62 protein-coding genes and 1 pseudogene (1 of these 63 running past the window's edge) are annotated in these 57,671 nt (G+C 38.9%); 20 read left to right on the plus strand and 43 right to left on the minus strand.

The window, feature by feature from the left end:
- Window positions 1-73 precede the first annotated feature (73 nt).
- The 3 genes from V4T18_RS09460 to yugI all read right to left on the minus strand — a co-directional run bounded on the left by V4T18_RS09460 (window position 74) and on the right by yugI (window position 3,465).
- Window positions 74-1,237 carry an iron-containing alcohol dehydrogenase gene (locus tag V4T18_RS09460; RefSeq protein ID WP_332648957.1) on the minus strand — a complete coding sequence of 388 codons (1,164 nt, stop codon included), beginning with the start codon at window positions 1,235-1,237 and terminating at the stop codon, window positions 74-76.
- Window positions 1,238-1,351: 114 nt separating this feature from the next.
- Window positions 1,352-2,596, minus strand: coding sequence for a Glu/Leu/Phe/Val family dehydrogenase (locus V4T18_RS09465; RefSeq protein ID WP_332648958.1), 1,245 nt, complete (start codon window positions 2,594-2,596; stop codon window positions 1,352-1,354).
- A gap of 494 nt (window positions 2,597-3,090) precedes the next feature.
- Window positions 3,091-3,465, minus strand: coding sequence for a S1 domain-containing post-transcriptional regulator GSP13 (yugI, locus tag V4T18_RS09470; RefSeq protein WP_332648959.1), 375 nt, complete (start codon window positions 3,463-3,465; stop codon window positions 3,091-3,093).
- 391 nt (window positions 3,466-3,856) lie between these two features.
- On the opposite strand from yugI, the gene V4T18_RS09475 reads away from it, so the two are divergent.
- Both V4T18_RS09475 and V4T18_RS09480 read left to right on the plus strand, forming a co-directional pair.
- Entirely contained in the window at window positions 3,857-5,182 is a 1,326-nt protein-coding gene (locus tag V4T18_RS09475; RefSeq protein ID WP_332648960.1) for a sodium-dependent transporter, read from the plus strand.
- 93 nt (window positions 5,183-5,275) lie between these two features.
- Window positions 5,276-5,497, plus strand: coding sequence for a phosphate-starvation-inducible protein PsiE (locus V4T18_RS09480; RefSeq protein WP_332648961.1), 222 nt, complete (start codon window positions 5,276-5,278; stop codon window positions 5,495-5,497).
- Window positions 5,498-6,151: 654 nt separating this feature from the next.
- Here V4T18_RS09480 and V4T18_RS09485 read toward each other — a convergent pair.
- A complete protein-coding gene (locus V4T18_RS09485) occupies window positions 6,152-6,412 on the minus strand; it encodes a DUF1871 family protein (protein ID WP_332648962.1) in 261 nt (86 codons plus the stop codon).
- Between the two features lie 80 nt (window positions 6,413-6,492).
- Here V4T18_RS09485 and V4T18_RS09490 point away from each other — a divergent pair, with 80 nt between their 5' ends.
- On the plus strand, window positions 6,493-7,662 hold the full coding sequence (locus V4T18_RS09490) for a MalY/PatB family protein (protein ID WP_332648963.1): 1,170 nt from the start codon (window positions 6,493-6,495) through the stop codon (window positions 7,660-7,662).
- Between the two features lie 78 nt (window positions 7,663-7,740).
- On the opposite strand, the gene V4T18_RS09495 is transcribed toward V4T18_RS09490, so the two are convergent.
- The gene (locus V4T18_RS09495; RefSeq protein ID WP_332648964.1) at window positions 7,741-7,962 is read right to left on the minus strand and encodes a hypothetical protein; all 222 of its coding nucleotides are present in this window, start codon (window positions 7,960-7,962) and stop codon (window positions 7,741-7,743) included.
- 21 nt (window positions 7,963-7,983) lie between these two features.
- Window positions 7,984-8,571: a peptidylprolyl isomerase gene (locus V4T18_RS09500; RefSeq protein ID WP_332648965.1), complete on the minus strand. Its 588-nt coding sequence runs from the start codon at window positions 8,569-8,571 to the stop codon at window positions 7,984-7,986.
- A gap of 182 nt (window positions 8,572-8,753) precedes the next feature.
- On the opposite strand from V4T18_RS09500, the gene V4T18_RS09505 reads away from it, so the two are divergent.
- The 3 genes from V4T18_RS09505 to V4T18_RS09515 all read left to right on the plus strand — a co-directional run bounded on the left by V4T18_RS09505 (window position 8,754) and on the right by V4T18_RS09515 (window position 12,457).
- Window positions 8,754-9,974: an MFS transporter gene (locus V4T18_RS09505; RefSeq protein ID WP_332648966.1), complete on the plus strand. Its 1,221-nt coding sequence runs from the start codon at window positions 8,754-8,756 to the stop codon at window positions 9,972-9,974.
- A 322-nt stretch (window positions 9,975-10,296) separates the two neighbouring features.
- A complete protein-coding gene (locus tag V4T18_RS09510; RefSeq protein ID WP_332648967.1) occupies window positions 10,297-12,147 on the plus strand; it encodes a transglycosylase domain-containing protein in 1,851 nt (616 codons plus the stop codon).
- A complete protein-coding gene (locus V4T18_RS09515; protein WP_332648968.1) occupies window positions 12,131-12,457 on the plus strand; it encodes a hypothetical protein in 327 nt (108 codons plus the stop codon). The genes V4T18_RS09510 and V4T18_RS09515 overlap by 17 nt, the downstream gene beginning before the upstream one ends.
- 179 nt (window positions 12,458-12,636) lie before the next feature.
- On the opposite strand, the gene V4T18_RS09520 is transcribed toward V4T18_RS09515, so the two are convergent.
- From V4T18_RS09520 to V4T18_RS09545, 6 genes are all read right to left on the minus strand, one after another.
- Window positions 12,637-13,671, minus strand: a complete 1,035-nt coding sequence (locus tag V4T18_RS09520; RefSeq protein WP_332648969.1) for a DUF418 domain-containing protein — start codon at window positions 13,669-13,671, stop codon at window positions 12,637-12,639.
- 365 nt (window positions 13,672-14,036) lie between these two features.
- On the minus strand, window positions 14,037-14,858 hold the full coding sequence (locus V4T18_RS09525; RefSeq protein WP_332648970.1) for a cupin domain-containing protein: 822 nt from the start codon (window positions 14,856-14,858) through the stop codon (window positions 14,037-14,039).
- Between the two features lie 125 nt (window positions 14,859-14,983).
- Window positions 14,984-15,244: a spore coat protein gene (locus V4T18_RS09530; protein ID WP_332648971.1), complete on the minus strand. Its 261-nt coding sequence runs from the start codon at window positions 15,242-15,244 to the stop codon at window positions 14,984-14,986.
- 12 nt (window positions 15,245-15,256) lie between these two features.
- A complete protein-coding gene (locus tag V4T18_RS09535; RefSeq protein ID WP_332648972.1) occupies window positions 15,257-15,430 on the minus strand; it encodes a hypothetical protein in 174 nt (57 codons plus the stop codon).
- 101 nt (window positions 15,431-15,531) lie between these two features.
- Window positions 15,532-15,945: a hypothetical protein gene (locus V4T18_RS09540; protein WP_332648973.1), complete on the minus strand. Its 414-nt coding sequence runs from the start codon at window positions 15,943-15,945 to the stop codon at window positions 15,532-15,534.
- A gap of 187 nt (window positions 15,946-16,132) precedes the next feature.
- Complete coding sequence (locus V4T18_RS09545) at window positions 16,133-16,693, minus strand: DUF5366 family protein (RefSeq protein ID WP_332648974.1); 561 nt, start codon at window positions 16,691-16,693, stop codon at window positions 16,133-16,135.
- 163 nt (window positions 16,694-16,856) lie between these two features.
- On the opposite strand from V4T18_RS09545, the gene V4T18_RS09550 reads away from it, so the two are divergent.
- Genes V4T18_RS09550 through mnhG form a run of 7 tightly spaced genes read left to right on the plus strand, consistent with a single transcriptional unit; the run spans window position 16,857 to window position 22,615 of the window.
- The gene (locus tag V4T18_RS09550; RefSeq protein WP_332648975.1) at window positions 16,857-19,274 is read left to right on the plus strand and encodes a Na+/H+ antiporter subunit A; all 2,418 of its coding nucleotides are present in this window, start codon (window positions 16,857-16,859) and stop codon (window positions 19,272-19,274) included.
- Window positions 19,261-19,683: a Na(+)/H(+) antiporter subunit B gene (locus V4T18_RS09555; protein WP_332648976.1), complete on the plus strand. Its 423-nt coding sequence runs from the start codon at window positions 19,261-19,263 to the stop codon at window positions 19,681-19,683. The genes V4T18_RS09550 and V4T18_RS09555 overlap by 14 nt, the downstream gene beginning before the upstream one ends.
- A complete protein-coding gene (locus V4T18_RS09560) occupies window positions 19,683-20,024 on the plus strand; it encodes a Na(+)/H(+) antiporter subunit C (RefSeq protein WP_332648977.1) in 342 nt (113 codons plus the stop codon). Before V4T18_RS09555 ends, V4T18_RS09560 begins: the two co-directional genes overlap by 1 nt.
- On the plus strand, window positions 20,017-21,504 hold the full coding sequence (locus V4T18_RS09565) for a Na+/H+ antiporter subunit D (protein ID WP_332648978.1): 1,488 nt from the start codon (window positions 20,017-20,019) through the stop codon (window positions 21,502-21,504). Before V4T18_RS09560 ends, V4T18_RS09565 begins: the two co-directional genes overlap by 8 nt.
- A gap of 1 nt (window position 21,505) precedes the next feature.
- Window positions 21,506-21,985 carry a Na+/H+ antiporter subunit E gene (locus V4T18_RS09570; protein WP_332648979.1) on the plus strand — a complete coding sequence of 160 codons (480 nt, stop codon included), beginning with the start codon at window positions 21,506-21,508 and terminating at the stop codon, window positions 21,983-21,985.
- Window positions 21,982-22,263 (plus strand): Na(+)/H(+) antiporter subunit F1, encoded by a 282-nt coding sequence (locus V4T18_RS09575; protein WP_332648980.1) that lies wholly within the window; start codon window positions 21,982-21,984, stop codon window positions 22,261-22,263. The genes V4T18_RS09570 and V4T18_RS09575 overlap by 4 nt, the downstream gene beginning before the upstream one ends.
- Window positions 22,247-22,615, plus strand: a complete 369-nt coding sequence (mnhG, locus tag V4T18_RS09580) for a monovalent cation/H(+) antiporter subunit G (protein ID WP_332649075.1) — start codon at window positions 22,247-22,249, stop codon at window positions 22,613-22,615. Before V4T18_RS09575 ends, mnhG begins: the two co-directional genes overlap by 17 nt.
- Before the next feature lie 56 nt (window positions 22,616-22,671).
- Here the strand turns inward: mnhG and V4T18_RS09585 are convergent, their stop codons facing one another.
- Together V4T18_RS09585 and V4T18_RS09590 are read right to left on the minus strand one after the other, a co-directional pair.
- Window positions 22,672-22,899 carry a uroporphyrin-III methyltransferase gene (locus V4T18_RS09585; protein WP_332648981.1) on the minus strand — a complete coding sequence of 76 codons (228 nt, stop codon included), beginning with the start codon at window positions 22,897-22,899 and terminating at the stop codon, window positions 22,672-22,674.
- 639 nt (window positions 22,900-23,538) lie between these two features.
- Window positions 23,539-24,930, minus strand: coding sequence for a hypothetical protein (locus tag V4T18_RS09590; protein WP_332648982.1), 1,392 nt, complete (start codon window positions 24,928-24,930; stop codon window positions 23,539-23,541).
- 226 nt (window positions 24,931-25,156) lie between these two features.
- Between V4T18_RS09590 and V4T18_RS09595 the strand changes: the two genes are divergently transcribed.
- Complete coding sequence (locus tag V4T18_RS09595) at window positions 25,157-25,336, plus strand: hypothetical protein (RefSeq protein WP_332648983.1); 180 nt, start codon at window positions 25,157-25,159, stop codon at window positions 25,334-25,336.
- Window positions 25,337-25,385: 49 nt separating this feature from the next.
- Here V4T18_RS09595 and V4T18_RS09600 read toward each other — a convergent pair whose 3' ends face one another.
- The 7 genes from V4T18_RS09600 to V4T18_RS09630 all read right to left on the minus strand — a co-directional run bounded on the left by V4T18_RS09600 (window position 25,386) and on the right by V4T18_RS09630 (window position 33,306).
- The gene (locus tag V4T18_RS09600) at window positions 25,386-26,879 is read right to left on the minus strand and encodes a leucyl aminopeptidase (protein ID WP_332648984.1); all 1,494 of its coding nucleotides are present in this window, start codon (window positions 26,877-26,879) and stop codon (window positions 25,386-25,388) included.
- A 103-nt stretch (window positions 26,880-26,982) separates the two neighbouring features.
- Window positions 26,983-28,434 (minus strand): carbon starvation CstA family protein, encoded by a 1,452-nt coding sequence (locus V4T18_RS09605; RefSeq protein WP_332648985.1) that lies wholly within the window; start codon window positions 28,432-28,434, stop codon window positions 26,983-26,985.
- A 404-nt stretch (window positions 28,435-28,838) separates the two neighbouring features.
- Complete coding sequence (locus V4T18_RS09610; protein WP_332648986.1) at window positions 28,839-29,165, minus strand: YuiB family protein; 327 nt, start codon at window positions 29,163-29,165, stop codon at window positions 28,839-28,841.
- A 151-nt stretch (window positions 29,166-29,316) separates the two neighbouring features.
- Window positions 29,317-29,814, minus strand: coding sequence for an NUDIX domain-containing protein (locus tag V4T18_RS09615; protein WP_332648987.1), 498 nt, complete (start codon window positions 29,812-29,814; stop codon window positions 29,317-29,319).
- A 209-nt stretch (window positions 29,815-30,023) separates the two neighbouring features.
- Window positions 30,024-31,235, minus strand: a complete 1,212-nt coding sequence (locus V4T18_RS09620; protein ID WP_332648988.1) for an NAD(P)/FAD-dependent oxidoreductase — start codon at window positions 31,233-31,235, stop codon at window positions 30,024-30,026.
- Between the two features lie 366 nt (window positions 31,236-31,601).
- On the minus strand, window positions 31,602-32,807 hold the full coding sequence (locus V4T18_RS09625; protein ID WP_332648989.1) for an EAL-associated domain-containing protein: 1,206 nt from the start codon (window positions 32,805-32,807) through the stop codon (window positions 31,602-31,604).
- A gap of 169 nt (window positions 32,808-32,976) precedes the next feature.
- Window positions 32,977-33,306, minus strand: coding sequence for a YuzD family protein (locus V4T18_RS09630; protein ID WP_332648990.1), 330 nt, complete (start codon window positions 33,304-33,306; stop codon window positions 32,977-32,979).
- Here V4T18_RS09630 and V4T18_RS09635 point away from each other — a divergent pair.
- Window positions 33,298-33,629 (plus strand): annotated as a pseudogene (locus tag V4T18_RS09635) (NifU family protein). The gene V4T18_RS09630 and the pseudogene V4T18_RS09635 sit on opposite strands and share 9 nt — an antisense overlap.
- 45 nt (window positions 33,630-33,674) lie before the next feature.
- Here V4T18_RS09635 and V4T18_RS09640 read toward each other — a convergent pair.
- Window positions 33,675-34,370 (minus strand): DUF2225 domain-containing protein, encoded by a 696-nt coding sequence (locus V4T18_RS09640; protein WP_332648991.1) that lies wholly within the window; start codon window positions 34,368-34,370, stop codon window positions 33,675-33,677.
- A 149-nt stretch (window positions 34,371-34,519) separates the two neighbouring features.
- Here V4T18_RS09640 and V4T18_RS09645 point away from each other — a divergent pair, with 149 nt between their 5' ends.
- Complete coding sequence (locus V4T18_RS09645; protein ID WP_332649076.1) at window positions 34,520-34,894, plus strand: HesB/IscA family protein; 375 nt, start codon at window positions 34,520-34,522, stop codon at window positions 34,892-34,894.
- Between the two features lie 89 nt (window positions 34,895-34,983).
- Here the strand turns inward: V4T18_RS09645 and V4T18_RS09650 are convergent, their stop codons facing one another.
- Window positions 34,984-36,054, minus strand: coding sequence for an NAD(P)/FAD-dependent oxidoreductase (locus V4T18_RS09650; RefSeq protein WP_332648992.1), 1,071 nt, complete (start codon window positions 36,052-36,054; stop codon window positions 34,984-34,986).
- A gap of 209 nt (window positions 36,055-36,263) precedes the next feature.
- Between V4T18_RS09650 and V4T18_RS09655 the strand changes: the two genes are divergently transcribed.
- Window positions 36,264-36,500: a YuzB family protein gene (locus V4T18_RS09655; RefSeq protein ID WP_332649077.1), complete on the plus strand. Its 237-nt coding sequence runs from the start codon at window positions 36,264-36,266 to the stop codon at window positions 36,498-36,500.
- Window positions 36,501-36,684: 184 nt separating this feature from the next.
- On the plus strand, window positions 36,685-36,903 hold the full coding sequence (locus tag V4T18_RS09660) for a hypothetical protein (RefSeq protein ID WP_332648993.1): 219 nt from the start codon (window positions 36,685-36,687) through the stop codon (window positions 36,901-36,903).
- A gap of 16 nt (window positions 36,904-36,919) precedes the next feature.
- Here V4T18_RS09660 and V4T18_RS09665 read toward each other — a convergent pair whose 3' ends face one another.
- Together V4T18_RS09665 and V4T18_RS09670 are read right to left on the minus strand one after the other, a co-directional pair.
- Window positions 36,920-37,687, minus strand: a complete 768-nt coding sequence (locus V4T18_RS09665; protein ID WP_332648994.1) for a TIGR01457 family HAD-type hydrolase — start codon at window positions 37,685-37,687, stop codon at window positions 36,920-36,922.
- Window positions 37,688-38,137, minus strand: a complete 450-nt coding sequence (locus tag V4T18_RS09670) for a DUF86 domain-containing protein (RefSeq protein WP_332648995.1) — start codon at window positions 38,135-38,137, stop codon at window positions 37,688-37,690.
- 90 nt (window positions 38,138-38,227) lie between these two features.
- Here V4T18_RS09670 and V4T18_RS09675 point away from each other — a divergent pair, with 90 nt between their 5' ends.
- Window positions 38,228-38,494 (plus strand): DUF3055 domain-containing protein, encoded by a 267-nt coding sequence (locus V4T18_RS09675; RefSeq protein ID WP_332648996.1) that lies wholly within the window; start codon window positions 38,228-38,230, stop codon window positions 38,492-38,494.
- A 189-nt stretch (window positions 38,495-38,683) separates the two neighbouring features.
- Here V4T18_RS09675 and V4T18_RS09680 read toward each other — a convergent pair whose 3' ends face one another.
- From V4T18_RS09680 to cobA, 12 genes are all read right to left on the minus strand, one after another.
- Window positions 38,684-39,007: a YutD family protein gene (locus V4T18_RS09680; RefSeq protein ID WP_332648997.1), complete on the minus strand. Its 324-nt coding sequence runs from the start codon at window positions 39,005-39,007 to the stop codon at window positions 38,684-38,686.
- 62 nt (window positions 39,008-39,069) lie between these two features.
- Window positions 39,070-39,990 (minus strand): lipoyl synthase, encoded by a 921-nt coding sequence (gene lipA, locus V4T18_RS09685; protein WP_332648998.1) that lies wholly within the window; start codon window positions 39,988-39,990, stop codon window positions 39,070-39,072.
- 115 nt (window positions 39,991-40,105) lie between these two features.
- On the minus strand, window positions 40,106-40,852 hold the full coding sequence (gene yunB / locus V4T18_RS09690) for a sporulation protein YunB (protein WP_332648999.1): 747 nt from the start codon (window positions 40,850-40,852) through the stop codon (window positions 40,106-40,108).
- A gap of 65 nt (window positions 40,853-40,917) precedes the next feature.
- Window positions 40,918-42,039: an HD-GYP domain-containing protein gene (locus V4T18_RS09695; RefSeq protein WP_332649000.1), complete on the minus strand. Its 1,122-nt coding sequence runs from the start codon at window positions 42,037-42,039 to the stop codon at window positions 40,918-40,920.
- A gap of 73 nt (window positions 42,040-42,112) precedes the next feature.
- Window positions 42,113-43,474, minus strand: a complete 1,362-nt coding sequence (locus tag V4T18_RS09700) for a bifunctional metallophosphatase/5'-nucleotidase (protein ID WP_332649001.1) — start codon at window positions 43,472-43,474, stop codon at window positions 42,113-42,115.
- 15 nt (window positions 43,475-43,489) lie between these two features.
- A complete protein-coding gene (locus tag V4T18_RS09705) occupies window positions 43,490-44,311 on the minus strand; it encodes a sulfite exporter TauE/SafE family protein (protein ID WP_332649002.1) in 822 nt (273 codons plus the stop codon).
- On the minus strand, window positions 44,311-45,168 hold the full coding sequence (locus V4T18_RS09710) for a DUF72 domain-containing protein (RefSeq protein WP_332649003.1): 858 nt from the start codon (window positions 45,166-45,168) through the stop codon (window positions 44,311-44,313). The genes V4T18_RS09705 and V4T18_RS09710 overlap by 1 nt, the downstream gene beginning before the upstream one ends.
- A gap of 121 nt (window positions 45,169-45,289) precedes the next feature.
- Window positions 45,290-47,020 (minus strand): assimilatory sulfite reductase (NADPH) hemoprotein subunit, encoded by a 1,731-nt coding sequence (gene cysI, locus V4T18_RS09715; protein ID WP_332649004.1) that lies wholly within the window; start codon window positions 47,018-47,020, stop codon window positions 45,290-45,292.
- Between the two features lie 45 nt (window positions 47,021-47,065).
- On the minus strand, window positions 47,066-48,874 hold the full coding sequence (locus V4T18_RS09720) for an assimilatory sulfite reductase (NADPH) flavoprotein subunit (RefSeq protein ID WP_332649005.1): 1,809 nt from the start codon (window positions 48,872-48,874) through the stop codon (window positions 47,066-47,068).
- An 18-nt stretch (window positions 48,875-48,892) separates the two neighbouring features.
- Window positions 48,893-49,039, minus strand: a complete 147-nt coding sequence (locus V4T18_RS09725; RefSeq protein ID WP_332649006.1) for a YezD family protein — start codon at window positions 49,037-49,039, stop codon at window positions 48,893-48,895.
- 15 nt (window positions 49,040-49,054) lie between these two features.
- Complete coding sequence (locus V4T18_RS09730) at window positions 49,055-49,783, minus strand: sirohydrochlorin chelatase (protein WP_332649007.1); 729 nt, start codon at window positions 49,781-49,783, stop codon at window positions 49,055-49,057.
- A 4-nt stretch (window positions 49,784-49,787) separates the two neighbouring features.
- Window positions 49,788-50,576, minus strand: coding sequence for a uroporphyrinogen-III C-methyltransferase (cobA, locus tag V4T18_RS09735; RefSeq protein ID WP_332649008.1), 789 nt, complete (start codon window positions 50,574-50,576; stop codon window positions 49,788-49,790).
- A gap of 251 nt (window positions 50,577-50,827) precedes the next feature.
- Here cobA and cysQ point away from each other — a divergent pair, with 251 nt between their 5' ends.
- A complete protein-coding gene (gene cysQ / locus V4T18_RS09740; protein WP_332649009.1) occupies window positions 50,828-51,673 on the plus strand; it encodes a 3'(2'),5'-bisphosphate nucleotidase CysQ in 846 nt (281 codons plus the stop codon).
- Window positions 51,674-51,758: 85 nt separating this feature from the next.
- Here cysQ and cysC read toward each other — a convergent pair whose 3' ends face one another.
- The 6 genes in view from cysC to cysT are tightly spaced (at most 38 nt apart) and all read right to left on the minus strand, a layout consistent with a single transcriptional unit that may run on beyond the window.
- Window positions 51,759-53,588: an adenylyl-sulfate kinase gene (gene cysC, locus V4T18_RS09745; RefSeq protein WP_332649010.1), complete on the minus strand. Its 1,830-nt coding sequence runs from the start codon at window positions 53,586-53,588 to the stop codon at window positions 51,759-51,761.
- A gap of 1 nt (window position 53,589) precedes the next feature.
- Window positions 53,590-54,489, minus strand: a complete 900-nt coding sequence (gene cysD, locus V4T18_RS09750) for a sulfate adenylyltransferase subunit CysD (protein ID WP_332649011.1) — start codon at window positions 54,487-54,489, stop codon at window positions 53,590-53,592.
- 38 nt (window positions 54,490-54,527) lie between these two features.
- Window positions 54,528-55,229, minus strand: a complete 702-nt coding sequence (locus tag V4T18_RS09755; RefSeq protein WP_332649012.1) for a phosphoadenylyl-sulfate reductase — start codon at window positions 55,227-55,229, stop codon at window positions 54,528-54,530.
- Between the two features lie 12 nt (window positions 55,230-55,241).
- Window positions 55,242-56,315 carry a sulfate/molybdate ABC transporter ATP-binding protein gene (locus V4T18_RS09760; protein WP_332649013.1) on the minus strand — a complete coding sequence of 358 codons (1,074 nt, stop codon included), beginning with the start codon at window positions 56,313-56,315 and terminating at the stop codon, window positions 55,242-55,244.
- 16 nt (window positions 56,316-56,331) lie between these two features.
- Entirely contained in the window at window positions 56,332-57,204 is an 873-nt protein-coding gene (cysW, locus tag V4T18_RS09765; RefSeq protein ID WP_332649014.1) for a sulfate ABC transporter permease subunit CysW, read from the minus strand.
- Window positions 57,205-57,218: 14 nt separating this feature from the next.
- Window positions 57,219-57,671 carry the 3' portion of a sulfate ABC transporter permease subunit CysT gene (gene cysT, locus V4T18_RS09770; protein WP_332649015.1) on the minus strand. 387 nt of this gene lie beyond the right edge of the window, so 453 of the gene's 840 nt are visible here — the last part of the coding sequence; the start codon falls outside the window, past its right edge — the gene reads right to left on this strand; the stop codon is at window positions 57,219-57,221.

Genomic DNA, 57,671 nt, shown 5'->3' on the forward strand with positions numbered 1-57,671 from the left:
AAAAGTACCCTACAAGAGGACTTTTTTAAGTGTCCATCTTATAGGGTACATTTTACTTTTGCGAGGGCATTTTTTATAGCGCTGCTTGTAAAATGATACGTACATCACTTTCATGTAGCTTTTTGAAATTGCCAAACGGTCCATTTAACATACAATGCTGAACTATCTCTTCGAATTGTGAATCATCAATATGATAGTCCGCTAATCGGCTAGGGGCACCTAATGAAGTCCAAAACGTGCAAAGACGATCAATTCCTTCATATGCCATTTCCTCATCCGATTTATTTGAAGGGTCTACACCAAATACTTTGTTTGCCAAACGAGCAAAACGAGCTGGATTTTCCCCAAGGGCTAAACGCATCCAATGAGGCTGTAATATCGCTAACCCTCCTGCATGCGGAATATCATACAAGGCTGACACAGCATGCTCGATATTATGAGAAGCCCAATCTCCACGAGACCCTAACGATAAGAAGCCATTTAGGCCAATTGTTCCTGCCAATAATATTGTTTCACGTAAGCGTACATCTTCTAAGTCGTTAATTAACTTAGGAGCTGTCTCTATAATAGCGCGAAGAACACCTTCACACATTTCATCTGTAACCGGTGTATTTGTAGCGTTATGGAAATACTGTTCGAAAATATGGGACATCATATCTACAATCCCATATACCGTATGATTTTTAGGAACAGATACTGTGTAAGCTGGATTCATTATAGAAAATTTCGGGAAAACGGCTGGGCTACCCCAACTTAGCTTTTCCTTCGTTTCACTATTCGTAATAACAGAGCCTGCATTCATTTCCGAGCCCGTCGCTGCCAATGTTAATACAGTGCCTAGTGGTAATGCCTCTGATGAGAATACTTTTTTCGTTACAATATCCCAAGCATCGCCATCATATTTCGCTGCTGCCACAATTAATTTGGCGCAATCAATCACGGAACCACCACCAACTGCAAGTACGAAATCAATGTTTTCATTTTTACATAGTTCCGCACCACGACGAGCTGTTTCAACTCGTGGATTTGGTTCGACTCCAGCTAACTCAAATATTTTTTTCCCAGCTTGCTCTAGTATATTGATTACATCCTCATATACCCCATTCCCCTTGATACTACCACCACCATAAACAAGCAGAATATTAGGACCATATTTTGCAAGCTCCTTAGGTAGCACCTCTAATGCATTCTCGCCAAAATGAATTTTCACAGGATTATAAAATGTAAACCCATTCATTCAACATTCCCCCTTTAATGTTATTTTCTCATTTTATATTTTAGATAGCAAAAAATCGCAACAAAAGAAGAGCTAACTCGATGTTACTCGAATTAGCTCCTCCCAATATAAGAATTAAACCCATCCACGGAAGCGAGATGCTTCTGCTGTACGACGAACACCAACCATATAGGCTGCTAAACGCATGTTAATATTACGATTCGTTGCAGTCGTATAAACATTTTCAAATGCATCTACCATTTTACGATATAATTTTTCACGCACTTCTTCTTCTGTCCAGTAGTAGCCTTGGTTGTTTTGTACCCACTCGAAATAAGAAACTGTTACACCACCAGCTGATGCTAGTACGTCTGGTACTAAAAGGATGCCACGCTCAGTTAAAATCTTTGTTGCTTCTGCTGTCGTTGGTCCATTTGCTGCTTCTACAACTATGCTCGCTTTAATATTATGTGCATTTTCTGCTGTAATTTGATTTTCGATTGCAGCAGGCACTAAAATATCACAGTCTAGTTCAAGTAATTCTTTATTCGAAATTGAATTTTCAAATAGAGTCGTTACTGTACCGAAAGAATCACGACGGTCAAGTAAGTAGTCGATATCTAAACCGTTTGGATCGTGAAGCGCACCATATGCATCTGAAATACCAATTACGTTTGCACCTAAATCACTCATAAATTTAGCTAGGAAGCTTCCTGCATTACCGAAGCCTTGAATAACAACACGAGCGCCTTTAATGTCGATATTACGTTTTTTAGCAGCCTCTTCAATTACAATTGTTACACCTTCAGCAGTCGCACGGTCACGACCTTGTGAGCCACCAAGCACAATTGGTTTACCTGTAATAAAGCCAGGAGAGTTAAATTCATCCATACGACTATATTCATCCATCATCCATGCCATAATTTGCGCATTTGTAAATACGTCCGGAGCTGGAATATCTTTAGTTGGTCCTACGATTTGACTTACTGCTCGTACATATCCACGGCTTAGTCGTTCTAGTTCTCCCATTGACATTTGACGAGGGTCACAAATAATACCACCTTTACCCCCTCCATATGGTAGATCCACGATCCCACATTTTAATGTCATCCACATTGAAAGTGCTTTTACTTCCTCTTCACTAACCATCGGGTGGAAGCGTACGCCACCTTTTGTAGGCCCTACTGCATCGTTATGCTGTGCACGGTACCCTGTAAATACTTTTGTTGTACCATCGTCCATTTTAACTGGAATACGCACAGATAACATTCTAAGCGGTTCTTTTAATAGTTCGTACATTCCTTCGTCATAACCAAGCTTATTTAACGCATCTTTAATAACGTCCTGAGTAGATGTGAATAGGTTTAAATTTTCAGCCATTGTATACTCGCCTCTTTAAATTTAATTGTGATATTTTATATCGCCAACATTGTAACATACTTCAAACAATATTTGGCTATTATTTTGTCACATTTTGAACACTTTTTACAATTTGTTTACTTTGTCATGTTTACGCTTACATTTCTTATAGCCAGTTAAATATATTTAGTGATTTTAGACCTATAGTAGTGTATATGTTTGCTAATATATTATCGCTAACCATACATCTATAATATATTGTTCAATGATACGAGAGATTATGCGTATTCCTATGCTGCGTTTTACTGCACGGATCTTAGACAAACTCTTAAAGAAACTTAGAATTGGCTTTATACTTTTTTACAGCACATAGTAAGAAGCCGCTGATTTTCGTTCTAGATGCTCCTCCACTAAAAGCGGAGTGGGGGGCTTGCCGATTTCTAAGCAATTAAGAAATGCTTTGTTGCACTAAAAAAGGATACCCTCTTTAATTATCAAAGAGAATATCCTTAAAATTATTGCCCAGACTGCTGGATCCAGTCCTGCAATTTATTTTTTAATAATTGAAATCCGTCCGCATCATCTTCATCGACTCTATCTTGTAGAGATTTACGTGGAAGCATCTCTTTTTTCCGTTGTTGTGGCGCTTCATGCAATACTCGAATCGATAGGCTTATTTTTTTAGATTCGTCGTCAATTTCGAGCACCTTGACTGTTATCTCATCGCCAACTTTTAAATAATCATTTACATCCTTTACGAAGCCATAAGTAATTTCTGAAATATGCACAAGCCCCTGTGTTTGCTCATCTAATGCAACGAAAGCTCCGTATGGTTGTATTCCAGTTACTTTTCCAGTTAGCACTTCACCCACTTCAAATTTTTTTGTCATAGCCTTGTTCCTACCTTCTGTTCCTTATATACGAAAATGTCATGTTAAATTATAACATATTGAACCTATTGGAACAAAGATTGACCTCAAAATGTAGGAACGAAAGTCATAAGTTCCATTGATAATCATTTTTCAGGATATTTTGCGTGTAAAATCAAAATCCATACCTCTATTTTTTCTGCATTTCTAATTGTAGAAGGGGAAATGGATAATTCAGCTACGATCCCATCATACTTTATTTGAAATCGGATAATCGCTTTTTCAGAGGACTTCCCTACACATTTAAAACGATAATTTTCGTTATTTTGCTACAACTCCGATATTTTATATCGTTTTTCTGAAAAATGATGTAGAATAAGGTTTTGTTTTCTATATTCAAGGAGGGTTTATTTTGTCATCTAGAGATCAATTTGCTTCTAAGATTGGGTTCATTTTTGCTGCTGCCGGTAGTGCTATAGGACTCGGAGCCATCTGGAAATTCCCATATATGGCGGGTACAAACGGTGGGAGTGTTTTTATTTTTCTTTTTATTTTATGTACAGTATTTATCGGGCTACCGATATTAATTGCAGAATTTATGATTGGTCGTCGTGGTCAAAAAGATCCTATCAATTCATTTAAAGAGCAAGCGCCAGGAAAGCCGTGGTTTATGATTGGCTGGCTAGGTCAAGCAGCAACTGGGCTAATTTTATCATTCTATAGTGTTGTCGGAGGCTGGATTTTAAGCTATATAATTCGTGCAACCTCTATGAGCTTAACTGGTAATGGAGTAGATTTTGAAGCGCTATTTACGGATATTATCGCAAATCCAGTTGAGGTTTTAATCGCACAAGCTACATTTATGCTTATAACTCTTATTATTGTACAAGCAGGTATTAAAAGAGGAATTGAAGTAGCTAGTAAATGGATGATGCCCCTATTGTTCATTTTCTTCATCCTACTGTTTATTCGATCTGTGACATTAGATGGGGCAATCGAGGGCATTAAGTTTATGTTTGTGCCGGATTGGTCATATCTTAATGCCGAAACCTTTTTGTTAGCGCTTGGGCAGGCGTTTTTCTCTTTAAGTGTAGGGGTTTCCGCAATGATAACCTATGCATCCTATTTGTCTCAAAAAGAAAAGATCGTTAGCTCTGCAGTCAACGTAGCGATCATGAATATTTTCATTTCTATTTTAGCTGGTTTAGTTATTTTCCCAGCAGTCTTTGCATTAGGGTATTCACCTGAACAAGGACCAGGGTTAGTATTTATTATGCTTCCCGCTGTATTTGAGCAAGTACCTTTCGGCGGCTTTTTTATATTAATTTTCTTTATTTTACTATTGTTCGCAACAATTACTTCATCCATTGCCTTACTAGAAGTGGTTGTATCAATAGGAATTGGAGAGAAAACAAATACTCGAAAGCGTGCTACATGGATTTACTCTACTCTTATTTTCATGATTGGTATACCAAGTGCTCTTTCTTTTGGTGTAATGTCTGACTTTACAATTATGGAGAAGTCATTTTTTGATTTTATCGATTATATTACAAACAGCATAATGATGCCGATCGGTGCCTTACTTATTTCGTTATTTGCTGGGTTCCATTATACAAAGAAAATTTCTAAGGAAGAGTTTCAGTCATCGCCTCTTCTATTTAAAATTTGGCTAACTATTGTTCGTTATATTGCACCCATTGCGATTGCTGTCATTTTAATCCGCAGTATTTTCGCTTAAAAACTGTTTCGCGTAATTTCTAAGAAAATTCCCAAAACATCAAACTGATATGCTAAAATGGGTATGCATAAAGATAAGGAAGGGGTATATTCCATGGCAAAAAAAGTTAAAGAGGGTAAAATTACACCTGAACGTTTAGAGGAAGCATTAATTGTTCGCGACCGTTTAATTATTGAATTACTAGTAAGAGTTTTAGATGAAAAACTAGTAATCGAGCGTCCAATTTTACGTGAACGTGTAGAAAACTTCGTAGAGCTTGGCGATTACGATGATGAGCTAAAAGAAACTTTATATGCTCTTGTAAATAAGCTATAATTTCGCTTAACAATATTAAGGTTATACTATTCCTAAAAAGCATTTACTCGTATTCGGGTAAGTGCTTTTATTTTTCATTTTTACGCAAGAATTTGGCTCCTAGCCATAACTTGGGATTGATTTCCGTTGCGCCAGAGGCCAACACGATGTTGGTCACGAATGCATTGTCACAGGATGTGACGGTTTTTGCATTCGTTCTAAATATCCTGGGGGCGTCCGATGAGCCTCCTCACTACGCCGAGGGGTCTCAGGCCAACAGATGTTTTGTGTAGATAAATTGTCACACGATGTGACGATTTTAGCCTTCGTTCCTCTCTAGACGCTAATCCCCAAGGAAAATAATCTGTTCCCCAGTGAAAGGAACCGATTATTTCTGCATCAAAAGGCGTAGCCGACAGATGCACTCACGCTGGCTCCACTTCAAACAACAATTTCTAATTTAAATGATAGTTAACATATTATAATTTAGTTATGAACGGAAGACGGGGTGTGCTCTCTTTATGATTTTGCAAATACATAAAACAATTAAAGCTTCGGCATGAAGAACGTAACTAGACATTAACGGAATTACAATTTCTACTCATCTTCAAGAAAAACGCTCGGGTATGCTCCCAAGCGTTTTTCATTTACATATGAAACTAATAACCGTAAGTTCTAGATAATACACTTTGCTTCAAATTTTATAGAAATTAATTTATAGGCAATATCTACACACTTCTCATAAGGAATCCACTGCTCAAAAGAATGTTCGTAAACGGTTTGAATAACCTTCGCCAAATCACTTGGATCATCTATTCCTTGTAGGGCCGCCACAACATCTGCTGTCTCAGTATCATAATTCCCCTCCCCCATTTGAAAGGGATCCCACTTTTCTAGTAATCTAACAGCCCTTCGATTCATCTCGATATTTTCCAATTCTACTCACCTTACTACTATTTATATTATTTTGTATGATAACATATTATAGTGATAATCAAAAAGAAAAGAGTGAGAATATGTCGATTTTTAATAAGGTATTGGAGCGTAAAAATACTAATTCACTAAAATGGGACCTCATGGAGAAGATTTATGGAATTGAAGATGCATCCGAACTATTGCCAATGTGGGTTGCAGATATGGACTTTGCTCCACCAAAGGAAGTCGTACAAGCAATTGAAAAACGACTTTCGCATCCTATTTTCGGATATTCATACGTATGTGATGACTGTAAAGGGGCGATCGTTGATTGGTTTAAGCGTCGTCACAGCCTGACAATCAATCCTGAAACAATTCTATTCCAGCAAGGAGTCGTTCCTGCTATTGCTAGTATTATCGAAACCTTTACAGAGCCAGGAGATCGAGTAGCCATTTCTACACCGGTGTATCCACCATTTTTCACTGTGCCAAGGAATCAAAAGCGCGAGCTAATCTCTTGCGATTTAAACGAAAATAACGGGATCTACTCCTATGATTTTGAAGCTCTTGAGGAAGTATTTAAACAAGGGGTTAAAATCTATATTCTATGTAATCCACATAATCCTGGAGGTATCGTTTGGGACCGCACTACACTCGAAAGATTAGTTGAGCTTTGTATTCAATACGATGTGCTTATTATTTCTGACGAGATACACGCGGATATTGTGCTAGAAGGCGCTAAATATACACCGTTGTCAACGGTAGCACGTGCCGATGAGGCAAACATCCTTACACTTATTGCTCCGACGAAAACATTTAACTTAGCTGGAATTCAAGCTGCAGTGATCGTTGCTCCAAAGGATGATTTACGATTACAGCTTCAACAAAATGAGCTGGCACATGGTCAAATTGAGCTCAATGTCTTTGCATCTCCTGCTGTTCACGCGGCGTATACATACGGTGATGCATGGTTAGATGAGCTACTCGACTATTTATCTACCAATATGGATTATGTGATTAGGGAATTAACAAGCTTACAAGGTATTACTATTATTAAACCACAGGGGACTTATTTGCTTTGGATTGATTATCGAGAGACAGGGCTAGAAGAAAAAGAAATAATGGACAAACTGCTTCGTATCGGTAAGTTAGCACTTGAACCGGGTTCAAAGTACGGTGAAGCAGGCCAAGGATTCCTCCGAATGAATGTTGCTTGTCCTTTTGACACTGTTAAAGAAGGGGTCGAGCGTTTTAAAAAGGCTTTACAATAAAGAATAAGCTACTCGGTGCAAGCTGTACCGAGTAGCTTTTGCTTTATGGTCTTGCAAAATAAATCATTGCCTAGCTGCTTAACTCAAATTATCTTTTTTCATTCTTTCATTACGTTCTTGTAATGCACGTTCTTCAAGCTTTTTTGCCTCTACAGCCTGTTTCGCTGCTACTTTACGAAGCCATTTATATACGAATAGGCAAAGTAGCATAATAATAGCAAGCTCAATGAAAGCGGGAATATAAGTTGACTTATCTTCCGGGAAATATAGGAACCCAAAATTAAGCATAAACTGATTCATGATCTCACACTTCTTTCGTTATTATTCAAAAACAGTGATCGATTCAATTTTAACATCTTCTTTTGGTTTATCGTGCATATTGCGATCAACGTTCGTAATATTGTCAACAACATCCATACCTTCGACAACTTGACCAAATACTGTATGCTTACCGTCTAACCAAGGTGTACCGCCATTTTTCTTGTACACGTCTACCTCTTCTTTAGACCAGCCGCGCACTTCCATTTGCTTTAGCATCGATACTTCTACTTGAGGTGCTTGTACAATAAAGAATTGAGAACCATTTGTACCAGGTCCTGCATTTGCCATCGATAAAGCTCCACGGATATTTAATAATTCTGGCGTACATTCATCCTCAAATGTTCCGCCCCAAATCGATTCGCCACCCATACCTGTACCAGTTGGATCGCCACCTTGAATCATAAACTTTGGAATAACACGGTGGAAGATAATACCGTTATAGTATCCTGACTTTGCATGCCCTAAAAAATTCTCAACTGTTTTTGGAGCATATTTAGGAAATAATTTAATTTTAATTGAACCCATCGTTGTGTTCATCTCTACTAGAACTTCGCCGTCTTGTAATTCTTTTGTTAATTGTGGAAACATGAATGCCTCTCCTTTTTGCCGATAAATTTTAAATAAAAGTACTTACTGTATATGTGTACCACGTTACAGTGTACCATATAAATGCAATTTTTTCTGCTTTAAACAACAAGACTTTCTTCGGTATCCGAAATAAGATATACTAAATAGCAATATTTTCAAAAACCTATGGAGTACAAGTTATCATGCAAAATAGAAAGCACAATTTTATTATCGTTTTTATTTCGAATTTCATCGTTGCAGCCTCCGCTACAATGATTATGCCCTTCCTATCGCTTTATATTAATACATTTGGCAATTTTACTGAAGATTATGTTCAAAGATGGGCAGGACTCGTGTTTGCAGCTACATTTATTACTGCTTTTTTAATGTCACCGATCTGGGGCCGTATTGCAGATAAATACGGTTATAAGCCCATTATGATAATAAATTGCTTTGGTGTTGCACTAAGTATTTTCCTTATGGGCTATGTGCAAAATGTGGAGCAGTTTTTCCTATTACGATTATTTATGGGAGTCGTGACAGGGTTTATTCCAACATCAATGGCCTTTATTAGTAAACATACTCCTAAAGAAATTGCCGGTAAAACACTTGGGACACTACAAATGGGTAGTGTAGGAGGCACATTATTCGGTCCAGTTATAGGCGGTGCTATGGCAGATGCAGTTGGCTTTAATTACACGTTTATTCTTATCGCTATCGCAATAGGCATTGCCGCCATCATTATTACAATTGGTATCCACGAGCCTAAAATTGAAGGTAAAAAAAAGCTTACAGGGTATTCTCGAAGGGATATTCTTACAGCTATTTTTCACCATCGGTTATTGTTCCATGTAATGCTTGTCACAATGCTTATTCAAATTGGGAACTTTAGTATCCAGCCCCTTCTTTCACTCTATGTGTCTCACCTAACGCCATCAGAGGAAGTGGCCTTACTCGCAGGCATTACCTTTAGTGCAACAGGACTTGGCAATATTTTATTTGCACGATTTTGGGGGAAATTAAGCGATCGAATTGGCTATGAAGTCGTATTAACGTATTTATTAATCGCATCTGTTCTGTTTATTATTCCACAGGCGTTCGTTTCCTCACTGTGGCAGCTAATTCTATTGCGATTATTATTCGGTATTGTCGCTGGTGGACTCATCCCCGTTACATCAGCACTTATTCGACGTGAGGCACCGATTGAAGTGCAAGGGGAAATAATGGGCTACAATCAAAGCTTCCGATTTCTTGGTAATATTGTAGGACCGGTTTTGGGTGGAGTTGTAAGTGGTCTTTGGAATATTGCAGCAGTTTTTTATACAACAGGACTTTTATTTTTCATCGCTTTTTTGATTATTTCATTACTACGAAAGCTTCCTAAGCAGTACATGGAGGATGTCTTGGAAAAGACGCAGCTCTAAGAGGGCAAGTATTTTTAACTATCAGCTTCTAACTAAGAAAAGCGGAGGCGCCCCGTTCTGCCCCGACAAGTGCTGGAAGGCCCGGCTTTCGACCGAGGGGACGGAGCGACCTCGAGGGGCTGGGCGCTGGAACTCCCGAATCGAAAGCATCCTTTCCGCTTTCGACCGAGGGAATGAAGCGACCTCGAGGGGCTGGGCGCTGGAGCTAGACACTACCCATATCCCCAAATACTTATACTTTCTTACTCTTTAAAAAATCACATGTTATAAATTGCATGATTATGCTATTCTTTCATTGAAGGTAATTTTTGGGGGATATAAAATGAAACAAATTTTTGGCTATTTACTTATCTTATGTGCGGTTCCTCTCCTCTTATGGACGGGTAAAAATATGTGGAAGGAATTTGCCGTCGCCGAGCTCCATGAAACTAAAATTGAATCGGCCATACAGCTACCCGAAGTGCAATCACAGCTACCCGTCACTTTAATCGATGGGAATGGGCATGTTTTTAGCGAGGAGTATGTGGAATGGCGAGAGCCTCTATCCTATGAAAACATCCCTGAAATGGTGAAGCAAATCTTTTTATTTAGCGAGGATACTGAGTTTTATAACCATATCGGTTTTGATGTAAGTGCTATTGCTCGTGCTGTTGTTGCCAATTCCTCTGAGCAATCTGTACAGCAAGGCGGAAGTACAATTACACAGCAGCTTGTTCGTATGCGCTATTTATCAGAAGAAAAAACCTATGAGCGAAAATTAGTCGAATTATTTTACGCCTACGAGCTAGAGCAAATGTATGATAAAAAAGAAATTTTAGAAATGTATTTAAATGAGATGTTTTTTGGAAATCAAGTATATGGCATAGGCAGTGCTGCTACGTACTATTATGGTAAACCTTTAGCCGAGTTATCGGTTGCTGAGGCAGCGTTTATTGCAGCCATCCCAAACAACCCTTCACTCTACGATCCGTTAAAAAACTTTGACAAAACAAAGGAAAGACAGGAACGCCTCATTGATACATTAGCTCAGCATGAGGTCATTTCCACAGAAGATGCGGAAAGCTATAAAGCGGAGTCTATAACATTAAAAGTAAAACAAAAAATTCAGCAATATCCTACATACAGTACCTATGTGTTACATGAATTACACTCACTTGTGGCACATCACGAAGGATTCGAGGAAGCACTAAATAAGGCAAAAAGTCTAGAGGATAAAAACATTATTGAGCAACAGCTCCATGCAACCGTCAACGAATTATTGGCAAATGGGATTATTATTCATACTGCACTCGATCCACAAAAGCAAAAAAAGGATGAGGCGAATATAAACAATATTTTATCCCCGTATAGTATCCAAGGAAGTGCAGCTGTCATCGATAATACTACCCGAGAAATTGTTAGCATTTACGGTGGTAAAAATTACGAGAAATATAACCTACACCGCGCTTATCAAACGCCTAGGCAGCCGGGATCATCGTTTAAGCCGTTAATTGTTTATGCACCTGCCTTTGAAAATACAAGCTTTACACCGGGCTCTACGATTAGTGGTGGTCGCTATTGTGTAGGTAATTTTTGCCCAGAAAATTACGGTGGCAGCGTCTACGGCAAGGTGTCCGTTTCAACTGCATTTAGCTTGAGCATTAATACGAGTGCATTGCGTCTATTTAATGCGGTTGGCGTAGAAAAGGCGTTTAACTATACTGATCGTTTTAATTTCCAGTCCATTGTAGATGGGGACCGTACATATGCAGCCTCCCTCGGTGGGTTAACTTATGGTGTAACCTCACTTGAAATGGCTGATGCCTACACAAGCTTTATAGACGGAAGTTATTTGCAGGCACGAAGCATTCGCAAAGTGACTGATTTAGATGGAAACACATTATTCGCTTGGCCTCAAGAGCGTGACGTTATTTGGTCTACAAAAACCGTTCGCTATATGCGCAATATTTTAAGCAATGTTGTACAGAAAGGGACAGGTCAAGGCTTATATTCAAATACTGCCTATATCGGTGCAAAAACCGGCACAACAAATGCTTATAAGGATTTCTGGCTAGCTGGATTAACCGAAAATTATACAGCTGCTGTTTGGATTGGTTATGATGAAGGTGAGAGCATGGAAAACTTAGAGGACAATAAAATTCATTTTGATATTTTCAATGCCATTACAGATTAAGGGCTGTAGACAAACTCATAAATTGAGTTTGCCTGCAGTCTTTTTACTTTTAAAAATAATTCGTAAGAAGCCGTTGATTTCCGTTCCAGGCGCTCCCTTTCCGCAGGCACGGCTTCAACTAATTTTTGCGGCGGATCGCCGCAAAAATGGATTTTCCGCTCATGCTTTCCTGCTGGAGTGTCGCGCCTTTCACTACAATCAACTACTATTGCCTTTTATTTTTCCGTTTGTTGGTAAAACAGGTTTGTGTGTTTTGTCCTTTGAAGAACTTATAGAATTATGTTGGACTACAAGGCACATTGCAACATAGACTTCTGTGGGATAGCGATAATGGAACGAAGGCTAAAATCGTCACATCGTGTGATAATTTATCTGTGACGAAAGCGAAGCTGCAGTCACAACGCCTTCGTGCTAACATCGTTTTGCCCCCGAGACACCGCAGAATAAGTAACTTTCTTTTCCTTAATTCATTTGCTTCTTAGCACCTGTTCACTTTCGTATCGGGAGCCATTTCCAATACGTACCACATCGCCAAAGCCATTCTATCGGACCATACTTGAAATATTTAAGCCAAAGTGAAGATGAGATGATTTGTACTACAACTACAAGTAAGCATGCAATTGTTGCAACAGAGTATGAAACAATTTTATCGCCTGGTATAAACATTGCAATAAGAACCAATATAACGGATTGTCCAATATAATTTGTAAACGCCATTCTCCCAAATGCATTTAGTGGTAATAACAATTTTTTCACAAAAGGCTCAAGCAAAACAAGACAGCTCACATAAAAAACAGAGAAAATGGGGGCGAACGTCAAGGACAAGTTTGCAAAGTCATAAAAAGCACGATTTGATAATACTTGTGCTTCGGTTAATTCAACACCTTCCATATAGGTTACTAATCCATCGGTAGGTGCTTTTTGCCATAGAAAAGCGACTAAAATACTCGTTACAACAAATGAAAGAACAGCAACCATCATCCATATTTTCCGCCTTTTTATATAGGATTCAAATACACGATACTGTCCGAACGCTAGACCTAGCATCATTAGGGGCAAGGGCAATAGTAATTTCACTCCAAAAAAGCTCCCTATAATAACGCCTACAATACCTAAAATTAAGTTAATCTGTTTCGGAACCTTGTTAAAGAAAACAACAGGTATTCCTAAAATTGCATAAATCAATAAAGCCTCACCAGGGTTTATTAGGTTATGTATTGCTCCTACTAAACCTAAGATCAACATACGTCGAAAAAAAAGGGCATAAGGACGATCGTTCTTTTCTTTAGCCCTTGATAAAAAAATCCAAATTCCTAATCCAAACAAAAAAGAAAATATAGCGTAAAAACGCCCTTCAACAAATAAATATAAGAAACGTTGAACCCAAATATCCCCCTGCGTTCCTGATAAATTAATGTTTGAACTCCAAAAAGCAAGTACATTCACGAAAGGAAGCCCCAGCAGAGCAACCCCTCTAATAGAATCAATAACGTTAATACGATTCGCCTTTATTACGGGCTCCATTATTTTTTACCTCTTTCTTATGATTTTCATACGCGATTCTATTGAGTAGCATGCGTGCCCACAATACTATTCTTTCGCAATTAGAAGCTACGTATAACAAGAGTTAATTATAAAAATAAAATCTTGAAGAAATAGTGAAGAATAATATGAAGAAATTATTAAAGTTAGGATGCATGTTTACAACGACTTTTTCAGCATCTGACCCATAAATGAAAAAAGCACTTTCCTTATTGGAGGATAGCGCCCGTTTGTTGAACAATGCTAAATCATTCCACTTCTACAAATTTACTGCATGAATTTTAGTCTTTATAAAAAACATGGTCTAACCATTATGATTAAACCCCTTTCATTAACTTGTTATTCTTCTACATATTTTTGCTTTGTTGCAGTAGCTTCGATACCCCTGTTCTTTCCCATTCTTCTACGGATTCATAGGCTTTTTCAGGAGGGTATCCTTTTCCTACAAGAACTCCCATGAGTATAAATTCTTGAAGAATGTGTGTTGCATTAATTCCTCTTTTAACATCTTCTAACCCTTCGTTGACCAAAAATTCAGTATGCCGAATCCATTCGTCTGGTGTTTTCCCATCAATGACGGGGCTACCATTAGGATGAGCTTCACTGTTCTCAGTATGGGTTGCATCTGCTTTGGTGCGATGCATTGTGCCAAACGGATGATTAGGTGGTGCATAAATAGAATATAGCTTTAATGGAATATTCCCTATATTCGTTAAGTTATGCCATGTTCCCGCAGGTATAAAAATTGCAGAATCATCCTGAACATTTCTTGCAAAATCTAATTGATCTTTATTTTTACCCATTTGAGTAACACCTTGACCTTGTTCGATACGGATAAACTGATCAACTTCTGGGTGCATTTCTAAACCAATATCTTCCCCAGGATTCAAACTCATTAATGTCGTCTGCAGGTGGGTTCCAGTCCACAAAGCAGTACGATACGTATTATTTTGCTTTGATGCCTCATTAATATTAATTACAAAGGGATTCCCTCCGTAATCTCTTATTTCCAACCCATTATTACCATTCATTGCTTGATACGAACCCAATTGATTTAGAAGAATTGGCTCAGAAGGATACCACTGATTTGTGTTCCCAACATAAGGATACATCGATACATGACCGTAATATGGATGTTGATATGGACACCCATACCGATGATAATACATTGCTTCAACCCTTTCAGAAAATGATGTACTATTATATGTTATTTTTTAATTCTGTGCTTTTTAAAATTAGCGTTCGGGTTTAAGAGAAATAAAAAAAGCCGAAAACAAAGTTCGGCTTTTCAAGATTAATTTTGCATGTCATTCATTAATTGATTTTTTAGTTGTTGTACGACCTCTTCTGATGCAGGCGCAGCAGGTTTATAGTGTCCTTTTTGAAGGGCATAACTATATAAAGTTCGTTGACGCGATTCATCTTGATTTCTCAAACTAATTAATGTTTGTCTTAGTTCAACATTATTCGTTTGTGCAATGATATTCGAGTATCCAGTTAAGCTTGCATTTAATCCAGCTAGATAATCATTAACCATTTCTTTATCTTGAAACATGTGCAATCCTCCTTAGTTTAAATAGGCTATTAAGTCTTGTTGTGCTTGCTTTGCTGCTTGTGCATCTCTTTCAAAGATTGCTTTTAACTCGGAATCCGTGTAACTTGCAGCATAAGCTTCTAATTTTTTTGGTGCTATATTTATAAACCAGTGTATTGATTTCTGAATTATTTCTAAGCAAGTCATACTACTTTTGAAGTTAATGCTAAAAAACACAATCCCATTTCTAGAATTGTGCTCGATTGTTGAATATATTATTAACCATTAAAGTATATAGGGACCTACATTTAACTAGTATTCTTCCAAAAACAATCATTTATCATATTACCTACAAACTTATTAAAAATAGAAATAATTATTTTCAATTCTACTGCTTTATAAAAGTAGATATATATTGGAGCACTTGTATGAGTTCCTCCACTTTTATTACAAGGAAACACAGTAATAACGTATTGGCAGGAATCATCCACATTTTTTATTGGAGATTTTACTTTCGTATAGGAAAGTTGAGCAAACCAGTGTGTTGCATAAGGATAGTCAAGTATATATCCTTCATGATCTAATTCTAACCTATCATTGATGCCAATCGGTACCATTGCATAATCAATGCACCTGTATCCTCGTCTCTTAAATTTTTCTCTCTTTGCTCTCTTTAATACATTGTATTGATTACCTAACTTCTTCTTTAATCTTTTTTTCATTAGAATCTCGTCTCCTTCTTTTTTGAAACGATATTTAGTTGCGATCCTTTTTTTACCATAAACACAAAGATAGTAGAGCCCAAAAAGTGTGATTGGGTATTCTTTTTAAAAAAATAGTATTCAACAACCTGGCCCGATTGTTGAATACGAAAAACCGGCAATACAAGGTTTTTATTTATTCGAGGGCCTACATAAACGGCAAACTAGCGAGCACTCCGTTATATAACTTAATGATTATGTAAATAATAAAGGTAACAAATAAAGTCCAAATAATAATTTCAAAAAATATGAACCCAATCAACCCTGAAAACGACATAAAATGACTCATTTTATATACGGTATATATAAAATATATGAAGATTGTTAGAGCAAAAATAATCACGAGTAATAGCATTGATTTCACGCCAATTACAGATAGCAATGCACCAAAGAAAACAATCACATAGCCTCCGCGCGCTACACTGATTGTTTCACCCTCTTTATCTTTTGAAAAAAACAACATCCCTAATTCGTGAAGCGTTTCCCCGATAAGTTTTAATGCCGAAAATAACATAAAAAAGCATAGGGCAAATATAATTAGTAGAAAGACGCGTAATTGTAAATCTGATAAAAACTCCCGCATCCCCCCGTATACACCGATTGCCTGAAACAAGCTCATCGATTCTGCTACAGCATAAATACCAAAAGTTAGACTAAACAATATAATCGAAAACAATGGTAAATAGCCATATAAATATGGATTTTTCATGAACATTTTACCTCATTTTTTTTATTCCTTCATATTTATAATAACGAATGAAAGAGCCAGACCGCAACTACTGAAATCTATACTTGGCATGCATTCACCCTATTTTTAAGGTATAATTGTTACCGTTATCAAAAATGTACATTTTGTGAAAGGAGGAGCTCTCATGCAAATACTTGCAATTTTTATTCCGATACTTGTGGCTTTACTTATTCCGTTTTTCTTTAAAAAAGTTCACAAAATACATACCGGTTGGTTTGTACTGGTCGTTCCACTTGCATTAGTTGCCTATTATTGTACGTTTATCGTTCAAACTGTTCGTGGAGAATCATCCGTTGCAACGTTAAATTGGGTTCCAACACTAAATCTTTCGTTTATTTCATATATCGATGGGCTAAGTTTGCTATTCTCGATTTTAATTACGGGAATCGGTTCACTTGTTGTGCTATATTCAATTTTTTATTTGGACAAATCAAAGGAGCAGCTGCATAACTTTTATATTTATCTATTAATGTTTATGACGGCTATGCTTGGTGTTGTTCAATCTGATCATGTTATAACACTTTATTTATTTTGGGAGCTAACATCAATATCCTCTTTCCTATTAATTGGTTATTGGTATCACCGAGATAAATCTAGGTTCGGTGCATTAAAGTCGATGATGATTACGGTCGCTGGTGGACTCATGATGCTTGGTGGATTTGTGCTACTTGCCATTATGGGCGAATCATTTTCCATTCGAGAGTTAATTGCTGGGGCTTCTGAAATTGCCTCACATGAATATTTCACATTAGCACTCGTACTTGTGTTACTTGGAGCATTTACGAAATCTGCTCAGTTTCCGTTTTATATTTGGCTACCAGATGCAATGGAAGCACCAACTCCTGTTAGTGCCTACTTACACTCTGCTACAATGGTCAAAGCCGGCATTTATTTAGTCGCTCGCTTTACACCGATTTTTGCAAGCTCGGAAGTATGGGTATGGCTCGTATCAGGTATTGGCTTACTGACACTTTTCTGGGGCTCTTTATTTGCCGTAAAGCAGACAGATTTAAAAGGGATTCTTGCTTTCTCTACAGTGAGTCAGCTTGGGTTAATTATGTCACTATTAGGTGTAAGTGCAATGGCGTTTCACGTCGAGGATGTAGGAAGCTCATACTTACGTTACGCAGCATTTGCAGCGATCTTCCATTTAATTAATCACGCTACATTTAAGGGAAGTTTGTTCATGGTAGCAGGTATTGTTGATCATGAAACAGGTACGCGTGATATTCGCAAGCTTGGTGGTCTGATGAGCTTAATGCCTTTAAGCTTTACCGTCGCACTTATTGGAAGCTTGTCGATGGCGGGACTCCCTCCATTTAATGGGTTTTTAAGTAAGGAAATGTTTCTAACAGCTATGCTCTCTATCCAAGAGTTTGAATTATTCAACTTCTCGACATGGGCTATCGCATTCCCTGTCATTGCATGGATTGCGAGTGTATTTACATTTGTTTATAGCCTTTACTTTGTATTTAAAACATTTACGGGTAAATTGAAATTAGAGGCGTTACCGAAGAAACCTCATGAGGCACCGATTGGTATGCTCGTTTCGCCTATGCTATTAGCCACATTTGTTATAGTGATTTTCTTTATTCCAAATGTTATTGGCGATACTTTTGTAAAGCCTGCTGTTGCTGCAATTCAGCCGTTTTTATACAGCTCACCTGAACAGGTAAATATTCAGGTTGCGGCTTGGCACGGAAAAATAACAACTGAGCTATGGATGACCATCGGAATCGTTCTTGTAGGCGTGCTACTGTTTTTAACACTAGCGAAATGGCAAAAGGTTTACAACGTCATTCCTGCAAAACTGTCATTAAATACGGTGTATGATTTTATGATGGATAGCGTACTTGATGTTGGAATGAAACGCTTTTCTAACCTTTATATGACGGGCTCAATTCGTAGCTATTTAACATATATGTTTGCAGCCATCGTTAGTATTGTCATTGGTACATTATTTATTAAGGATGCATTCCAGCTGAGCTTTGTAAATAGCACACCGATTAAATTATATGAAATTACAATTATTATCGTGCTTGTTATTGGTACATTAACAACTCTGTTTGCCAAAACACGTATTACAGCGATTGTTGGGCTTGGTGCTGTTGGCTATACTGTGGCGTTATTCTTCGTCATTTTCAATGCACCTGATTTAGCGCTAACGCAGCTCGTAATTGAAACGATTTCCGTTGCCCTGTTCTTACTTGCTTTTTATCATTTACCGAAGCTTGGAAAGGTCGAGGAGCGTATGCGCTTCCAGCTTGGGCGTGCCATTATTGCAGTCGGTGTCGGAGCGATGGTGACCTTGCTTGCACTTTCCTCTCACTCACAAAAGCTAGTCGAGTCTATTTCAGATTATTACAAGGAAACGGTGTATTCAGAAGCTGGCGGCGGCAACATAGTTAATGTAATATTAGTGGATTATCGTGGATTCGATACATTATTCGAAATTACGGTGCTTGGCATTGCCGGCATGGGTATTTATGCCATGATTAAGCTTCGATTAAAGGGAAAGGAGAAATCAAATGAAGGCAAATAACTTAATACTTCAATTCACTTCTAAGATTGTTTTTTATATGATTTTCTTCTTCTCTGTTCATATTTTCTTTGCTGGACATTATACGCCGGGTGGTGGCTTCGTTGGTGGTCTGTTAACAGCGAGCGCCATTGTATTACTTATCCTGGCGTACGATTTAAAAACCGTGCAGCATGTTTTACCAATTAACTATACGTATATGACGGCTATCGGCTTAATTCTTGCACTTGGAACAGCCGCATTTCCAATGTTTCGTGGTGATCCGTTTTTTACGCATTACTTCGATTATTATACCCTACCGCTCATCGGGAAAACATCACTCCATACAGCGGCGCTATTTGATTTAGGCGTATTTTTAGTTGTTGTCGGTGTGACGATGACCATTATTCAAACGATAGGAGAGGATGAATAATGGAAATTGTAATGGCCTTTATTTGCGGATTTTTAATTATGGCCGCTATTTATTTAATCCTGTCGCGCTCACTGTTGCGCATTATTATTGGAACTGGTTTACTAAGTCACGGTGCACACTTACTTATTTTAACGATGGGTGGCCTCGGTGGAGAATCGCCACCCGTGTTGGCTGAAGGTGTGACGGATTATGCTGATCCACTTCCGCAGGCATTAATACTTACAGCTATTGTTATTTCATTTGGTGTAACTGCCTTCTTCTTAGTACTAGCTTACCGTGCGTATCAGGAATTAGAAACAGATGATACGACGCTTATGAAAGGAAGTGATGAGGATGATTAACTTCCTACTTATACCGATTTTAATTCCGTTTTTTGCGGGCATGGTGCTGATGTTTATAAGAAAAAATATTAGCTTACAGCGAATAATTTCTCTATTGGCATTACTATGTGCCTCTATAGTAGCCTTTGTCCTTATGATTGATGTAAAGAACAACGGCATACAAACTATTACCTTTGGAAATTGGCCCGCGCCGTATGGTATTACGATGGTAGCTGATGGCGTTTCGACCATTTTAGTATTCACGACGCTTGTCCTTGCCTTCTTTATCGTTTGGTATGGCTTTGAGTCGATTGGAAAGGCTCGTGAGCAGTTTTTCTATTACCCTGGCATGATGATGATTATTACTGGGGTTGCAGGAGCCTTTACTACAGGTGATATTTTTAACTTATTTGTATTCTTTGAAGTACTATTAATGTCGTCTTATTTACTCATCGTTCTTGGTGGGGAAAAAGCGCAGCTTCGAGAATCGATAAAATATATACTTGTAAATGTAATTTCATCAGCCTTATTTGTTATTGCTGTTGCCTATCTGTATTCTGTTGTAGGCACACTAAGTATGGCCGATATTGCAGTAAAAATAGCCCAAATTAATCAGCCCGGTATTGTGACTACGATTGCTGTATTATTTTTAATGGTGTTCGGCTTAAAGGCAGCTATCTTCCCATTATACTTTTGGCTGCCTAGCTCTTATGGAGCGGCTCCTATTCCTGTGCTTGCATTATTCGGGGCTTTACTTACAAAAGTAGGGATTTATGCTATTACACGTACGTACACGTTGTTTTTCGTGCATGATACATCGTATACGCATGAGCTGTTACTAATCTTATCTGTTCTCACAATTGCTGCGGGCTGCATAGGTGCACTAGCAACCTATAATGCTAAGCAAATAATTATTTACAATATTGTTATTGCTGTAGGTGTTATTTTATTTGGGGTTGCTCAAATGAATGAAACGGCACTCCAAGGGGCAATGTTCTATTTAGTTCATGATATGATGATTAAAGCCGCTCTGTTTATGCTAGTAGGGATTATTATCGCTGTTACCGGTACAGCGAATGTACGTAAAATGGGCGGGTTAATGAAGCATTACCCTGGGCTCGGTTGGTTTTATCTTATTGCTGCATTCGGATTAGCAGGGATACCACCTTTAAGTGGATTTGTCGGAAAGCTATTAATCGTACAAGGCGGATTCCAAGCTGGGAACATATGGAGTAGTCTCTTCCTATTAGCATCGAGCTTAATTGTCTTGCTTTCCGTTATGCGGATCTTCTTATATGCATTTTGGGGTGAGCAAGGTGCCCTTGAGCCAATTGACCGCAGGAAATATAATCATCTTTTCTATCCAACCGCAATTCTAGTAGTAATTTCTATTGCATATGGTGTTGGCTCTGAATGGGTTACACCATTTATGGAAAATGCAGCAAATGGACTTAGCGATCCAAGTGTTTATATTGATGCTGTGCTGAAAGGAGGAAAATAAGTTGGCATTTCAACTACTATTAAACTTCTCCTTAGCATTTTTATGGATGTTTTTATCATCAAACTTTACAGCGAATGGCTTTATTATCGGCTTTCTTTTAGGACTAGTGTCATTACTTTTAATGCGTCGTTCCTTTAAGGAGAGATTATACATCTCCATGATTCTGGCACTAGTTAAGCTAGTCTTCCTATTCCTAAAAGAATTAGTGCTTGCAAATATCGCTGTGTTACAGGTTGTTCTAAAGCCGAAACTCGATATGCAGCCTGCCTTTTTCAAATATGAAACACGTCTTACACAGGATTGGGAAATTACTCTTTTATCGAGTCTTATTACATTAACTCCTGGGACTGTAGTCGTGCATGTTTCTGATGATAATAAATTTTTATTTATCCACGCGATTGATGCAGCGGACGTAGATGAAACAATCGCATCGATACGAGACTCATTTGAAAAAGCTATTTTGGAGGTGAGCCGCACATGACATACTTTATTTGGGGCTCTATTGTCCTTATTACGCTATCGATGATTGTTATTATTTATCGACTTGTGAAGGGACCGGACCCGTCTGACCGTGTCGTAGCGCTAGACACAATTGGCGTCTGCCTAATATCCTTAGTCGGACTATTTTCGATAATGGTCGAGACAAGCTTTTACTTAGAAATTATATTGTTGCTCGCCATATTATCATTTATTGGCACAGTTGCTTTCTCTAAATTTATAGAGAAGGGGGATATTATTGAACGTGACAGCTCTCGCTAATATACTAGTCGTTTTCTTTATCTCTATTGGTGTCCTTTTTATGATTGTAACGGCAATCGGACTGTTCCGATTACCAGACTTATATACTCGTACACATGCTGCCTCTAAAAGTGCAACACTTGGGGTTATGTGTATACTGATTGGTGTATTCTTTCACTTTTGGTTAATTGAGGGACATTTGAACGCCCGAATTTTACTCGGGATCTTATTTATCTTTATTACGGGTCCTGTAGGTGGCCATATAATGAGTCGATCTTCTTATATTGCAGGTGTGAAGCCTTGGAAGGGTACTGTACATGATGATTTAAAAGAGGAAATTGACCGAATGAAAAAAGAACAAGGGATAGAATAGTGAAAGCACACAAAGCTCCTTAATTGGCTTTGTGTGCTTTTTATCTTAGATTAGCCCTAATAGTATGGATATGGTGGGTACGGTCCGTAGTATGGTGGATACGGCTGGTATTGTGGGTATCGTGGATATTGAGGATAAATAGCATTACCTAAAAAGCTACCTAAAAAACCACCTAAAAATGGTGCGCCAAATGGAAAGAACCCACCAAAACCAAACCCTGGTCTACCTACAAATCCTCTACCTGGACCTCTGTTATAGCGGGGTCCTCCGTAAAAGCGTGACATTACATCCCTCCTCTACAATAACGTATGATGAAAGTCTAGGAATCTAATCGATAAACGCCTATGCTTCCTCGTTTTGCCTATTTATGTATTCGAGAAATGTACTTATAGAATGAATTCGAGCAAAAAAAACCTTATTTTCAATCAAAATGAAAGCATTTTAATTTTCCACCCTACTAAAAAAAGCATAATATTACAAGAATAAAATTGCATCAAACATGCTTTTTTACCTAATGGTAACGACGTATTTCACAAAAAAACAGTGTATTTCTAGTTAGATTTTTGAAGTAGCCGCAATCATGAGATTAAATATAAAGACAACTTATTCTTTATCAATCCAAAAAAATAATATGATTTTAGCTTTCCTAACAAAATTTATTGAAGGTGGTTTATTTTTTCATCACTTATTATTCATTCATTAAATTTTCGATCGCCAGAAACGCAATTTGTCGACTTTCATATACGACTTATTTTTATATAAGTGCCAAATAAGGAAAATAGTCCTCTTTGACACTTATTTTATAATAAGTTGTATATCGATTCTGACAAATTCGACAAACCGTACTTAGATTTGGCAAAGCTCTCTACGGGAGACCCCGTAAATATCAACCTATAAAAATTGGCAGCCCTTGCACCGTTACTCTATATTAAAAACATCGCAACAATCGTTGTGACCACTAGCCCGATGACGACTGGCAGTAAATTTCGCCGCGCAAGCTCAAACGGACTGACGTTACAAATTGCAGCTGCTGGAATGAGCGCCCAAGGAATTAAAGTTCCCCCGCCGACCCATATTGCGGAAATTTGCCCTAAAGCTGTAAGAGTGGCCGTTCCATCTCCTATTGCATTTCCGAATAAGCTTCCGACCGAGCCTACTAACGATATACCAGAAAAGCCTGATCCATCTAACCCTGTTATGGCTCCTACACCTACTAATGTAATCACAGCAATTTCTTTTGTGAGTGGGACAAGAGCTGCTAAGCCCGCTCCAAGATCATTTACAATGCCATGTGAGGTAGCCGGTAGGTAGTCACCTACGATTTGACCAAAGCCGGAATCCCCTAGATAAAAGAATGCAGCAATTGGAATGACCGGTCCAAACACTTTAAAGCCAAATTGGAACCCTTGTATTAAGTAGCTTGTTGTCTTTTCAAGTCCTTGATTTTTATGCGCAATAACTGACAGGATTAGTAGTATAAAGACTGCCGTTCCACCAATTAACGCCGTTGCATCTCCGCCCTGTAGTCTCAGTACAGACATTGCTATAACATCGATTAAAAATGCAACGGGAATGAGAATAGCGAAAAATCGCTTTTGCTTTAACGAGAGTAAATCTTCTGCTTGATCGTGTACAAACTCGCCCTCTAGCGAGCCTACTAATTCAATCTTGCCACGCTTCATATCGCGCCTTAATAGATAATAGGCTGTAATCGTTGTCACAATCCCCATTGTAATAACGAGCGGAATACTTGCACTGACAACATCACCAACTGGAATGCTTGCCGCATCAGCTGTCAGCTTCGGAGCCCCTTGAATAACAAAATCACTCGATAAAGCAATTCCGTGCCCAAAAAGGTTCATGGCCATCGCTACACCGAGTGCTGGGAGTCCAGCACGGATAGCTGCTGGAAGCAATACGGCTCCAAGTAAGGCCACTGCTGGAGATGGCCAGAAAAACCAGGAAATGACCATCATTAGAATTCCTATTGTCCAATAGCCAAGTGCTGGCGTTTTAATAAATCTTGCAAATGGTGCAACCATAACCTCATTAATACCCGTTTTCGTTAGCACACGGCTCATGGCGACAATAATCGAAATTATAAGGATCGTCGATAAGAGCTCTGTAATCGCATAAATAAAGCTGTTAAACACACCACTTATTGATGCTGTTATCTCCCCTGTAGCTACAATCGCTAGCATAAATATACCGAGAATACAAATAAGCGTTGTATCACGTCGCTTTACCATAAACCCAATAATTAGCACAATAAATGCAACATATATCCAATGGAGAGCTGTTAATTCAACCCCCATACCCTTCCTCCTCCATCATCGTTTGCTTCTAGAATATGAAAAAATCGAGGAGGAGTGCGTAATCCTAACCACCTTGAAATATTTCCCTGAAAATGTGTACAATGTAGTTACAGTACGTTTAAATAAAGTCTCTTCAATATAACTTGGGGTTGATTTAAAATGACATTCGTTTTAATGACGTGGAATATAGCCTTTTCTTCACTCCCGGTATAAGGAGGAAATCGATTTGAATACATTCTTATTTAATATGCTTATCGCAATTATTGGGATCGCTTCGTTAACAGGTGTGCTCTTATATTTTATTGTCGATATTCTTCGAGGTAAGAAATCCCTGTACTCATGGTTTATTCTACTCGGCCTATTTGGATTTCTCGGGCTATCAATTCAGCAAATTTTATCATTTTAAAAAGCCATTCCCCTTCTCTGAGAAAAGGAACGGCTTTATTAATGTAAATTTATTTTGTTTTCGTAGCAAACGCTGCTAGTGTTCGAACCATGGCACCTGTTGCACCCTTTGGACCTAAATCATATGGAGCTTTTGCTTCTGATGTACCGGCAATGTCTAAGTGTATCCACGGTGTATCCTCAGCAAATTCGCCAACAAAGCCGCCTCCAAAAATCATATGACCGTCACGACCTGGTGAGTTGTTTAAGTCAGCCATATCCGATTTTCGAATACGTTTTTTATCACTTTCCGTTAACGGTAAGCGCCATACGAATTCGCCCGTTTCTATCGTCGCCTCCATAAAGCTTTCGAAAAATTCCTCGTTATTTGTTAGCGCACCTGTTTTATCCATGCCGAGTGCAATAATAACGCCACCAGTTAGTGTTGCTACGTCGATTAAGTAGTTCGCACCTTGCTGCTTTGCATACGAAACAGCATCCCCTAATACTAGACGGCCTTCAGCATCTGTATTTAATACTTCCACTGTTTTCCCGCTATAAGTAGTAATGACGTCATCTGGCTTAAAGGCAGTTCCTGATACCATATTGTCTGTTGCCCCAATAACGGCTACTACATTTCGTTTTGGACGCGTTTCGCCGATAATTTTCATCGCGCCAAGCACCGCTGCAGCACCACCCATATCGCCCTTCATTCCGACCATACCTTCACGAGGCTTTAATGAGTAACCGCCTGTATCATAGGTAACGCCTTTACCGACAAAAGCAAGTACATCTTCCCATTTGTCCTTCGCTTGATATTTTAATGTAATCAGCCGTGGTTCTTCTGAAGAGCCTTGATTTACGCTTAATATGCCGCCCATGCCTAATTCCTCAAGCTGTGCCTTATTTAGAATCTCTACTTCGAAGTCATATTCCTTCGCTAGCTCCACTGCATAATTTGCAAGATCTGTTGGTGTAAGCATATTCGGTGGTAAATTGACTAAATTACGTGCTTCATTTACGGCCTCGGCATAAATTTGACCAACTTCAAAGCTCTCTACAGCCTCTTCTAGATTCCCTTTTGTTATAAGCTCTATACGATCGAGATATGTGTCCACTTCATTAGAAGTTGTTTTATAATGCGGTACTTTATAAAAGCCCATTGGAATGCCTTCCCCTGCAAGGAATGCCACATCCACTTCCTCTATTGTCGGTGAAACAAAAGAGTCTAACCAAACAGCGAAATCATTCACCTTTAGCGCCTTTAGCTCTTTGCCAACTAAACCAAACGCTTCTCGAAGATTTTCTTCTGTTAGTGTTTTCCCTTCGCCTAAACCGACAAATAAAATACGTTTAATATTGCTGTTTGTAGCAACAGGCATTTTCGTTATTTTTTTTCGATCAGAGCTAATTTCTCCAGCACGAATCCACGCTTCTAATGTTTCCCCAAAAAACGGGCTAAATTCGCTCCAGTTTTTCATTTGCTCACGATGCTTTCCAACACCAATAATAATTGTTTCTGCTGTGACAGATTGAAATGTTTGTTTTCCAGCTACAATACTCATAAGAATAGCCTCCTAAAATTCATTCCTCTTCATTATAACTCTTTTCGGATATTTCGGTAACCGAAAAAAAGAGGCGTCTATTAAGACACCCCCCTTAGATTTTTTATGGATTTGTTTTATAATGCGATACATCCTCGTCGAGTAAGAAGTCTGTTCCACGAACACTAACAGCTCGCATTGCAAACGCTACAATCACAATTAGTGTTAACACTATACCGCCGATGTATGCCACATTTAAAGGTAAGTTAAACCCAATTTTCTCATATAAAATGTAAACGAATACATTATAGGTCATGAATGTCGCTGGAATCGACGCAATCCAGTGGTTTTTCTTCGCGATGATTAAATACATCGCTCCAACCCACAGTGCGATAACGGCAGTTGTTTGGTTTGCCCACGAGAAATAACGCCATAAAATATTAAAGTCAATTTGTGTTAGTCCGTAAGAAATGACAAACATAGGAATCGCTATCCATAGACGACTAAGGATTTTCCCCTGACCTAACTTCAAGTAATCTGCAATTATCATTCGAGCTGCTCGGAATGCTGTATCGCCTGATGTAATCGGTAAAACAATAACACCTAGTATAGCTAATGTGCCACCAACAGCACCTAACATTAGTATAGACGCCTCTGAAACAACACCTGCTGTTCCAATTACTGCTAACTTTTCATTTAAACCACCATAGCCACTGAATAGGCTCATCGCAGCTGCTGCCCAGATCATGGCAATAATCCCTTCTGCAATCATCATACCGTAAAAAATCTTACGCCCCTGTGATTCTTTTTGGGTTGTTCGTGAAATGATTGGTGATTGTGTTGCATGGAATCCTGATAAGGCACCACAAGTAATCGTAAAGAATAGCATTGGGAAAATTGGTAATGCCGCTGGGTGCATATTTTGTAGAGTTAGTTCAGGAATTGGTGCACCTGTTACTAACATCATAACCCCAATGCCAGCAGCAGAAATTAATAGTAATGCTCCGAAGAACGGATAAATACGTCCAATAATTTTATCTACAGGAAGTAATGTAGCTAAAATATAATACGCAAAAATGACAAAGGTAATAAGCGTTATGCTCACTTTTGCATCCATTAAATTGTGTAGCAGGAGAGCAGGAGATGAAACAAATACCGTTCCTACTAATACTAATAATAATAGGGCAAATGCATTTACAACATGCTTCATATACTTACCTAAAAATTTCGTTGCTAGTTGAGGTAAATGAGCACCACGATTTCGAATGGAAATCATTCCTGTTAAATAATCATGAACTGCACCGGCAAAGATACAGCCGATCACAATCCACACAAATGCCACAGGACCATATAATGCCCCCATAATCGGACCAAATACCGGTCCTACTCCAGCGATGTTTAATAACTGAATAAGTGAATTTTTCGGTGTAGACATCGGTACATAATCAACACCGTCCCCATTAACATAAGCAGGTGTTGGTCTTGACTCTTGTTTGCCAAAAACCTTTTCTACAAATTTTCCATACGTAAAATAACCAATTATAAGTGCAACAATACAAACTAAAAATGTGATCATGCTTTCCCCTCCATCCTTTGCTTCAAGGTTTACACTACGAATATAGTATAAACCTTTAATATTCTATGTTTAGAATCTATTAAATATGCAAAAGAAAAAAGGTTCATCACCTAAAGTCGAGATTGTTATATATCACCGCACACTGCACTTCTCGTGGTAGCATCATCATGTCACCATCCTAGTCGCAAATGGATCGTCTAAAAATGTCTTTTCAGACGGTCCTTTTATTGGATTAGAGTGGAGCCAGCTTGAGTGCATCTGTCTCCTACGCCTTTGTGAACAACATCGTGTAGCCCACGCTTCGTTTTCGCTACACAAAACATCTGTTGTCCGCTGACGCTGGTGGAAATCAACTCCAAGTTATGGTGATGAGAAAGAAAAAACATGCATCTAATAGATGCATGTTAAAACATTCTGTATCCTGCTTTACGTAAATAAATCATAACAATACCTGCAACAATCGCTCCACCAAAGCCTCCTGATAAAATTAATATATCAACAATTTGCAATGCTTGTAGCTTGTCCATTAATGCAGGAAATGCTGTCCCTGGCTTGAAAATATAATCAAGAAAAGAAACGTCATCTACGATAAATACTACAACAATCGGATATACAATCGCCATCAGCCACGTCATACGGAGTAACATGTTTAGTAAAAATCCGATACCAAAAAACATAACAAAAAATAGTACGACTGAAATAATTAATTGAACTAAAGAAACAGATTCCATCCTATGTAAACCCTCCAATTTTCCTCTAATTAGTGTACATGATTAATAGAGGGCTTTCAATCGAAATACTCTGATCTTCATGAAACAGACAAAGTAGTAGCGTGAAAAATAGTTTCTGATTGCACGATTTTCTAGAACGCTAGTGAGATTTTTACTTATTGAAAAAAAAGTTATATTTCGTATACCCAAAAATATCACCAGGATTGATACCTTCAATTTTATTTAACATGTAGTGTTCTACATGGTATTGTGCCATTTCTACAATCATTACAGAAGATCGTTCATCGACCGCAAGATCTTTCGGGTGAATCCATCTTGCCTCTAGAATTTCCCTTTCCTCGATGACAATTTCCTGCGCGTACTCTACCATATGGCAATAAAAAATCGCCATATTATCGCTTATCTCCTCACGAATTACTCCAGTTCTAAAACCAATCAATCCATGAACAACGCAATCTATCCCTGTTTCTTCCTTCACTTCCCTAATTGCCCCTTCATCTATTGTTTCGCCTTCGTCAACGAAACCAGCTGGAAGAGACCAGCGCCCCTTTAAGCCACCGTATGACTTCTTAACAACTAGCCATTCTCCACTTTGATTTTCTACTACAGCACTAACCCCTAACCAAACTTTCCCTCTATCTTTTTTCATTTTCCTCAATCCTTTATACATATTCTCCCTTTATTATATCGAGTAACACGAATAGAAAAAACTGTTATATTTTAAGAACAGCGCAAGCACCCCGTTTAGCCCCGAGAAGCGCTGGAGCTAGACAATGCTCACCCCCAAAAATTTATACTTTCTAAATCAAAAAAACAGACAAAGTCACATTTGACCTTGTCTGTTGTTTATTACTTGAATTAGATAAATTTAAATTTACCTTTTTTCACTGTTAAGCCTACACCGCCTACTAGGAATAGGGCACGGTTGTCTACAACTTTCTTCAGAGCAGAAGCTGTTTTACCTGTAAATTTACGACCCATAGCAGCGCCAATTGCATCATCATGACCTAGTGAACATACAGCACCCTTGTCATCATAAACAAATGTTTCTGTATCTTCGCCTTTCATTAGGTGTTTAATGTTTTTGGCAATGTTCACTGCTTGTTGCATTGCGATTTGTGCTGTTGGTGGGTATGGACGTCCTGCTTCTTCGTTAAGAAGGAATGCACAGTCACCTACTACGAATACATCGTCAAAGCCAGGAGCACGCATATCTTTACGTACTGCAATACGTGCACGGTTTGATTCGATACCAGATGTTTCTACTAACTTGTTACCACGTACGCCAGCTGCCCAAATAACCGTACCTGCTTTAATGAATTCGAACTCGTCTTCACCTTTTTTAATTTTTACGCCTTCTTCAGTTGCTTCAACAACAGGCGTACCGATTGAGAACTCAATACCTTTTTTAGATAGTGAAGTTTTTGCATATTCTACTAGTTGAGGATCGAAGCCTGGTAATACCATTGGTGCCGCTTCTACACATAGCACACGAACCTTTTCTTGTGGAATATCAAATTCTTTACATAGCTCAGGAATACGGTTTCCAAGCTCCCCTAAAAGCTCGATACCTGTGAAGCCTGCACCACCAACTACAATTGTTAATTTGCTATCATCTTTTTCTTCATCTAATGACCAAGAAGCAAATTGATATTCAATATGCTCACGAATTTGTCGTGCTGCATTTAAGTTTGGTAATGAAAGGGCATATTTATCTAGACCAGGGATACCAAATGTTTCACCTTCGAAACCAAGACCAAATACTAAATAATCGTAAGTGAATTCGCCTGCCGATGTTTCAACTTTACGCGCATTTACATCTACATTTTCCACTGTAGCTTGTACAAATTTTACGTTGTTGTTAATTACACTTGAAATTGGATAACGTGCTGCTTCTGGTGAAATCGTACCAGCACTCACTTCATGTAACCAAGTTGTTTCATAATGGTAGTCATTTTTATTTATTAAAATGATTTCGGCTTCTTCACTGCTTACTAATTTCTGTAGGTTAACTACTGTAGTTAATCCACCGTATCCAGCGCCTAACACTAAAATAGTCGGTCTTTTCACTTAAATCAAAACCCCTTTAATTTTATTGTACTAGCGATAAGAAACAAAAAAGAAGTACATAGAATACTTCAGTAGTTTGTTACGCTAGGTCGACATATTTTCGACATAGATTATCACATACTATATTAGCCCTTTTGCCTCGAATTTTCAATACATTAATGCTCTCATGTAGAAAAATGGTTAATAAAAGGCGTTAACGAGTGAGAAACATATATAATTTAGAAAAAGTACTCAAATTATAGTATATAATAATGCTCATCTCAACTTAAAAAGAAGGTGAGATGAGCTGTTTTATTGTGAGAATATTCATTACATTTCATTAAAAACGAGCTAGCTTGAAATAATGTTCAAGTTAGCTCGGTAAGATTAATTTACAATATTGTGTTCGTATAAATAACTATAGGAAATATCGATGAATAAATACTCGTTATTTGGCAGGGCCAATGATAATGTGCGAGTTAGCTCACCTGTTTCTATATCGCTATAGGCATTCGATAGCTCCACAAGATGATCCTGTCGCATCTTTAGTAAATTTTCAAGGAAGTATGGCCGCCAGCTCCAATTTTTTTGTAGCGCCTCTTGCTGAATAACCCAAGCTTCGTCCCTCCACATAATGTTTGGCGTTGTTTGGAATCCTTCTCCATTACAAATATATAGTCGGAATGCAAATGGCTGGAGCTTTTTTGCTAAAGAGACAAGCTTTTCGACATGGCTACTTGTAGGCCCAACCTCTTCAACATTTGTATAGACTTCCCTTTCTAACGTTTTAATTGCCTGGTATCGCTGCTTGACCAGCTTTTTCTCCGTTGCAATAAACTGCTCACATTCATCACGGAAACGGGACTTTAATGTATCGCGTGGAATAAACGTTTTGGAAGGCTTCTCTAAATAGGCCCCTTTATAATAACGGGCTCCATTTTTCCAGCCATGCTGTAATTGATAGACTGTATCTACATCACTTACCATCAAGGAGGCCCCGATTTTTAGTGCAAGCGTTCTAAGGGTAGTAAATACATGGTTTTGAGCACCCCAATTATGATAATTAAGCTGCCGAACGTTTATTATTAACACACTCGGCTCTAATAATAAAATGGAATTTAGCTGACTATGTGATGCTATATTATTTAATGCGACCTTTACACCGTATGTTTTCATGTATTTGACTACGTGGTGTAATTGCATAATATCCCCTTTATAACAATGCTCATTCATCACAAGGGTAAGCTGCTCCATGTGATTTTCCGCTACTAACTCCTTTAACAGAGCAAAATAGCTTTCACCATAATCAATCATCAATAAATTAGGATTACATGGAATATAAAGTTCTACATCCAGTAACTCCTGCTTTGCTATCACAATGGATTGACGTATGATGAGCCTCTCCACCTCAGCACGAATATCCTCTGGCACCTCTTCATTATACGTAAAATCCTCCAAGTCAAAAGTCGACGTTTGATCTGCAATCCTTCCGACAACTTTATAAGCAACAATGCTATGCTCATCACCACTATAAATAGGCTCGAATAAAATTTCTATAGTATCTAATTTATCTAACACATGTAATACGTCCACGAGTTTCAAACCTCCTAATGCCAACCTGCACTTATCATAAAACAAATTTTTACTAAATTCAAAACGCAAATTTATATCAAAGTAACATTATAGGTTTTATTCATAAAAAAGAACATACTATTAGTAATATAGTATGTTCAAAGGAAGGAACCGTTGACTCCTGCTTTTATTAATCGTGCGACTTGTAGCCTAAATTTTCAAGCGCAGTAAAGACCGGTTTAATCTGAACGTAGCCTTCACCGACAACTTCATCGTTAATTAATACCAGTGGATAAAAAAACTCATCGTCCGCAATGCGAGTTGCATAATCGATATCACGTTCGTTTACTAATGGCGCTTCGATATCAATATAGCGTATTTCAAATGGTTGGTCTGGAAATTTTCGATCGATTGCTGCTTGCAGCCATTCGTATGTATCCTTTGATGATGGAGCATTTACACAGCTAGCACAAATTACGTTAGCTCCGTACACTTCAACTATTGCCTTAGATTGACCCATTTTTTTCTTCCGACCTTTCATGATTCAATATTGGATTTTTTTGTTTCTTCACATTATAATAACTTTAGTGAAAGGAGTCGAGTGAAATGACAGATATTGAACAAAAAGAACAAGTACAAGAAGTTTTAGATAAATTACGCCCATTCCTATTACGCGATGGTGGAGACTGCGAATTAGTCGATATTGAAGACGGCATTGTAAAACTACGCTTACTAGGCGCATGCGGAAGCTGCCCGAGTTCTACAATCACATTAAAAGCAGGTATTGAGCGAGCACTATTAGAAGAAGTACCAGGCATTATTGAAGTAGAGCAAGTTTTCTAATAATCAACTCAAAGAGGTATCCGTTTTATGCGGATACCTCTTTTACTAATCTTGCGTAATAGTCTCTCGCTCTTGACGAATTAGCTGCCATTGCTCTTTCGCCATTTCTACTAACTTAGCCTCGCCACCTACTCGCTGATTTTCAATAACTCGTGAGAAAAAGCGCGTTGAATTCTCATAATCTCCTAATCGACGTGATAACTCAGCAATCATATACATAATGCGAACGCCAGACATTTGAGTACTCGCATAATCCTCTGTAGAAAACGATTCCATATACTGGTCACGAGCAATTTGCATAAAGCGCATTTCTTGTCCATCATTTTTTAACGAACGATACAGCCAAGCTAAGCGAAGAGCTAGTCCAGCTTTAGCTACAAACTTTTCCTTTTTAATATTCGCACATAGTAAAGCGAGCTTATACGCTTGAATTGCCTGAAAAACGGTACGCTCCCCCTTAAAATCATGGTGTACCCAATTATTTGTTATTTGTTTTTGAATTTCTTCTGCCACACCTGGTGCAAAATATTTAGTAAAATCTTCGGTAAATGAAAAACCACAATGCTCACATACGAAGACATTATAATACATTGCTTGTACATTTCCTTCTGCATACATCGGTTGAAAATCAGTGCCTGTATCTTCTACCTTTACAAATTTTGAACGTACCTTTAATGTAGGGAAACTTTTTTTACAATGTAAGCAGTCGATTTTTTTTTCGTAAAACGGTGAAATCTCCATTATATTTCATCCCTTCAATTATATAGTCCCATTACTATTATATCAATTTGAAGGAAAAAAGTAGCTATGTAAATTGCACAATTCAAAGGCAGTTTTGTTGTCACGTGCAAAACAGAATTGATATGATAGGAGAAAGGAAGGTGACTGTAATGACTACCGAAAAAAGAGTAATTGTTTTAACAGAAGCGGCATCCTTTCAAATTAAAGAAATGATGACGCATAACGAAGAAGAAGGTTCTTACCTGCGTGTAGCAGTTCGTGGTGGCGGTTGCAGCGGATTATCATACGGTATGGCATTTGACGAACATAAAAACGAAGATGATTTCACAGACGAACAGTTTGGTTTACAAATAGTTGTTTCTAAGGAAGACGCACCGATTTTAATGGGAACAAATATTGACTATAAGCAATCGCTCCTGGGCGGAGGCTTTACGATTGAGAATCCAAACGCAATTGCCTCATGTGGCTGCGGAACTTCATTTAAGGCACCTCAGCGCGAAGGAAATCCTGAGGTTTGTGATTAACTAATGAGAGCTGCCGTCCTAATCGACGGTAGCTTTTTAATTGTTAAAACAAAAGGTCGCCCAACATTGGACGACCTCTCACATTTATATTAGTTATCGTTTTGACGCTTATACATCCATAGAAGGCCTGATTTCATTAAACGTGCAATACGCCCTGTTACTGTTGTATCTGCTAAATGAACGAATCCTTGTTTTTTACCTAGGGATCCCATGAATCCTTTTAATTTTATTTCTGGCATTTTATCTGGTAAAGACATGCCACTCCAACGAGTACGTAAAATCTTTACAACATGCTCTGCTTGTTCTTCAGCTAGCTGAGCTGTTGGAGGTAGCGTTGAAGATGCACAATCCCCAATGACAAACACATGCTCATCATCCTGTAATGTGAAATATTGTGTTACGATTGGGCGACCAAACTTATCCTTTTCCGCTTCCATATCACGAACGAGCTTTACAGGCTGAACCCCCGCTGTCCAAACAATGGCATCGACCTCTATCACTTGGTCATGGTTATACAAGCGAGTTGGCTCCACCTTTGTAATGTTGGACTCGGCAATAACCTCTACATTATGTTTTATGAACCATGATTTTACGTAATTACTTAACTTCTCTGGGAAATCTCGTAAGATACGAGGTGAACGGTCAAATAATTTAATTTTCAAGTCTGAACGGCTTTCACGAAGTTCACTCGCTAGCTCTATGCCAGACAGTCCCGCGCCTACAATCCCTACTGTTGAACCAGGTGGTAAACCACATAGCTTTTCAAAGGTCGTACGTGACTTTGCGATTGTTTGAATACTGTATGTGTACTCCTCCGCACCGGGTACACCATGGTATTTGTCTTCACAACCTAAACCAATTACTAAATCATCATATGAAATTACTTCCCCATTTTCTAAAGAAACCGTTTTTTCTTCACGATCGATGCGAGAAATTTCCCCAAAAACAGTTTTTAACCGCGGATGTTCTGGAAATGATACACGTACTTCCTTATCAGTCGAAGTGCCTGCAGCTAATGCATAAAATTCTGTTTTTAAGCTATGAAATGGTGTTCTGTCTACTAAAATAATTTCTGTATCTTCTGGCAAATTGTTTGGTAATAAACGTAGTAAAATACGCATATTTCCGTACCCGCCGCCTAATAAAACTAATTTTTTCATAATGCTCTCCTTTAAAAATTATGTTCTGCTTATATCGTCTTTCAGCAAATACGCATTGTGTAATTGATTTGTTCACAAAGTATCCATAAATGAGTATAGCCTATTGTGAGATGTTTCACAATATCTTTTTGTGAAAGTTTTCACAAGAAATTGTTTCATTGACGAATCTCTCAAATGAGAGTAGCATGACAATGAGTGAGGTGACCGAGATGAATCCAATGGTTGAATTTTGCATAAGTAATTTAGCAAACGGTGCACAGGAAACGTATGAAGCACTTGAAAAAGATCCGAATATCGATGTTTTAGAATATGGCTGCTTAAGCTATTGTACAAAATGTGAAAACGCCTTTTATGCACTAGTAAACGGTGATATTGTCGAAGCGGATTCACCTGCTGAATTAACAAAAAAAATATATGACTATATTGAACAAAATCCAATGTGGTAACTCGTAACGCTAGTATGTGCTAGCGTTTTTTATTTCATTAATATTTGGGCATTTCCTTTGGTAGATTGCTTTAATCGGATGGTTAATGCACGAGAGATTGGAGTTTCCAAATGAGGGTTGGCATAGTTACACAAATGGCATGTAAAGTAGGCTGTCCGAATAAAAAAAGGAGCTATACGTACAAATGAACGGGCTAGCCGAACAAAAGAATGAGCTATACGCACAAATGCACTCCTTATCCGAACAAAAGAATGGGCCATACGCACAAAAGCCGACCTTATCCGCACAAATGAACACCCTATCCGAACATAAGCAGACTATACGCACAAATGCACTCCTTATCCGAACAAAAGAATGGGCCATACGCACAAAAGCACACCCATCCGCACAAAACACTCACTAAGCAAAAAAACCGCGCTTTACAAGAAAGCACGGTCTATCTCATCTAAGTTTTCTACCAGATAGGTTGGTTGAATAGGTTGTGTTTTTACAACCGCAGTAGGCGTCACACCCGTATTCACATGAATAGTCCTACAACCGAAGTTTATGCCGCATAAAATATCTGTATCATAATTATCGCCAACCATAATCAGGTCCTCATTCGACAATCCATGCTCCTCTGCAATCATTTCAAGCATCGCAGGAGATGGTTTTCCGATAAATAACGGCTCTACACCAGCAACGTTACCAACCATGCGAACAAAGGAACCGTTGCCTGGAAGGAAGCCTTGTTCGGTAGGGAATTTAATATCCTCATTCGTTCCAATAAGCTTTGCGCCGTTTTGAACGAGGATACAAGCTTTGCCAAGACGAGCATAATCAATCTTTCGATCAATACCCATAACAAGAACGTCGCCATGTTCATCATCTCTAACAGCGATTCCCTCATTTTCTAGTGCCGCCCGAATGCCATCTGAGCCTATTACTTGTACAACTGCTTCCTTATAATTCTTCACAATATACTTGGCTGTTGCTATTGCACTTGAATAAATATGTGTAAGAGGCGCATCAATCCCTACATCTTTTAAAGCCTGCTGCAGCTGCTGTGGTGTTTTGGAGGAATTATTCGTTATGTAAAACGGTTCATTCCCATCCTTCTGTAAGTTGTGAATAAATCGAATAGCAGAATCAATACCTGCCCTTCCACGGTAAACTGTACCGTCTAAATCAAAACAGTATGCATTCATTTACTGTTCCTCAGGTAAAAATGCCGATACAGGGCCTAGCTCATTCGTTACATAATCTTGAACCTTGCCTGGGAAAGCTTTAATTGCTGGTAAGCTTGCTGTTAGTACCGATAAAACTTCCTTATCATCTACGGCTATAAATTCACGTACGAGCATTTTACGTAAGCCGACAACTGCCTTTAATGGTGCATCCATTTCAGGTGTAATAACTTTTTCATCGACTAAAATATCGATAATATCCTCGTAGCTTCCTGGATCTCGCATAATAAAGCCATCAATCATTAGGTTCCCTACATCCATCATCGATTCCATCATATTATGACCAATGCGTTGTAGCGCTAATTTTAAGATATCGTCCTTTAGCCAATTATCATTGCCTTCAAGCACTGCTATAAGGTCGTTTAAATGATTTAAGTTCAGTGTAATTTTGTTTCTATCTACGAAGTACATAGAAAAGCCTCCAATCAATTGATAAAAGTTGATAGTGATTTCTTATCTATAGTAACATATTCTATAGAATTGGAAGGAGCTTGTATCAAAATGGAACGATTTTTCTTATATGATGATGTAGAAGATACAAAAACGCGCTTTGTCAGCTTTACAGGTAAAACGCAGCGATACGATTTAGCTATTTTACAAAGCAGCCGTTTTTTCGGTAAAGTACTCGTACTAGATATTCAGTTTGGCAGATTCGCTATTATTGGGCCAGATGATGTAGAGGAGCCGGGCTATTTAGAGCATGCTTATAATCGTACTGAGGAAGAGGCAGCCGATTTACGTGAGTATTTAACAGAGCTTTTAGGATAGGAAATGCGGAAGCGCCCTTTAGCCCCGACAGCTGGTTGCGAAAGGCTACTAGCGTCTTGTCACGCTTAGAGACTGTAGACCGCGAACTCGAGGGGCTGGGCGCCTGAGCTAGACACAGCGCAAGCGCCAAAAACTTATACTTTCTTACACAAAAAAAGTGATTTCGGACAAAAGCCGAAATCACTTTTTTTATTCTACCGGTTGAGCATTTTCATCAACCATTTCTACAATTTGTGGGGCTCTACCGATTTTTTTCACAATAAAATAGGCACAGCCGAAGTTACAGTATTCGTATAAATAATCCTGTAACGTACTAATTTTTGTATCGAACGTAGACTTTTGATTTCGATCATCAAAAAATCCTTTTAATCGAAGCTGACCGTAGCCCCAGTCACCCACGATATAATCATAGCGCGATAGTATATCTGAATATCGGGCTAAAAAAACATCCTCTTTAAATCCGTCTCGTACATTTTCAATGATTTCATACTCATAGCCTTCCGCAACTATCATAAGTACACCGCCACCCTCTTATCTACCATGTTCTATACATCGTTGATAATAAACTTAAATTTTTATGCTTCTGTTCGCATTAAACGTTCCTTTGCTGCTGCATTTACTTGCTCATCCGCATGATAACTACTACGAACTAATGGACCTGCTTCACAATGACTGAAGCCTTTTTCCATTGCAATTTTACGTAGCTTGCCAAACTCTAATGGCGAATAATATTTTTGTACTGGTAAATGCTTTTTCGTTGGCTGCAAATATTGTCCGATTGTCATAATATCTACATTATTCGCGCGTAAGTCATCCATTACCTCTAAAATTTCGTCCCATGTTTCCCCTAAGCCAATCATTAACGATGACTTTGTTGGAATATCCGGCTGCATTTCCTTTGCACGGCGTAAAAACTCAAGAGAGCGTTCATACTTTGCTTTTGCACGAACTCTTGGCGTTAAACGACGAACCGTTTCGATATTATGGTTTAAAATATCGGGTTTTGCATCCATTAATAACTGTAGATTTTCTTCAGTACCCCCTAAATCAGAAGGTAACACCTCAACAGAAGTGAATGGTGATTTACGACGGATAGCGCGTACTGTTTCGGCAAGCACCTCAGCTCCACCATCTTTTAAATCGTCACGTGCCACCATTGTGATGACAACATGCTTCAGCTCCATAATACTAACAGAATCTGCCACACGCTCTGGTTCAGCTAAATCCAACTCATTCGGTAAGCCGGTTTTAACAGCACAAAAACGACAGGCACGTGTACAAATTGAGCCTAAAATCATCATTGTAGCTGTTCGACGTTCACCCCAGCATTCATGAATGTTTGGACAACGGGCTTCCTCACAAACAGTGTGAAGATTTTTTTCTCGCATTAGTTTTTTTAAGCCTTTATATTCATCATTCGTGTTTAATTTTATTTTTAGCCAATCGGGTTTTCTTATATGTTCTTCTTTGTTGTTTGTAGGTTTACAAGATGTCATGAAAATTCGCCCCTTATCAATTTCGACCATATAGTATAGTACATACCTGTTGTCAATGTATCATATATCTATGCTAGCAACAACTAACTTTCATTTGTCAATCATACAATTTTCTTTACTCATATGGAACAGGCACCTCAAGCGATGGCTGTACACCATCTCCACCATTCGTATAAATATGCGGCACTCTTCCACTAACAAGACCCATCGCTACCGGAATGTTTTGCTCGACTGTCGCAGATTCACTTGCAAATGGGACAATAATTTGAACATTGACTTCTAAATGAATATATACCTCTACCCTTGCATTATTAATGCCGAACTCCTCTATTGAAGATTCAACGTCGCTATGAACGTTCCCAATAATATGAAAGCGAATCGGAATTTTAGGTCCTAGATTTCCTATTATAGGTAAATTCAACACTTGCCCTAGCGGCACGAAAAATACAATACCATCTCCCGCCTCCATTTTCCCTACATCATATTCTACATTTTCTAAATTCGGTAAACGAGATAAATCACCGTTTTCTGCCTGCTCTAAATATTCTTTTACGAGTGTTGTCGTTTCTGCCCGAACTCGATTAATTATTTCTGTATTAAATTTTACAGCAATCATTTCACTTTCACCGGGAGGTAATTCCTCAATAATTTCATTAATATCTAGCACTTTGGTCGTTCGTGCATCAATTGCCTTACTCACAACATACGAAGCTATTTTATGTGTTTGCACATGAGCATAATCTAGATAAACCGGCATTAAACGACTATTTATAAAATAAATGGTCAGTAGAATCATCACGAATAAACTAACTAGCAGCAATGAAAATTTCGATGATTTTCTGCTTCGCTGCCGAAATCGCATTTTTGGTCTCCGTCTTGAGAACAAAAAAATCCCCCTGCTCACATAATATGAGCAAGGAGATTGTACTATTCGACATAAGCAACGTATTCTGTTTCAATTTTGTCGATACGAAGCGCTGGATGATCCGCTAGATTAATTTCATATGTGGCGTCTAAAAGTACATTTTCCACTTCGAATATTCGTACTAACGGACACTCTGGTTGACTATTATTTTGCTTTGAAACAATTCCACGTCGTCCATCCGATAATAACAACACCGTACCATTCGGATAATGAATGATACTACGCTTTAATGCTTCAACAACTTTTTCACTATAAATCGTCCCGCTACCTGCTTCAATAATGGCTATTCCTTGTGAAGGTAGCAGCTTTTCGCGGTAAACACGGTTCGACGTAACAGCATCAAAAACATCAGCTACACCGATGATTTTAGCAAAAGGATGAATCTCAAAATCTACTAGCCCTCGAGGATAGCCGCTTCCATCAAGACGCTCATGATGCTGGAAGGCACAATGAGCAACGAGCAACGAGATGGAATGTAAATTACGCAACAAGTCAAAGCCAAACTTTGCATGCTGCTTCATCAAATCATATTCCTCTGTCGTTAATCGACCTGGCTTTAATAAAATTTCTGTTGGAATAAGTAATTTACCAACATCATGTAGCATTGCCCCAATCCCTATTAAACGTAAATCCTCGTAGGCATAGCCCATTTCCTTTGCAATCGCAATCGAATAAAGGGTTACCTGGAAGGAATGATGGTATAAGTATTCATCATATAAATAGGCATCTGTTAATACAGTTAATATCTCTTCACTTTCTAGAATGGAGTCTAATAAGCCCTCTATTATTCCACCGATCACCTTTGATTGTTGATCAAGGACATAGGAGGCCTGTGTTGGCTCAGCTTTTTTCACCGCATTAAATGATTTAGTAATATTATGTACTGTCCGTGTTCTAACCTGATGTGAGATTGTTTCTTCGATTTCAATTCCCTCGGCAATCTTATCTTCAATATAAATATAATGAATATTCAATTGCTTCAGTCGGTTAATAATATGATCTGATACTTCTACGCCCTTTTGTAAAAGAGGATGGCCTGCCTCGTTCCAAATCGTCCTTCCAACGACCATCCCTTCTTTAAGGACATTTAATGATATTAGTCGCATTGATTTCTCATGCCCCATTCTATAAATTACGTTAAATTTACTTCTCATTATAATCGTAACTGAGCAATTAGAAAAGCTGTATAAAGGATAATTATGGTCTATTTTGCAAATATGCCATAAAAATGTCACGCAGGAATGCAGGTAAATAATAGTGCTTCTTTGCATATTTAAAGCTCGGGAAAAAGTAACCGAACGTAAATAAATCTAATGTAGCAAGCGTATATGTTTTTTGCATATCAGCTCTTTTTCCATTGATAAGTAACTCCCGCTGCTTTGTAAACTTAATGCCATATAGCAGTACTTTACCAAAAACAATGCCCCTAAACCCTAGACCCTTTAGTTGTAATTCTGGCCAATCCTCATTTTGTGCTTGCAGGTACATTTCCTTTAGCTCTGCTCCTGTTAATTCAATCGTGCATAAATTAATTGGATGAGGTAGGATTTTATGCAGATCGTAGGCACTCGTATACCCTTGCTGTAAATTATCGAGGAAAATGCCCGCATTAAACATTACGCAATCAGCATTCGTATAAGCCCAAATTGATCTGGCAAATAGATCGGAGAGGGGTGAATAATGAAACCATTCCTTGTAGTAGGTTTTCGTCATTCTAATGACCGGTGTATTTAATATCTCCCTGCCTTCCTTTGCTAGATGATACACAAAATCATCCTCACCCTGGACTGTAGCAAGCATCCCATTTTCGATTAATTCTTCTTTTAACGAAACAATACTTTTGTTGGTATGGTTGTACGTTATTGTTGTATGTCCCGTATACTGACCGAATTTTCCGCCACCTGTTAGAAGGACACCATTTTCCCATTTCCCCTGGGGAAACTTATGATGCGTATGGGCGCCAAAAATAACATCAATATCTGGACATTCCTTTGCAAGCAGTTCATCATCTGTAATCCCTAAATGTGAAAGGCACACGATGATATCTACTTGCGCACGAAGCTTTTGAACAAGTAAGATGATCGCGGCACGAGGCTCCGTTACTTCCCAATTTAACGTTCTATAAAAAGCATCGAACTGAGCTGTTGCACCGATAACAGCGATTGTTGTACCGAGCTTAGTCTGTAATATTGTATAAGGCTTTAGCCAGGCGGGATTTTCCCCGTTTATTGCGTTAATATTCGCCACAACCACGTCAAAAGCTGCGTCCTCATATAAGGCACAAAGCTCCTCATAGGATAGCGTGATGCCCTCGTTATTTCCAATCGTTACGACATCATATCCAGCCTCGTTTAATAATCGAACATTCCCCTTCCCAAGTGTTGCCTCTGTATAAACATTGGAGCGGTCCATATGATCACCGACATCTAATAAAAAACTCGGCTCACCTCGACCTGCACATATTAAACGTTGCTCCTTTATATATACTTGCATACGTAACCAATATTCAAAATGGCTATGTAAATCATTTGTATGGAATAGATGAATCTTTTCGAGCACCGCCCACACCTCTTTCTAAAATAATGCATCAAATATCGAACGAACACCTAAGAGTAGTAACACAATCCGAAGGGCAAATACAAGTGATTCGGACTTCAATTTTTTCCCCAGTGTGGCACCAAGCTTTGCACCAATATAAGCACCAGGAATGACAGGTATTGTATAAAGCCAAGGTACATTTCCTAAATATATGTGGCTCGCTGAGTTTACAATCGATGTTAAAAACACCAAAAACATCGACGTGGCAACTGCAACATGCGGTGGAAATAAAAATAAAATAATCATAGCAGGTACTATCATTGAACCCCCACCTATGCCAAATAAGCCCGACATTAATCCAACAAAGAATGTAAATAAAAGAGCAAACCAAATTGGATAGCCATACTGGTACCGTTCACCATTCCCATCGACAAAATTCATTTTTTTCCCATTTTCAACAAACCATTTCACCGGCTTTAACCTATCGCGGATAATTAAAATGATCGCTAGTATTATCAATAAAATGCCAAAATATAAATTAAAGGAAGGTAAATCTAACCCTTTATTAATCCAGGCACCAGTAATTGTTCCCGGTACACTTCCTGCAAAGAAAATAAAACCAGATTTAAAATCTACTGTTTTGGATTTCATATAGGAGAGGGTAGAAGCTAAACCTGTAAAAATCATCATGATGACCGATAAGCCGACTACTGTTTGCGGGGTAATATCTGGAATAAAGCCTAGGCTAATTCCAATAAATAATGTGGCAGGAATTAAAATGGCCCCTCCACCTAAGCCGACTAACGCGCCGATTATTCCTGCACAAAGGGCAATAATAAATAGCAGTAAAAATTCCATTACAACTCTCCTTCAAACATATTCATTTGCTTTGGTGAAAGATCCTCAAACTGAAGCCCTAGTATTTCCTGCATTCGCTTTGCATTAGGCGCTGCATGATAATCCGAATTATTGTTAAACAGTACAAACACATCTTTTGCCTGCCCCTGTAGCTGTCGGACTTGCTCGGCTAGTGCTTGCAATTCCTCTTCATTATAATCATAAAGAAATCGTACCTTTCGCCAATTGTGCATATTCCCGATATTTCGCCATCCATGAATATTGCGCCCATGAATACGTACTAAAGCCTTATTCGCAGTTGAGATCGGTACAAGTGGTACGCATCCAACACCAGCTTGTGGTTCATCACAGACGGTATGAATTAGCTCATTTTCTCGTAAAAAGTGCAGCGTTTTTTCCTTCGTATCCCTAGCGTACCATGTTTGATTACGAAATTCGATGGCAATAGGGTAATCGATTAGCTGCCCTTTTATGTAACGAATATATTGGACATTTTGGGCTGTACAATCAAACCACGGTGGAAATTGAACGAGCACCAGGGCTAATTTATTATATTTTTTAAAGGTATTTGCACACTCTTTGAAAGCATTAAACATATCATTTCGTGTTTCATATGGTAGATCCTCCCGTAAATGCCCTGTCATCCCTTGGTATGCCTTTAAGACAAATTGAAAGCGTTCCGGTGTATCCCTACACCATTTGTCTATCGTTGCGGAGTTCGGAATCGCATAAAATGAAGTATCGACCTCTACAACTGGAAAATGACCGCTATAATCAAATAATTTATCCCGTGCACTTGTTACTTCAGAATACAATGCCGGATGATCGCCCCAGCCAGTTAAACCAATATAAATCATTTTATCATCTCCCTTCTCTATCACTTATAGCAAATTTTTATTCATAAAGCATATCATTAGAAAAACAAAAAAGCTCGCCTACGTAAATTACGTAAGAACGAGCTCTTTCTTCACTTATTTATCATGTAACAGGTTGATTATGAAAGTCACGACCGTCTGTCACGGCCTGCACATAGTCTTTACGAATCACAAAGTCACCGAAATGTTCGCCTTCACCGCGCTCTTTTGCATAGTGTTCGAAAATCGGACGAAGTGTAGCTAGTATTTCGTCTTCGCCAATATTTTCACGATAAATCTTATTAAGACGTTCCCCTTTGAAATCGCCACCTAAATACAAATTATATTTTCCTGGACCTTTTCCGATAAAGCCGATTTCCCCCATTGCTGCACGTGAACAGCCATTTGGACAGCCTGACATGCGGATGCCAATTTCCGTTTCAAGCAAGCCGATTTCAGATAAAATATCATCGATTTTTGTAATTAGAGATGGTAAATAACGCTCAGCTTCAGCCATTGCTAAGCCACATGTTGGTAACGAAACACACGCAATCGAATTACGTCGAAGTGCCGAATAATGTGCACCATCTGTAATATTGTATTTTTTTAATAACATATCAATCGTACGTTTCTTTTGTGGAGCTACATCTGCAATTAATAAATTTTGATTTGGTGTTAAACGGAACAAGCCTGTATGGACTTTTGCAATTTCACGAAGACCTGTTTTTAACTGATAATCCTCAAAATCTCGAATGCGTCCATTTTGGATAAACAGCGTAAAATGCCAATTCCCGTCCGCCCCTTTAATCCAGCCAAATTCATCACCTGTGCGCTTAAAGGAATATGAACGAGTCTCTCCTAATTCCCATCCTAAACGTCGATTGAGCTCCTCCTTGAACCAATCAAGCCCACGTGCATCAATCGTATATTTAAAGCGTGCATTTTTACGGACCGCCCGATTTCCATAGTCTCGCTGTATTGTTAGGATTTTCTCAGCTGTTTCTAGTAATCGTTCTTTAGGAATATAGCCAACTATACGACCAAGCTGCGGATAAGTGGAAGTATCACCATGTGTCATACCCATACCGCCACCAACAGCAACGTTAAAGCCTACTAGCTCCTCATTTTCTACAATTGCAATAAAGCCAATATCCTGCGAAAAAACATCAACATCATTGCTTGGTGGGATCGCTATACCGATTTTGAATTTACGAGGCAAGTAAAGGGCTCCGTAAATTGGCTCTACCTCTGCTTCTTGACCGTCATATACTTTTTCACCATCTAGCCAAAGCTCATGATAGGCGCGCGTTCTAGGTAACAGATGCTCACTTAGCTTTGCAGACCATTGATATACTTCATCATGTAGCGAAGACTGATTTGGGTTTACATTACACATTACATTCCGGTTCACGTCGCCACATGCTGCAATACAATCTAACAGCGCCTCATGAATTTCTTGCATATACTTTTTAACATTCCATTTTAAAATGCCGTGCACCTGAAATGCTTGACGAGTTGTTAACTTTAATGAACCATTCCCATATTTATCGCCCATTTCATCCATAACAAGCCATTGCTGGGGTGTAGCTGTCCCGCCCGGTGTTCGAACACGTACCATAAATTGATACGCGGGCTCTAGCTTTTGCTTTTCACGTTCATTGCGCACATCGCGGTCATCCTGTAAATAGCTTCCGTGGAATTTCATTAAACGGTTATCATCTTCAGGAATCCCAGAGCTTAAAGGATATTTCATCGTTCCTTCAAGTGTTCCTCGTAAATAATTACTTTCATTTTTTATACGTTCCACGTCACTTGGCGTACCAGGCTGTGGCGGTAATACAATTTTTTCAGTCATACTTTCTTCTCTCCAATCCATCAAATTCAACTTGCCGATTTATCGTTAGTACACATCTCTTTGATAACGTTGTTGACTCTTTAATTCATTGATATATTTTGCTGCTTCATCTATTGTTTTTTCACTCTGTTCTTCAATAATCGTATGTAACATTTTATCGACATCGGCTGCCATCGTTTTTTCGTCACCACATACATAAATGATTGCACCTTGTTCAAGCCATTGGTAAACCTCTTTTGCATTTTCCTGTAAGCGATGCTGTACGTATACCTTGTGTTCAGTATCTCGTGAAAAAGCAACGGTTAAATTCGTAAGAGCCCCTTCTTTTAACCAACTCTGCCACTCTGTTTGGTAAAGGAAGTCTGTAACAAAATGCTGATCACCAAAGAACAACCATGATTTACCCTCTACACCTGCTTCTGCTCGTTCCTCTATAAAGGAACGGTATGGCGCAATTCCAGTACCAGCACCAATCATAATAATCGGTGTAGAATCGTCCTTTGGTAATTTGAAGTTTGGATTTCTATGCACATAAATCGGAAGCTTTTCGCCCTCTTCTAGACGCTCTGCAATCCCCCCAGAGCATACACCGAGACGTGTACGACCATCCCCTTCATAACTTACCTTTCCAATCGTTAAATGAACCTCATCCTCATTGGCCCGCTGACTACTTGAGATCGAATAAAGACGAACTGGAATTTTTCGTAGTAATTCTACAAAATCCTGTTCTGACCATGAAAACGGACCAAATTGCTCCACTACATCTAGTAAGTCGCGTCCATACCCATAATCCTTCCAAGCATTAGCTTGTGCTAAAATATTTCCTAATTCTTCATTGCCGGTGAATGCCGCAATTTTTTGTAATAACGGCTTTGACAACACCGTAATTTCTAGCTTCTTTTGCAGCGCTTCCTTCAACGAAAGTTCTTCATCTTGTAGCTTCACCTTTATATTTTCATCAAAGCCAAGAGCTGAAATAAGGGAGACTACTAAGGTTGGATCATTTTCCGGCAGGATGCCAATGCTATCTCCAGGTTCATAGGTTAACCCAGAGCCTTCCAACGAGAGCTCAAGATGATGCGTTTTCTTATTTGAGCCACGACCGTTTAAATTAATATTCGCAAGCACCTCTGCTTGGAACGGATTTTTCTTGGAATACACTGTTTCCTCGTTTTGTCCGATTGCCTTTACCTCTCCTCCAGTTGATGCTTGTGGCGTCAAGGCTGACAGCTCACGGGCCACCTCTTCCACCCAATTATGGGCAAGCTCCTCAAAATCTAGGTCACAGTCTACACGCGGAATAATACGCTGCGCACCGAGTTTCTCTAATCTTTCATCAAAATCAATACCTGTTTTACAGAAAAACTCATAAGAGCTATCTCCTAGGGCTAGTACCGAAAACTTCACATGATGGAGCTTCGGTGCCCGCTTGCTATAAAGAAACTCATGGAATCCAATGGCATTATCAGGCGGCTCCCCTTCTCCATGTGTACTTGCCACTACAAATAAATTAGTCAGTTTTTTCAGATTATTCGTTTTAAACGCTGACATGGATGAAACGGTTACCTCTACACCGTATTCACTTAAAGTCTTTCCTAGCTTCTCTGCTACACCTTGTGCATTGCCAGTTTGGGATCCATATAAAACAGTAGCAATTTGTCTTACGGCCTGAATCGGTTCCTCTACCACTGCTGCTTCGATAGGATTTTCAAGCGATGCTTGTGCTGTAGCCTGTGCTCCACTTAAGTAGCCTGTTAACCAAATTTTTTGATAGTCAGTTAAGCTTGGTAATAATTCATTTAATCCTTTTATTTGCTCTTCGTTAAACGGACTGCTCAATACATTTAAAGTCAATTTTTCCACCTCGCGAATTTACTTCAATCTAATTTTTTCATTTTTCTCGATTTGAACAACAAGCCCATCCTGTATAACAAGTGTAATTGTTCCAAACTTAATCGTTGCGAGCATCTCCTTAATGTTTTCTAGAGCTGCTTCAACATTTTCCTTTTGCTTTGTCATACTCGATCCCCCTTATTAAATCGCCTTTTGCACTCGCTCAATAAGAACCTGACGAACGTTTTGGTCATAGCCTAGACTCTCACATAAAATGATTCGGGCCTCATCAATTTCAAGTGCATTCACCTTTTTTCGAATCCCAATACTTAATAGACCTGAAAATAATAAGTACGGAACGATAAATAGCTGCTTTACATCTTGGAGCTGTAAACCATTTAAAGTATCGTCAAACGATGGTCCTGAGCCATATAAAAAGCAAGTACGTACTGAACAAAACCCAAATTTCTCCTGCAGACGGTGACTAATAATGTTCATATCTCTTACGACTGCCAGATCACTGCTTCCCCGCCCCACTAATAGCACCTCTGCTTCAGGTAAAATTTCAAGAGACTGCTCGGTAATACGTTTATATACGGTATCGATTAATGCATCATGAATGCCAAATGGTTGACCTATTAGAAACTTTACATACGGATACAATTTTCGAGCCCTTTCAATTTCTACTGGAATGTCTTCCTTTGCGTGCTGAGCTGACAGTAGCAAAATAGGAGCAATCGTAATAGTTGTAGCACCTCGATTTACACAATTCTCTATTCCTTGCAGGATAGTTGGCTCTACTAATTCTAAAAAAGCTGTTTCTTGAATCCCCACTGCAACCTGCCTCTTTGTTTCCTCGATAAAACATAGAGCCTCTTCTACCCCTTTTTTCACTCTTGTTCCATGCCCAACATATAAAATTGCGTGCATCCTCTCACCTACTTATCCTGATACTTTCTTCTACATACCGCTCTGTCTCGAGCTTTTGCTCAAACCATTGTATTTTTTCACGGATCGAAACTACCTCTCCAACAATAATCATGCTCGGATTGCTAATTTGACTTTCCTTAGCCCGTGACACAATCGTTTCTAAAGTTCCCGTCACCGTTTGCTGTTCTTCAAATGTCCCCATATGTACGAGCGCAACAGGCGTTGAAGGATTTCGCCCATACTTTAATAGCTGTGAGCAAATATACGGTAAATTTCCTACTCCCATGTAAATCGCTAATGTATCGATTCCCTTCGCCAAGTTTTCCCATTTTATAGAATCATCCTTTCCTTCACGCATATGTCCTGTCACAATGGCAAAGCTCGAGCTGTAATCTCGATGTGTCACCGGAATTCCTGCATACGCCGGTGCTGCAATGCCTGAAGTAATTCCTGGTACAATTTCAAACGGGATTTTATGTTCGGCTAGTACCTCTGCTTCTTCAGCACCACGACCAAAAACAAATGGGTCTCCACCTTTTAAGCGTGTCACTACTTTCCCTTGACTGGCATATTGTACAAGCGAAAAATTAATATGTTCCTGAATCATTGCATGACGATTCGGTAGCTTGCCACAATAGATCAGCTTCGCATTAGGCTTGGCATACTCTAATAATTCCTTATTTATTAATCGATCGTAAAAAATAACATCTGCTTCTTTAATGCAGCGAAGGCCCTTAACAGTTATTAACTCAACATCCCCAGGTCCCGCTCCAACAATATAAACCTTCCCCATAAAATTACCCTCCTTTTAATGCGAATTATTTCCAATAATTAATATTAATGTATATATTAAAGTATTCTCATCCCAAATACAATAATACCTATAAAAAAACTCGGTTATTATTTTTTCATTCTCCATCTTAAAGGCTTTATTGGTGATTTCAAAGGAAATAGCACCTTTACTCAATCATTCCTACATACCTCTGACTAATCTTGAGTATTCCTAGTAGCTATGTTAGAATTACAGCAACTAGGAGGGATACCATGGTCAACCAAAGGATCAATATATTAGAAATCGCTAAAACGGCATTCGAAGCAGGACAGCAAATTTTAGATGTGTATCATTCAGATGGGATGACAGTTGAATATAAAAACGATGCTTCACCAGTAACCATTGCTGATAAAAAATCACATAACTATATTTGCGATAAACTATCCTCACTCTATCCAACTATTCCATTAATCAGTGAAGAAGGGGAATTGCCTGACTATAAACAGCGGGAGCGTTGGCATACTGCTTGGCTTATTGATCCTTTAGATGGCACAAAGGAATTTATTAAGCGAAATGGAGAATTCACAGTCAATATCGGACTTATTAAAAGGGGCACACCTATTTTGGGCGTTATTTATTTACCCTCTCAGGACACAATGTACTTTGCAAGCAGTAGGCTAGGTTCCTATAAAATGGAAAAATGTAATACTACGTTACAGAAGGTTTATAGTGAAAGCGAATTAATAGATGCATCCGAAAAATTACCTATTACCCAACCACGCGATTCATTAGCAATTGTTGTGAGCCGCTCTCATTTTTCAACAATCACGCAAGCCTATATCGACCAAATTCAACAGCAGGTCGGCGATGTACATATTATCGAAGCAGGTAGCTCGGTAAAAATGTGTTTAATCGCAGAAGGTAGCGCAGATATTTACCCTCGGCTAAGCTATTCAATGGAATGGGATACTGCTGCCGGGGAAGCTATTGTAACGTTTAGTGGTGGCAGGGTTGAAGAGTATAATACAGGTCTACCACTGCAATACAATAAAGAACATTTAAAAAACCCTTTCCATATTGCAAAATCTAAGCTAAAAGGAGACTTCTTTCATATTTAATTAATCTTCTGAATTTGTAGCTAACATCCTCCCTTTTTCGTTTATATAACGTAGGTCTAATATGTAGGGAGGATTTTTATTAGCTTTATAGGGACAGAAATTTTAAAACTTCTTTTACAATATAATCGGTTGCGTCCTCTAATGAATAGTCGCTTGTATCGATTTCAATATGAGGATTCCTCGGTGCTTCATATGGACTGGAAATACCGGTAAAATGCTGTATTTCCTCTGCTCGTGCTCTTTTATATAGCCCTTTCACATCACGCTCTTCACAAACCTGGAGTGGTGTACTGACGTATATTTCAATATAAGCGTCGCCAATAACCCTCTTCGCATAGGAACGATCCTGCTCGAATGGTGAAATAAACGATGTTAACGTAATTAAGCCCCCATCATTCATCAGCTTCGCCACTTCGGCGATACGACGGATATTTTCCACACGGCCCACTTCGTCAAAACCTAAATCTTTATTTAAACCTAGTCGAACATTGTCTCCGTCTAGTAGCATCGTATGATAACCTAAGGAAACTAGGCGCTTTTCAACTTCATTCGAGAGAGTTGATTTTCCTGAGCCTGAAAGACCAGTGAACCACAGCGTTACAGGGGACTGCCCTTTTTGACTTGCCCGCACTTCCCTTGTTATATCTGTATTTTGCCAGCTAATATTATGGGCATGGTGAAGAGCTTGAAGAATCACACCACATGAGGATGTCATATTCGTAACACGATCAATTAAAATAAAACTCCCTAGTGCTTCATTCCGTTCAAATGAATCAAACACGATTTTTTCTGACAGAGCTATTTCACATGAGGCTAATTCATTTTTCACAATTTGCTCAGCTTGAATATGCTGTCCTGTATTAATATCCACTTTATGTTGAATCGAAAGAACCGTACCAGGAATAATTTTCGTTCCAATTTTCACGAAATACTGCTTTCCAGGGACAAGCTTTGTATCATCCATCCATAGAATTTGAGCAGAAAATAAATCAGCTCCTTCAATATTATCCGCTGTAGTTAAAACGCAGCCGCGCGAAACATCTACTTCTCGATCTAATTGAACTGTAATAGGCTGCCCTATACTAGCGCATTGAACTTCTCTGTCCGTTAATAAAATACTTTTTACCTTCGCCTTTTCATTACTTGGAAGAGCGATTACTTCATCCCCTACCGCTACTGCCCCAGCTTCAATTTGCCCTTGAAAACCGCGAAATGTATGATCAGGTCTGCTTACCCGCTGTACAGGCATCATGAAAAATTGTTGCTCCTTGTCTTTTCGAACATCTACTTGTTCTAAATAAGGAAGTAAGGCTAGCCCATCGTACCATGGTGTATTCTCCGAGCTCTTTGTTATATTGTCCCCATTCGTTGCGGAAACTGGAATAATTTGAATACTTTCAAGTGAGAAATCCTTTGTTAGTTGAAAAAAATCATCTCTTATTTCATTAAATCGAGCTTGATTGAACCCTATTAAATCCATTTTATTAACAGCTAATACAATATGCTTCACACCCATAAGGGCACAAATACGAGCATGACGCTTCGTTTGGGTAATAACTCCCTTTGTTGCATCTACTAGAATAATAGCAAGGTCAGCAAACGAAGCACCTACAGCCATATTACGTGTGTATTCCTCGTGCCCTGGCGTATCTGCTACAATAAACGAACGATAGTCTGTTGTGAAATAGCGATACGCGACATCGATCGTAATCCCCTGCTCTCGTTCTGCTAGTAAACCATCTAGTAGTAGTGAATAGTCAATTTCTCCGCCACGACTGCCTAGTTTGCTATCTAATTCTAATGCTTTTTCCTGGTCAGCAAACAGCAGCTTAGCATCATAGAGCATATGACCGATTAGCGTAGATTTCCCATCATCTACACTGCCACAAGTTATAAATTTCAATAAGCTTTTCATGTTAGAAATACCCCTCTCGCTTACGTCTTTCCATGCTCCCAACAGCTTCTTGATCGATAACACGAGTTGTACGTTCTGATGTAACGGCACCTAATGTTTCTTCAATAATTTCATCCAACGTAACTGCATCCGATTCAATACCGCCTGTCAGAGGGTAGCAGCCTAATGTACGAAAACGAACTTTTTTCATTATCACTTCTTCATTCGGTTCTAATCTCATACGTTCATCATCTACCATCACATAATTGCCATCTCGGTTCACAACGGGTCTTTCCTTTGCAAAATAAAGTGGAACAATATCGATACCTTCTCGATGAATATATTGCCATATATCCTTTTCAGTCCAGTTTGAAATTGGGAAGACACGTATGCTTTCCCCCTTATGAATTTGTGTATTATAGAGCTGCCACATTTCAGGTCGTTGATTTTTCGGATCCCAAGCGTGGTTTTTATTTCGGAAGGAAAAAATACGTTCCTTGGCACGGGATTTTTCCTCATCTCGTCTTCCTCCACCAAAAGCTGCCGTAAACCCGTATTTATCTAGACCTTGCTTTAAGCTTTGTGTTTTCATAATATCTGTATAGGCCGAACCGTGATCGAATGGATTAATGCCTTGCTCAAGCCCCTCTTCATTCCTGTGGACTAGCATTTCAATGCCTAGTTCTTTTGCACGTCGGTCTCTAAATCTGATCATTTCTTTAAATTTCCATGTTGTATCGATGTGCAGAAAAGGAAACGGTGGCTTTTCCGGATAGAAGGCTTTCATCGCTAAATGAAGCATAACGGAGCTATCCTTTCCAATTGAATAAAGCATTACTGGGTTTTCACATTCCGCAGCCACTTCGCGAATAATATATATTGCTTCTGCCTCAAGTTGATCGAGGTGAGTCAGTTCATTCATTTACGTGTTCTCCTTTCAAAATCTATCAAAATTAATGGTTAGCCATGTAGGCCACATTCTGTTTTTCCTTGCCCTTGCCATCTTCCTGAGCGTAAATCTTCAGCGGTAAAAGCAGGCTTTGTGCAATGTAAACAGCCGATGCTCGGGTAACCTTGGTCGTGCAGGATGTTATAAGTTAATTCATGCTTTGAGACGTATCGCCATACATCCTTCCATGTCCAGTGAATCAGTGGGCATATCTTAACCGATTGGAAACGATCGTCCTTATTGATAAACTCAACATTTTTCCGTGTTTCTGATTGCTCATGACGAAGACCAGAAATCCACGCTTTAGCACCCGTTAGTACCTCATTTAATGGATTTAGCTTTCGAATATTGCAGCATTGATTTGGATTCGTTTCCCATAATTTATCGCCGAACTGCTCCGCTTGCTGCTCTAAAGTGAGCGCTGGCTTTTTTAATTCTATACGGAGTGCTGGATATTTCTCACGGACTCGCTCAATCGTTTCGTATGTTTCTTTAAAATGTACATCTGTATCTAAAAACACAATTTGTGCATCCGGCTGTACTTTCGCAATTAAATCAATTAGCACAATTCCTTCAATGCCAAAACTACATGCGTACACAATATCTTTTCCATACTCTTTAAAGCTCCATTCTAAAACCTGCAGAGCGCCTTTATATATTTCATCAGCTTCAAATGAAACGTTCGGCTCCTGCCATGCTTCGTACGTTAACAAAAGAATCCCTCCTTAAATCACAAAGTCCTCTGGTATGAATACTTTCATTTCTTTTGGACTGACATATACCACTTCTCCAACCTTTAACCCAAGCTGCTCGTAGTCTTCCTTACTTACCTCCACCTCTACATACGCATCATGATCTTCACGCTTCATCTCAACATGCCATGTCGGACCAATCGAATGCATAAATGTAATTTTTGCTGCAATCGCTTCCTCACTCCTCTGCTCTCTCTCTATTTTCAAATGATGAGGGCGAACATATCCAACTGCTTCTGTATCATGGGCATGCAAATGATCTGGTGCATCAAATCTCGCTGAGCCTAAATCTAGCTTCCCTTTATGCAGGCGGCCGTGAAACAAATTTACATTACCTAAAAAGTCATATACGAATGGACTAGCCGGCTTATCATATACTTCTGATGGCGTACCGAGCTGCTCAATTTCCCCTTTATTCATAATGACGATTCGGTCCGCAACATCTAATGCCTCTTCTTGATCATGTGTTACGAATACACTCGTTACATGGATCTCATTATGTAATTTTCGTAACCACCTACGTAACTCTTTTCGTACCTTTGCATCGAGTGCACCGAACGGCTCATCTAGCAATAATATTTTCGGTTCTACTGCCAAGGCTCTTGCTAGTGCTACACGCTGCCGTTGCCCACCAGAGAGCTGCGTAGGATAACGTTGGGCAAAACCACTTAATTTCACTAAATCCAACAGCTCGTTTACTTTATGCTCAATTTCCTTCTTTGACGGGCGCAGTCTTTTTTTACGTACCTTTAAGCCGAATGCAATATTATCAAATACGGTCATATGCTTAAATAATGCATAATGCTGAAACACAAAGCCTACATCACGTTGATTCACACTCACATCACTTAAATCTATACCATCAAAAGAAATGCTACCTTCTTCAATCGACTCTAGACCAGCAATCATTCGGAGCAGCGTCGTTTTCCCAGAACCTGACGGGCCAAGTAATGCTACTAACTCCCCTTTAGGAATATCTAAATTTATATTCGATAATGCCTGAAACGAGCCATAGTGCTTCGTCACATTGCGTATTTCTATTGACATTTTTCATCACCCATTCTTAAGCTTGTTGTTCCTTTTCAGTTCGCCATTCAATCCAAGACTTCACAATTAACGTTAAGAGTGCAAGTAGCGACATCAATGAAGCAACTGCAAACGCCGCTGAAAATTGGTATTCGTTATATAAAATTTCTACATGTAATGGCATCGTGTTTGTCATACCTCGAATTCGACCCGAAACTACCGATACTGCTCCAAACTCTCCGATTGCTCGGGCATTACATAAGATCATGCCGTACAGTAGCCCCCATTTTATCGTTGGAAGGGTTACTCGGAAAAACATTTGCCAGCCATTTGCTCCAAGAGAAACTGCCGCCTCCTCCTCTGCACTTCCTTGCGCCTGCATGACAGGGATCAGCTCACGTGCTACAAAGGGCAAAGTGACAAACATCGTTGCAATAATAATTCCAGGTACGGAGAAAATAACTTTTATTCCCCAATCTGTCAGCCATGGTCCCAGTACACCACGCGGACTAAAGAATAATACAAAAACTAAACCTGCAATAACCGGTGATACTGCAAAAGGTAATTCAATCAGGGATAATAGGAGCTGCTTCCCTCTAAATTGAAACTTCGTAATACACCATGCCGCCGCTACACCGAAAATTGTATTGAGTGGTACTGTAATTACAGTTACGAGTAATGTTAGCTTAATAGCAGACAGTGCATCACTCTCAGTAATCGCTGCAAAATACACGGCTGCTCCTTGTTCAAATGCTTTCACAAAAATAAACACAATCGGAACTAAAAGAAATAAGCTTAAATAGAGCAGCATTACTCCAATCAAAATCCGCTTCGTCCAATTTGCTCGTTTTTTTTCACTCGTTACGGATTGAGTTCGGTTTTCCTTATATTTCGAAACATCTACTGTCACGTGCAGCACACCTCCTATTCACCTTGCAAATCATGCTTCCTGCTCCATTTCTGAAGTAAATTAATAAGTATTAAGCAAACAAAAGAGACTAGTAACATAACAGTTGCAATCGCTGTAGCTCCTGCATAATCAAATTGCTCAAGCTTTGTCATAATCATTAGCGGGGCAATTTCTGTTTTCATTGGCATATTCCCGGCAATAAAAACAACTGAACCATATTCACCGAGTCCCCTTGCAAAGGCTAACGAAAATCCTGCTAAAAGAGCTGGCAATACTTCAGGGAAAATGATTTTCGCAAAGATTTGCCGTCTCGTTGCACCTAAGCTAGAGGCTGCTTCTTCCACCTCTCGCTCCATATTTTCTAGCACCGGCTGCACCATTCTTACTACAAAGGGTAAACCTATAAACATGAGAGCAATTGTAATTCCAATCGGTGTAAACGAAATTTTTATGCCGATTGCTGAAAA

It is taken from the genome of Lysinibacillus sp. 54212, from assembly GCF_036662795.1.
Taxonomy (GTDB): Bacteria; Bacillota; Bacilli; order Bacillales_A; family Planococcaceae; genus Lysinibacillus_B.

What these genes read in the sequence shown, in the direction of transcription:
- V4T18_RS09670 (WP_332648995.1), bottom strand. Translation starts at nt 38,137, where the DNA reads ATGTACTTCGTAGATAGAAACAAAATTACACTGAACTTAAATCATTTA.
- V4T18_RS09725 (WP_332649006.1), bottom strand. Translation starts at nt 49,039, where the DNA reads ATGACAAAGCAAAAGGAAAATGTTGAAGCAGCTCTAGAAAACATTAAG.
- V4T18_RS09495 (WP_332648964.1), bottom strand. Translation starts at nt 7,962, where the DNA reads ATGAATCAGTTTATGCTTAATTTTGGGTTCCTATATTTCCCGGAAGAT.
- V4T18_RS09695 (WP_332649000.1), bottom strand. Translation starts at nt 42,039, where the DNA reads ATGGGGCATGAGAAATCAATGCGACTAATATCATTAAATGTCCTTAAA.
- V4T18_RS09610 (WP_332648986.1), bottom strand. Translation starts at nt 29,165, where the DNA reads ATGGAATCTGTTTCTTTAGTTCAATTAATTATTTCAGTCGTACTATTT.
- V4T18_RS09650 (WP_332648992.1), bottom strand. Translation starts at nt 36,054, where the DNA reads ATGAAAAAATTAGTTTTATTAGGCGGCGGGTACGGAAATATGCGTATT.
- V4T18_RS09675 (WP_332648996.1), top strand. Translation starts at nt 38,228, where the DNA reads ATGGAACGATTTTTCTTATATGATGATGTAGAAGATACAAAAACGCGC.
- cysD (WP_332649011.1), bottom strand. Translation starts at nt 54,489, where the DNA reads ATGAATGAACTGACTCACCTCGATCAACTTGAGGCAGAAGCAATATAT.
- cobA (WP_332649008.1), bottom strand. Translation starts at nt 50,576, where the DNA reads ATGGGGAAGGTTTATATTGTTGGAGCGGGACCTGGGGATGTTGAGTTA.
- V4T18_RS09545 (WP_332648974.1), bottom strand. Translation starts at nt 16,693, where the DNA reads ATGAAAAATCCATATTTATATGGCTATTTACCATTGTTTTCGATTATA.
- cysI (WP_332649004.1), bottom strand. Translation starts at nt 47,020, where the DNA reads ATGACTGAAAAAATTGTATTACCGCCACAGCCTGGTACGCCAAGTGAC.
- V4T18_RS09590 (WP_332648982.1), bottom strand. Translation starts at nt 24,930, where the DNA reads ATGGGGGTTGAATTAACAGCTCTCCATTGGATATATGTTGCATTTATT.
- cysC (WP_332649010.1), bottom strand. Translation starts at nt 53,588, where the DNA reads ATGAAAAGCTTATTGAAATTTATAACTTGTGGCAGTGTAGATGATGGG.
- V4T18_RS09585 (WP_332648981.1), bottom strand. Translation starts at nt 22,899, where the DNA reads ATGTCACGCTTTTACGGAGGACCCCGCTATAACAGAGGTCCAGGTAGA.
- V4T18_RS09565 (WP_332648978.1), top strand. Translation starts at nt 20,017, where the DNA reads ATGATTAACTTCCTACTTATACCGATTTTAATTCCGTTTTTTGCGGGC.
- V4T18_RS09605 (WP_332648985.1), bottom strand. Translation starts at nt 28,434, where the DNA reads ATGATCACATTTTTAGTTTGTATTGTTGCACTTATAATTGGTTATTTT.
- V4T18_RS09680 (WP_332648997.1), bottom strand. Translation starts at nt 39,007, where the DNA reads ATGATAGTTGCGGAAGGCTATGAGTATGAAATCATTGAAAATGTACGA.
- V4T18_RS09525 (WP_332648970.1), bottom strand. Translation starts at nt 14,858, where the DNA reads ATGTATTATCATCGGTATGGGTGTCCATATCAACATCCATATTACGGT.
- V4T18_RS09515 (WP_332648968.1), top strand. Translation starts at nt 12,131, where the DNA reads ATGCCATTACAGATTAAGGGCTGTAGACAAACTCATAAATTGAGTTTG.
- cysQ (WP_332649009.1), top strand. Translation starts at nt 50,828, where the DNA reads ATGGTCAACCAAAGGATCAATATATTAGAAATCGCTAAAACGGCATTC.
- V4T18_RS09535 (WP_332648972.1), bottom strand. Translation starts at nt 15,430, where the DNA reads ATGACTTGCTTAGAAATAATTCAGAAATCAATACACTGGTTTATAAAT.
- V4T18_RS09665 (WP_332648994.1), bottom strand. Translation starts at nt 37,687, where the DNA reads ATGAATGCATACTGTTTTGATTTAGACGGTACAGTTTACCGTGGAAGG.
- V4T18_RS09560 (WP_332648977.1), top strand. Translation starts at nt 19,683, where the DNA reads ATGGAAATTGTAATGGCCTTTATTTGCGGATTTTTAATTATGGCCGCT.
- V4T18_RS09505 (WP_332648966.1), top strand. Translation starts at nt 8,754, where the DNA reads ATGCAAAATAGAAAGCACAATTTTATTATCGTTTTTATTTCGAATTTC.
- V4T18_RS09600 (WP_332648984.1), bottom strand. Translation starts at nt 26,879, where the DNA reads ATGAGTATTGTAGCTGGAAAACAAACATTTCAATCTGTCACAGCAGAA.
- V4T18_RS09705 (WP_332649002.1), bottom strand. Translation starts at nt 44,311, where the DNA reads ATGGAATTTTTACTGCTATTTATTATTGCCCTTTGTGCAGGAATAATC.
- V4T18_RS09490 (WP_332648963.1), top strand. Translation starts at nt 6,493, where the DNA reads ATGTCGATTTTTAATAAGGTATTGGAGCGTAAAAATACTAATTCACTA.
- V4T18_RS09540 (WP_332648973.1), bottom strand. Translation starts at nt 15,945, where the DNA reads ATGAAAAAAAGATTAAAGAAGAAGTTAGGTAATCAATACAATGTATTA.
- lipA (WP_332648998.1), bottom strand. Translation starts at nt 39,990, where the DNA reads ATGACATCTTGTAAACCTACAAACAACAAAGAAGAACATATAAGAAAA.
- V4T18_RS09530 (WP_332648971.1), bottom strand. Translation starts at nt 15,244, where the DNA reads ATGTTTCAAGATAAAGAAATGGTTAATGATTATCTAGCTGGATTAAAT.
- V4T18_RS09630 (WP_332648990.1), bottom strand. Translation starts at nt 33,306, where the DNA reads ATGGGTCAATCTAAGGCAATAGTTGAAGTGTACGGAGCTAACGTAATT.
- V4T18_RS09655 (WP_332649077.1), top strand. Translation starts at nt 36,264, where the DNA reads ATGAATCCAATGGTTGAATTTTGCATAAGTAATTTAGCAAACGGTGCA.
- V4T18_RS09520 (WP_332648969.1), bottom strand. Translation starts at nt 13,671, where the DNA reads ATGGAGCCCGTAATAAAGGCGAATCGTATTAACGTTATTGATTCTATT.
- yunB (WP_332648999.1), bottom strand. Translation starts at nt 40,852, where the DNA reads ATGCGATTTCGGCAGCGAAGCAGAAAATCATCGAAATTTTCATTGCTG.
- V4T18_RS09640 (WP_332648991.1), bottom strand. Translation starts at nt 34,370, where the DNA reads ATGGAGATTTCACCGTTTTACGAAAAAAAAATCGACTGCTTACATTGT.
- V4T18_RS09510 (WP_332648967.1), top strand. Translation starts at nt 10,297, where the DNA reads ATGAAACAAATTTTTGGCTATTTACTTATCTTATGTGCGGTTCCTCTC.
- V4T18_RS09710 (WP_332649003.1), bottom strand. Translation starts at nt 45,168, where the DNA reads ATGATTTATATTGGTTTAACTGGCTGGGGCGATCATCCGGCATTGTAT.
- yugI (WP_332648959.1), bottom strand. Translation starts at nt 3,465, where the DNA reads ATGACAAAAAAATTTGAAGTGGGTGAAGTGCTAACTGGAAAAGTAACT.
- V4T18_RS09660 (WP_332648993.1), top strand. Translation starts at nt 36,685, where the DNA reads ATGAACGGGCTAGCCGAACAAAAGAATGAGCTATACGCACAAATGCAC.
- V4T18_RS09575 (WP_332648980.1), top strand. Translation starts at nt 21,982, where the DNA reads ATGACATACTTTATTTGGGGCTCTATTGTCCTTATTACGCTATCGATG.
- V4T18_RS09500 (WP_332648965.1), bottom strand. Translation starts at nt 8,571, where the DNA reads ATGTTTCCACAATTAACAAAAGAATTACAAGACGGCGAAGTTCTAGTA.
- V4T18_RS09645 (WP_332649076.1), top strand. Translation starts at nt 34,520, where the DNA reads ATGACTACCGAAAAAAGAGTAATTGTTTTAACAGAAGCGGCATCCTTT.
- V4T18_RS09465 (WP_332648958.1), bottom strand. Translation starts at nt 2,596, where the DNA reads ATGGCTGAAAATTTAAACCTATTCACATCTACTCAGGACGTTATTAAA.
- V4T18_RS09480 (WP_332648961.1), top strand. Translation starts at nt 5,276, where the DNA reads ATGGCAAAAAAAGTTAAAGAGGGTAAAATTACACCTGAACGTTTAGAG.
- V4T18_RS09550 (WP_332648975.1), top strand. Translation starts at nt 16,857, where the DNA reads ATGCAAATACTTGCAATTTTTATTCCGATACTTGTGGCTTTACTTATT.
- V4T18_RS09615 (WP_332648987.1), bottom strand. Translation starts at nt 29,814, where the DNA reads ATGAAAAAAGATAGAGGGAAAGTTTGGTTAGGGGTTAGTGCTGTAGTA.
- V4T18_RS09760 (WP_332649013.1), bottom strand. Translation starts at nt 56,315, where the DNA reads ATGTCAATAGAAATACGCAATGTGACGAAGCACTATGGCTCGTTTCAG.
- V4T18_RS09460 (WP_332648957.1), bottom strand. Translation starts at nt 1,237, where the DNA reads ATGAATGGGTTTACATTTTATAATCCTGTGAAAATTCATTTTGGCGAG.
- V4T18_RS09555 (WP_332648976.1), top strand. Translation starts at nt 19,261, where the DNA reads ATGAAGGCAAATAACTTAATACTTCAATTCACTTCTAAGATTGTTTTT.
- V4T18_RS09730 (WP_332649007.1), bottom strand. Translation starts at nt 49,783, where the DNA reads ATGCACGCAATTTTATATGTTGGGCATGGAACAAGAGTGAAAAAAGGG.